Below are 57671 nucleotides of genomic sequence, written 5' to 3' on the forward strand. Positions count from 1 at the left end.
GACGATCTTACACCGCAAACGGTCGCCGATCTGGGTGAACGAAATCTGCTGGAAACATGTTATCTGAATGGCGAATTTGTACGCACAACGCGTTTTGAAGAAATAAGGAATAGATTAAGAACTGAAACAATTCGAGTATATGGAAAATAGCGTAAACAAACCGTTTTTCATCCAGGATGAAAACGTTGCACAGTATGCACAATTGATGGCATCCTGGATTGCCCAACAGGTGAAATCGGCCGACCGCAAAGGACTTGTATTGGGTATGAGTGGTGGGATAGACTGCAGTGTTGTCGCTTGCCTATGCCGGCTGGCACAGGTGGATGTCCACTTGGTGTTGATGCCGTATGGCAGTGATATGAACAAAAGTAAAAGCCATCAACATGCCATGGAGCTTATTCAGAAATTTGATTTTCCATTTCATGTATTTGACATTCAACCCGCGGTGGATGCGTTGGCCATTCATCAAGAAAAGTTTGTCGCAGAAGCTACCGCCACTAACCGCGCTTTGAGCCTTGCTAATATTCGTCCACGTGTTCGTATGACGTATTTGTATCAATTAGCACAATTGGGTAGTAGATTTGTTATTGGTACGGGGAATATGGCCGAAGCTACTGTAGGTTATTTTACGAAGTGGGGCGATGGTGCCTATGATCTGAACCCGCTGGCAATGGTTACCAAACAGGAAGTATATACCTTAGCCAAATATTTGGGGGTGCCCGAATCTATTCAGTATAAAAGTCCATCTGCTGGTCTTTGGGAGGGGCAGACCGATGAAGAGGAATTGGGTATGACCTATGCGCAAATCGATGGGTTTATTTTAAAAGGTACATCGGGCGATCCGGTTATAGACGAAATTATTCGTAAACGTATACAACAATCTGCCCACAAGTTTGCAGCGGTGCCTACATTCAAAGGTTAATTTTAATGGTTCGAGAAGTCGACGCAAGCACTTCATAACAGTCAACAAGGGACAAAAAAGTACTATAGTGAAGATGATTTTTCACTGGAAGAAGGCTTTAATGGCTTCATCGTTCTGCGAAATGAAGGCTGCGTTGAAATAAATATAGATGTTATGAAACTGAATAACATAAAAACACAATTTGATCAGATTGTAGATGTTCAACAGATTGCCAGCGGCAAAAAGGATAATATTCCAAACATGTTGATGTTGGCACAGGAAGAAAATATACAGCCAGCAGCCTTGGATAAAAAACGAACCTTGCTATTGGCGATCGATGTCCAAAATGATTTTATGGAATCCATCGGTAGTCTTGCCGTCAACGGTTCAAAGGCCGATGTACAACGTCTGACGCAGTGGATGTATCGTAATATTGAGGCCTTAACGCAAGTCATGTGTAGTCTCGATTGCCACTCGATAAGGCAGATTTTCCATGCCGATTGGTGGCTTGACAGTGCGGGAAATCATCCGGAGCCATTCACCATTATTCGCCATGCCGATGTCCGCGATGGTATCTGGCGTGCTGCGAATGACCATACGCCTTAGCGCTGGATTATCTCCAGCATTTGGAAGCTGAGGGAAAAAAACAATTGTGTGTCTGGCCATACCATTGTCTGGAAGGGACTTCGGGGGCGCAGCTGGAGAGTCAATTTACCAATATGCTTTATTTTCACAGTGCAGCGCGTCAGGTCAAACCGATATTGGTTTATAAGGGGCAAGATCCAAATACGGAAATGTACGGTATTATCAAAGCGGAATATGACGATAATAAATTCGTAAATCATGCTGTGCTCGATGCAATTCGCGATTACGATGCGATATACATCGCCGGTGAAGCTTCCAGTCATTGTGTTTTAGCATCGGCCGTGCAGATTTGGAATATTTTGAACAAGACCGAGCGATTACGTCACGAATCACCTTATTGATCGACTGTATGTCGCCCATCGCTGGATTTGAAGCGCAGACTTTACAGCAGTTTGAGGCTTTAAAGGAGAAGTATGGAATCCAGATCAAATTGTCAACCGAAGTAACTTTGTAGCAGATGACAGCCTCCGAAAAAAAATACACATATGATTACCAAGACCTGCTGTTACGGTTGACTGTGTAATCTTCGGCTTTGATAAAAACCAGCTTAAGGTATTATTGACCAAACGGGCAATAGAGCCTTTTGTGGGAAAATGGGCATTTCCTGGCGGTTTTATTCAGGAAGATGAGAACGCCGACGACTGTGCGCTTCGTAAACTGCAGGAGGAGGCCGGTCTCAAAGATATTTTCCTCGAACAGCTTTATACATTTTCAGACCTAGCTCGTGATCCGCGCGGAAGAGTCATTAGTATTGCTTATTATGCACTTGTCAGGCCCGACGCTTATACGTTGGAAGCAGGGGTTGATATCGATGCGGTGCAATGGTTTGGTATTGACGAAAAGTTGGATCTCGCTTTTGACCATAAACAGATCTTGAACACCGCCATACAACGGCTCAGGGGTAAAATACGTTATCAACCAATCGGTTTTGAGCTCTTGCCCAAACAGTTTACGTTGCCCGATTTACACAATTTGTATGAAACCGTTCTGCAGCGGTCAATTGACCGTGGGAATTTTCGAAAAAAAATTCTCAGCATGGGTTTATTGATCGACCACAGCGATAAGCAAAAAGACCGGCGTGCCAGGGCTGCAAAGATCTATAGTTTTGACAGGGTAAAATATAAAGAACTTACTGAATCGGGGTTTTATTTTGAAGTATAGGTCTAACGAACGGAGCAGGCAACCATGAAATTGGCTTCTGCCTGCTTTCATTGCTGTCTGGTCTTTTTAAGATCTTACGTTAATGTCCGGTGCAGCGCTGTCTTAATGCACTAATTCAAGCTGAGTCGCGTTTGGGCTAACCCTGAAAATCACCACAATCATGGACTTCGAACTGATCGACTAAAGCTTTCTGTGTATAGTATTTTGCGACACGTTTATTTTTTAACAAAAGAGAATCCCCCTTAATTTTTAATTCGAAAATGGGCTCTTTCTCTATTTTCTTGAAGTAAAACTCATTATTTTTAGTCTTAATCGTGAGGCCGCTGTCACAAAAATTATAGGTGAAATCTTTGATTTGATAGATTTCATTGGAATCACAGACATTGACCAAAAGCAGTTGTTTTTTATTCATTTTGATTTCTGCAAGATCACACGCATAACATATTCCTGAGAATTCGATGCCATACTTCTTAAAACTATCCTTGCTTTTCGGTCGAAGAATAGCAATAGGATACAGCTGTTTAAAGAGCGAAAGGTTATCATCGGATATGGATGTTAGCTCTTTTTGTTTCTTTATGGAGTCTATGCTGGCTGTGCTGCTGAATGCGGCAGCTGATTTTTTGGCTCCATTCTTTTGCTGGCAGCTGAAAAACAATACCATGCAGGACAGAAACATAGTCTTTAAGATTACCTTCATCGTTATTTTTCGCAATTATTGTTGTTACTCATAAACATATAGATTGAGAAACGGTTTTTGTTATTCAATCTCAACCCATTTTCTTTCGAAGTAGACGGTGCCTACCGGTGTATCGGTGGCGTCTATGATTTTCGCTGCTACAAAGTCGCCCTTTAGGCCAGCATATTTTAGTTTTAAACCTTTACTTTCTAAGTCGGAGGTATCATAGTATGCACCCAATTTGAGTTGAAATGGATTGTGTTCCACATCATTTGTAAAGATGGAAAACAAAAGCAACTTCGTAGCCTGTTTATCTGCCTCTTCGTATCCAAAGAAGCGATGATCGATACGTATATTGGCATGTAAGCGGATCATACTGTCTCGAGCACTTAAGTTTACATAAGCTTTGGTGATTTCGTCAGATTCCAGTACGCTTTGTGCATTTGCTTGGTCAATGCTATCCAGTTTGGAAGTTTTTAACGAGATACTTTTTTTTGGGGCAGTATCCTCGACAGCTTTTTCCATGGCCTTGCTTGAACTTACAGGTGCTTCAGCTTGTTTTGGTTTTTCCTGACAAGCGATTTGTAACGCGAGGAGTGCTAATGCACTGCTATAATAACTGTATTTGAAATGATTCATTGTTCTTTCTGTTACAAAATCCAATCCAAAGTTGCCGAAAATAGGGGGAGAAAAAAATCCCTGTTTTCCGCTAATCGAAAAAATCGATAAATACGGTATTTTTACGGCATTCGCATGATTCTTGTCGTATGGAACGGATCAATGTGATACAACAAAAAACAGAAGAAATAAAGTATGGCACATCGTATTTATATTTATAATGTAAATCTCAGGACCAAAGAAACATATCCCACTTACCTGGCTGAATGGAATTATGAAATTCCCATCCTCATGCGGCCATTATTTTCCGCCAATATCCGTTCCAAAGGTTCTCAGCTTTATGCCAACAAGGAAGATGGGATCGCAAGACTTCGCTATTTTTATGCGTTGTTGGCTGATAGGTATCAATTGCATTATAAAAAAAGCTATTATGAGCCTGTCAACAACATGTTTGAATTTTTGGAAGCGCTACCTTTTGATACCTTGCAGATCGATGGACGCGATGTTTTTACCATGAATTCGGAAAAAGATGTGGAGCAAGCCAAAGATTGGGTGGAAGAAATTAAAATGCAAGCCTTATTGTTTGAACAAGCTGTCGAAGAACAGTCCTTAGATCCGCTGGACCCGCTTGTGAAAGCGTCTGGATATACTTCTTTTTTAGATGCCCTTCAAACCGATTGGATTGATTATGGATTGGGTTTATGGGAAGAAGACGTTCTGAAAGGGCCAGACCCTGAGGTTTTTGAAGCAGTAGGAAAGCAGGGGCTAAAAAATGCCAAGGGGGATATTTTGGTTGAGGCGATTTACGATGAAATATTCGAATTCAATGAACAGGGGATCGCCGTTGTTGAACGCGATGGCCTTTTTGGTTATATTGATACGAGTGGCACTATATTAATTCCATGTCAATATGTGGAGGCCTTTGATGCCCGACATATCAACGGGAACAATTACGCTGAAGTGGAAGTGGCAGGGAAACGTGGGGTACTGCATATTGATACCAAACAGCTGAGCATACCTGCATTATATGATGAACTCGACTGGATCGCCTATGGCTTTTTAAATGCAAGACAGGGGGATAGCCACATGCTCCTTTCGGCTGAAGGACGATCGATTATTTCAGATCCCGCAGCCGAGTCGTTTATGTTTGACTATAACAACTTGTTCTATAGCCGGCAAAAAGGAACGATAAAAAGGAAGTATTACCTAATGGATGGTCAGTTTTTAGGGACTTTTTTGGAAGGTAGCCTGGAGCCGCTAGCCAATCGCTATTTTTGGATTAAACCCAATAAGCTACAGTCAAAAATTGCCGTCATTCAACCCGATGGTAATATTTTGGATGAAGGAATTGACCGGATTATAGTGTTGGACGACTATCGAAGTATTGCGTATCTCAAAAATAAAAGATGGCAGATCTATTCGCTTGAACAGGGCTTATTCCGATTGGCTGATTTAACGATTGATCAGGTTCTAGTCGATCATATACAGCAGTACCGTAAAGATATCTTTGTCGTTGGTTGTGCCCAAGGACAGGGGATTTATGATGCTCATCGAGGGGAATGGTTACTTGAACCTGCTATTGCCTATCAGAAAATCGAACATTGCTTTTTGGATTTTATGCGCATACACTGTGCACAGGGTATGTACTGCTTCGATACGAAGCTTAACGTCCGTAGTGCGCTGTATGATTATATCTGTTCGCCTTTTCATTACCCAAGACCAGAAGCGGCCGAAGGTGAACTGTTGCTTTTATTCAAAGGGGATAAGTTGTTTAATTTGGATTTAAATCGAAATGTTGTCGAGATTCCCGAAACAGCATATGGCTATTTGTATTCCGAGCGATACCAGCTCCGGGGGCGCGATCAAAGTTATTTTGTACAGTTCTATCAGGCATGGATCAGGCGTAAGGGCGACGGCTACGAACAGTATTTTGACAATGAAACGCTGTTGGAAAATGGTAAGAAGCTGGAAGCGGAGGGAAAGATTTCAGATGCCATTCGACTGTTCAGCATCGGAGCAGATCGGGGTAGTGCGGACTGTCAATATCTGCTTGGAAACATCTTTACGGATGATGACTACGAGGGGATGGACATCGAAAAAGGAAAGTCTTTTTATGAAAAGGCCATGGCTCAGGATCATGCGCAGGCATGGAACAATTGGGGATTTTTATATGCCACAGGCCATGGTGTAGCTTTTGATGTATCTAAAGCCTTAAAGGCCTATCAAAAGTCTGCTGCGCTGGGTGAAGCGCAGGCCATGAGCAACCAGGGTAACTGGTATTACGAGGGTGAATATGTGGAACAAGATTATGCCTTGGCCCTAGATTATTTTAAACAAGCAGAGAAAGCGGGGATTTATAATGATGCTCAAATCGCAGAAATCTACTATCAAGGGCAAGATTATGCGAACTTATTGCGTTATTTGAAAAAGGATACAACCAATCAATTTTCTGCTATTTATTATGGGATTCTTTATGAGGAAGGCTTTGGTGTAAAGCAAAACTTACAAAAAGCGATCCGGTACTATGAAAAAGCCAATGAAAATAGCGTGTACGCCTATGCCGTTAATCGTTTGCTACAACTCTATGGAGCGCATGGAGCGGCTTCAGACGCGGATAAATACGGATTTTGGTTCAATTTTGCTAAAGAAAATGCTGTTGAAATTGATCAATACTAAGGAAATTGCATAGAAAATGGCTCATCGCATATATATTTACAATACAGATAAGAAGGATCAAGATTACTTCCCTCATTATTTAGGAGAATGGAACTATGTGATTCCACCCCTTTTTTTACCCCTATTTGCTGCTAATCCGAAAGCAAAAGGTACCTTAGTTTACTCCGAAAAGGAACCGGGAGTCAGAAAGCTTCGTGCGTTGTATGATTTGCTCATTCATGAATATGGGTTAAATTCCGATGCGCTGGCCATGGCAGCTATCGGGAAACTGTTCGATTTTTTGGACGGTTTACCATTCGATTATTTCCAGCTGAACGCAAGTGATGTATTTAACATGAGCGATGTTAAACATAGCCAACAGGCCAAAGATTTTGCAATTGAAATCCTTGAGAAGAATTTGCTCTATGAAAAAGCAATCGAAAAACAGTCCATAGCTGAGCTTGAGTTTATTTTGGTGTCTGCTGGTTATACTTCTTTTTTAGCGATGCTCGAACTGGAATGGAGCAACTATGGCTTAGGCTGGTGGAATAGAGACGCGATTGATCGTCTGGATAATCAATTTTTTGAAGATCAGGGGCTTTGGGGGATACGCAATGCAAAAGGGGAGGTGAAGGTCGAAGCTAGCTATCAGGAAATTGGCACTTTTGAGTGTGAAGGGATCGCAGTCATACAGAAAAATGAGCTGTTCGGTTATTTGAATAGGGGTGGAGAAGAAACTATTTCCTGTGTTTATTCATCGGCGGCGCCAGCCCAATATGGAGCCGTATCAACGGTTGGTAAGGTGAGCTTAGCTAAAAAATATGGATTAGTCAACGTCGGGAACGGAGAAATAATCATACCACTTGAATATGATGAACTCGAAGATTTTGCTTACGGTTATTATCAGGGGAAGAAAGATCAGCAATATTATATCATCGATGCCCAAGGCCAGCTGTTCAATGCTTCCGGTGCGGACAAACCGTTTGAAATTGATTATGATGGATTTATCTATCAAGAGATTGGGGGAAATAAACTGCGTCATTATTATTCCAATAGCGGTATTTTGCTTGGCGCTTTTGCCAGTAGTGCACTGAGCGAATTGCTGTTTGATTTTTATGCAGTCAATTTGAATAATAAAAAGAAAAAATCAGTTTTGTCTCCCGATGGAACTATCTTGGTCAAAGATGTTGCTGTACTCAATGCTGGAAATGGCCGAAGCGCATTATTTTTTGCTGATTCCGGCGGCATCCGTTTGTATGACCTGGAAGCCCGCGCCTTTGTACTGCAAGATTTGGCAATTCGGTCCATTCAAGGGGGGACTGATTTTGGTAATGGCGCCTGGGATTGCTATATTATCGAAACAGCAACCGGGAGGGGAATTTATCAGACTGCTGAAAAGGTGTGGCTGGTCCCGCTCTCAACGCACTATGTGAAAATTGTATATGCTGCTGTGATGGATTATTTTATTCTGAAAGACCATGCGGGAAGATATTACTATTTTGACGCAGTGGAAAGGACGCTCAGTTCCGCCTACGATTATGTTTGTGCAAGCGTTAATCACTATCAGGATCTGATGTTATTGCAAGGTGACCTGTTGTATAAAAAGGGCTACGATGGTGTGGAAGTAATTCAGGAAGATCAATATGGTCAGTTTCTGAAGAAGCTGGATCAATTGTCTGGAGAAGATTTTGAAATATGTAATCGTTTTTTTGAAGGGTGGAAGGCTGCGAAGGACGATAATTTTGAATCCAGTTATGATAGTTATACGCTATATCATATGGCCCTGGACTGTTGCCGACAAGGCGATGTCGAAATGGCGATACGCTATTTTACCTTTTCTGCTGACCAGGGTAATGAAAGCAGCATGCATGAATTGGGGAATATCTATACGGATACTGATAGCGAAGACAATCCTTTTTTAGATTTGGACAAAGGAATTCAATATTATGAACAAGCGGCCCAAAAAGATTATTCCGCTGCATGGAATGCAATCGGCTACCTCTTTCAGTATGGCATCGGCTATAAAAAAGACCTGGAAAAGTCATTTAATGCCTACATGAAAGGAGCAGAGTTGGGTAATGGCTATGCTTTGTCCAATTTAGGCTACTTTTATTCAAGTGGAACCTATGTCGAAGAAGATCTGGAAAAAGCCCTCAGCTATTATCAGAAAGCTGAATTAAAATTAGTTGAGAACAACAGCAATATAGCTTCTATCTATTACAGTTTGGAGGATTACGATCGTCTATTGGTTTATTTGAAAAGGGATAAAGAAAATAGTTATTCCAATATTTATTATGGATTACTCTATGATCAGGGACTTAAATTTAAAAAGGACAGTAAAAAGGCGATCCACTATTTTGAACGAGCCAACGACTATGGTGTTTACGAAAGTGCCACTGCTCGCTTATTGGATTATTACAAGAATGATCCTACATTTAGAAATCAGGAAAAATATGTCCATTGGCTTGATTTTGCAAAAAACAATGAACTGGATATCGAACTGGATTTATTGCAATGGGATAATTAGTCTGAAGACTCAGGTGCTAGCTCGTCCTTTTTTGGCAAACTGTTTAAAAAGAAAAAGTAAATTATGTTATCATCAGCAAATATAGATTTTGGTGGCATTCTGATCGACTTGATCCTGATTGTTTTTTTTGGATTTGGAACACTTTATACGTTATCTGCAGGCATTGTTCATCGTGTAAAGAAGCAAACACGGACGGTAGGATATTATTTCCTATCCTTTGTGGTATCGGGTGTTATTGGACTGGTTGCCGCCGGATTGCTGGCCTTTATATGGGCGATGTCATTATCGTAAAGTGACGGCAATAAAGTAAATTTATCGCAATGATCTATTGACTGTAAGTAAAATGATCATTGCGATAAGTGATGCCCATCAATGGTTTTTAGCATTGACAATGTGCATCAGGTGGTGATTGCAATGCCAGGCATAGAGGCCAATATTGATCTTTAAAGAAATCAACCTTTTGGTCGCAGGATGAATAAAACCTCTTTCAAGCTGTTCGCCAGTTAAACTTTTCAACAAAATAACCCAGCGTTCATGTAGACCTTCGAGCAATTTGATCGAGCTTTCTATTGGAATATTTTTTGCGTCGGGAAGCTCGGCCCACAATTTCTCCTCATATAATTTGATGGTTGGGTCTTCTTCTGTGAGGGCTAATTTAAAACGGACAAAGCTGTTCATGTGGCTGTCGGCGCAGTGATGAACGACCTGACGAATCGTCCAGCCTTCGGGACGGTAGCGTTTTTCCAGTACGTCGTCTGTTAGATCGCCGACTTCGGATTTTAACCGGGCCGGAAAGTCGGCAATTGTTTTGATCCAGTCATTCAACAGGGATTTGTCGATGACATCGGGTATCGCAAAGCGACCTATAGGGTATCTGAGTTTTTCTAATTCATGTTGCATGACTTAAAATTAGTTAAAATAGACACAAGGTTCCTAATCTTTAGGTGTATGTTTTCGAAGAATATTTTCTTCGATTTGCTCTTGGGTCTGCTGTAATTTGGATGCGATAAAGAATTATGGTAATTTCGGCACAATGAATAGCTGGATGCCGTTCGAATTCGACCGGTAGACTAGCTGGTCGCTGCATAAAACACATAGGAAATGAAAAGTCTAAAAGAACTGATTGATACAAGTAATTCGGGATGGAAGCTGGTTGAGGGCTGGTTGAAAGAAGCGACGAATGCTTATGAAGTGCTTCCTCGAAACCCTAAGCGGGCTGATGAGGAACTTTTAAGGGCCCAAATTACCACAAAATCGCCTATGGGAGCCATTATTCATCAAACTGGTGGTATTTTAATCGATGGGGGCTGGTTACGTATTTTAGGCTCTGGCTCGTCGCAGTTGGACCGAGGGATCATGGAGTGGAATAAAGGGAAAAGTTTTGACAAGGAAGGCGAAAAAGGTGGTTTTTTGCTGATTGCAGACGATGTTCTAGGTGGTTATTTCGCTATTAATGCCGGTGCGCTGGGAGATGCTATTGGACAGGTCTATTATTTCGCACAAGATACCTTACAATGGGAAAGTTTGGAATGTGGTTATTCAGATTTTGTTTTTTGGGCATTGAAAGGGGATATTAGACAGTTTTACGAAACATTTAAATGGAAAGACTTGAGCGAAGAGGTCAAACTCCTGAGCGGCAATCAAGTTTTTTCATTTTACCCTTTCCTGTGGACTGAAGAAGCACGCGATTTTCGTAAAGTAGATCGTAAGCCAATGGCCATCGATGAGAACTACCATTTTACGATGGAATTTGCTGGTGGACGCTAGTTGTTATTTCAATACGACAAACCTCCTGCATAAGGCTTTAATACGATAATAGGACAATGTATTGTTGTCCTATTATCGTATGATACAGAAGATAATTCCCCTGAATGATATTAAACTGATTTATTTTGAAGGCTAAAGCTAACTTCGTTCAGTCTGACTATTTGTATTTGTATCCCCTCGGAAAGGCCAAGTTTGGTCGCCGCATCTTTTCCTAATTTAAGCACATGAAACCCTCTGCCGCGATAGGTAAAATTACATTCATATTCTCCAGCGTTGATCATAATCCTTAATTTTTGGGATTTGGTTGGGAATAGGGGTTTAAATTCTTTCGTGATCCGTATTTGCGATTTTTTTACGTCATCTGTAGTGATCTTGTTACCTTCAGAAGGAAACAACATGTTCGTGGGCGGAGTGTCAGCTGTAGGGGGGGGCGTTTCTGTTTTTTGCTCCTGAATTTCCTGAACTTTTGGAGCCTCGTTTTGTATCGGCTCAGAGTTTGTTTTATCCTGACGTTTCTTATCTTGCCGCCCTTTCTTTCTGGTGTTTTGATTTGCAGTTTTTTCCGTAGTTTCTGTAGAGGGTACGGAAGGAGTAGGAGTAGCAGGAGTTTTGTGCTCGGTGTCCACTGCTGCAGCTGGGCTGGCCATTGCTAAAGGCCGTTTAATAATATTACGGATGTAATAGTGTTTTATGCGCGATTTGTCGGTGTTTCGTTCCTCAATTTCAAAATCTTCTTTGTAAGCTTTGAAAAGATGAGACATCTTGTCGTATCCATAGTTGCGCGCATCAAAATCAGGCTTTCTTTTGTTGAAAAGACTTCCGATCTCACCCAGGAATGCCCAGCCATTTTCATCTGCAGTATCATCCACCGTGTCCTTTAAAAGTTCCAAAGTCTCCTCGTCCAATACGGCAATACTTGTTGGATTGTCGACGGGAGCAGGTTTGGGCTGATTTTGTTGCTTTTTCTTTGCGACCGTTTCTTTCTTTTGATTTTTCTCAAAAATTTCGACGTAGATGAACTTGTCGCAGGAGGCAATAAAGGGTTTGGGGGTCTTTTTCTCGCCGATACCGATGACCAGTTTACCAGATTCCCGTAGACGTGTAGCCAGTCGGGTGAAATCGCTGTCGCTGGATACAATACAAAACCCATCAACTCGGTCTGAATGCAGAATATCCATGGCATCAATAATTAATGCCGAGTCAGTAGAATTTTTGCCTTGTGTATAACTGTATTGTTGTATGGGGGTAATTGCATGGGTAAGGAGTTTATCCTTCCATTTTTCAACATATGGGTTGGTCCAGTCTCCGTAGATGCGTTTGATGGTCGGAATTCCATATCTTTTGACTTCATTCAAAATCTCTTCGATCTTTCGATAAGATACATTGTCCGCATCGATTAGTATTGCGATTTGCAAATCCCCATGTTCTGCCATATATGTTTAGATTATTTTTTCAATATAATATTTGAACTCTTTTCTATTCGCGTGACCTTTCTCATCCGAATATATTCGTTAAAAATACAGTATTGTTAAAGAATATCTTGAATTTTTTGAGAATTAATTTGAACGCTATTTTTTGAGAACATGCGATCAGCTGCTTTTGTTTGGGTCTAAAAGGGAAATTATTACGTTTGCGGAGTAGCGAAATGATTTGAGGGACGGTGAAAATAAATAAAAAAAGGTTTTCAAACGGGGAGAATGAAAACCTTAAATAACCAATTATAAACCTAAATTATGATGATACAAAGATAGTGTAAATATTACACCTGTGCAAATATTCGTTACTATTTTTTTTAAACGTCCTGAATTTTGTAGCTGAACAGCTACAAAATTACCTGTGGATACGCCAAAACTAGCCCGCCATGAAGTTTGAAGGCCTATATTTCATCACGGCATAAAAGCTATTGGTAAATGCTTGGACGCTTTTATAACCGACTTTATACGCAATTTGAGAGATGGTGAATTGTTTTGTGCTCAAAAGCTCCAAACTCTTGATAATGCGAAGGAGCTGCTGATATTTTGCAAGCGTCATTCCGGTTTCTTTTTTAAAAAGGCGTTCAATAGTTCGGAGCGAAAGATTGGACAGCATGGCAATCTCGTCTAACGTGATGGCTTCTGTGTAATGGTCATGTAGGTGATTTAAGACCGTTTGAAGCCTGCTTTCATGCGGAAGGGTAATTTCTAAGTGGAGTAATTGTGAGCAGAAATAGGGGAGTTCATGGAGTAAAGCACCGAGGAAAACTCTTTCCTGTTCATTTTCTTCTCTCAATTTTGACCATTTTTCGGTATATAAAATCATTTCCCGTAATACTTTAGGCGCCGAAAATAGCTGTACCTGATTGAAAAACAAATGCTCTTGTGAGCTGTCAAATTGTGGGGGATCAAAAAAAAGGACCATAAGCTTAATGCGTTCCGAGTGGGAGTTGGTCTTATGTAATGCACCTGAAGGAATCCAAGCAACGTGATTTTGGGGGAGTAGGTACATTTTTCCTGCAACGGTAAGGTATTGAAAACCCTGCTCAACATAAATCAATTGACCTTTCCGATGACTGTGTAACTCGTCGTCGTGTATCCAGTTTTCTTCAAACCAGACATAGGTTGATTTCTGGATGCCTTCAATTATCAACGTATGATTTGTCTGATCCATGTCGTTTTAAATTAAATTAATGGCAAATTTAATTAAAATTCCATACATACCTTTGCAAGCATTCATTACGTGTATAGCTTGGTTTACATGTATAGTGTGGTTTTATGATGAAAGAAAATATAAAAATATCCGCAGCTGTGTCTTGGACCTGGTTACCCATATTGGTTGTTGTTTTAGTCTCAACCAATCTGCGGTCGCCAATCACAGCCGTTGGCCCTGTACTGGGGCAAATCAGTGAAGATTTGCAATTAAATAGTTTTCAAAGCAGTCTATTGACGGCAATACCTCTTTTTATGTTTGCGAGCTGTTCTGTAGCAGTGAGCCGATATTCACATAAACTGGGCATGCACCGTTTTTTATTACTCGGTTTAATGGCGTTGAGTGTAGGAATTGTGCTTCGGGTTTGGGGCAATATGCCAACGCTGTTTGTGGGGTCTTTTTTAATCGGACTTGGGATCTGTGTGGGCAATGTCGTTACGCCCGGTTATATAAAAACAAATTTTCCAAAGCAGATTGGACTGATGACAGGCATTTTTGCCGTAGCAATGAATCTGACCGCAGCTTTTGCTTCGGGGTTTAGTTTACGATTGGGCGAATGGACTGGTCTCGGGTGGCAGGGTTCCTTGGGGGTTTGGGTGATTTTAGCCTTGTTATCCCTTATCGTTGTTTCCTTTGATGCTTTAAGCCGAAAGAAAGCACAGGGTATCACTGAAAATAGACCGGCGACAAGTGGAATCGGACATATCTTTAGGTCAAGATTAGCTTGGTATATCAGCTTATTTATGGGTATTCAGTCCTTAATTTACTACAGTTTGATTTCTTGGTTACCTAAAGTATTGGTCGATTATGGTATGCCAGCGGAGGATACGGGCTGGTTGCTTTTTTTGATCCAAATTGCCATGATTCCCATAATGTTTATTGGGCCTATTTTGGCACATCGGATGAAGGATCAGCGTCTAATGGCAGCGGCTGTTGCGATAGGCATGTTTGGAAGTATCTTTATATTTTGGCATTACAAACTTCAGGGAATTTATGTTGCCGCCATATTGTTGGGACTTTCCAATGGACTTTCTTTCAGTTTGTCTATTCTTTTCTTTACCCTGCGGGCGAGGTCAACGGCGAATGCGATTAAAATATCGGGCATGGCCCAGTCTGTTGGTTATCTGATTGCAGCTTTTGGCCCGCCGGTATTCGGTAAGCTGCACGAAATAGATGCTACCTGGAATTACTCCTTCTATTTTTTAGCGGGCAGTATCGTACTTTTATTGTTTGCAGGATGGAAGGCCGGGGAAGATAAGTATGTAGCGGAAGATTAAAGATAAGGCTACATCAGGCACAGCTGTTTAGCTGATGTAGCCTTATTCAATTCGCTCTTAAACGCTATTATTCAAATTTAACTGTTAATCTTTGAGGACAGAAAATTCGATGTACGTGGCATTGTTCACATCGTGAAAAATACGTTGTGTGGCTTTACGGAAGTCAGCTTTGGTAGCTGTATAAGGCGCTAAAAACACCTGTGGATTTCGTTCTGCCAGCGGAAACCAGGAGTTTTGTACCTGAACCATAATGCGATGTCCTTTTTTGAACGTATGCGCAACATCTGGCATTTCAAAATTCACCTTTTCGACCATTCCTGGAGTCAGGGCCTGCGCTTTTTCAAAACCATTTCGGTATTTCCCGGCCATGATCTCACCACGTACCATCATCTGGTATCCAGCCATTGTTTTTCCTTGATAACTTGCTGCATCGTTCGGGTAAACATCAATCAGTTTGACAACATAATCTGCATCTGTACCTGTTGAAGAAACCTTAAGGAAATTTTTGATGGGGCCAACTATAGTCAGGTCTTCTGTCAACGGTTCCGTTTGATAAACCATGACATCAGGGCGACTAGCGGCGAAACGCTGATCATCTACCATATACTCCCGCGTTCGGTTTTGGATTAGCCCACCCTGGTGCGGAACCGGTTTATTGGGGTCAGTGACATATTCATCCCAAGAATCTGTACGTTGAACTTTGTCAAATCCAAGTTTCCCCTGAGGTTGGAAGTATAGTTTTTTTGTTTCTACATTTTTGGGTGGCCATTGTTCGAAATGTTTCCATTCATTGCTTCCAGAGACAAAAATGTTCGCTTCCGATGGTGCGAAGTTCCCTTCATCTTTTAGATAATATTTGAAAAAAGGCTGTTCAAATTGTTCCTGATAGGTAACGCTGGTTTTTTTCTCAAATTGGATATCACCTAAATAGTTTCCTTCCGCACGAACCCAGCCGCCATGATACCAAGGTCCCGCGACTAAAATCGAGTTGTTTTTTTTGCTTTTATCCTCAATCGATTGATAGGTCTTAAATGTTCCATAAGCATCTTCCGCGTCAAAGAAACCACCGACGACCATCACCGCTGGTTTTACCTCCTGTAAAGAATTTGGTGATCACACGCGACTTCCAAAAATCATCATAGTCGGGATGTTTAAACAGGTCATTCCAAAACTGTACGGAGTCACCAAAATACTTTTCCTTCAGTTCCCGTGCTGTTCCGGCTTCTAAAAAGAAGTTGTATTTATCGGCTTCTTTAATCTGAATTTTGCTCTTGAATTGATCTGGGGTGATGGGTTTTGGACGCGGGACACCAAAGGTTGACATGAAGGTGAATGCATCCTGAAGAAACAGTACGCCATTATGGTGGAAGTCATCGCCGATATACCAGTCTGTTACCGGAGCTTGTGGGGAGACCGCTTTCAAGCTCGGGTGCGTTTTGACCAATCCAACGGTAGAATAGAAGCCTGGATAGGAGATCCCATAGAGTCCGGCTTTGCCATTATAGTTTTTGAGATTTTTCTGTAGCCATTCAAGCGCATCATAGGTATCTGTACTTTCATCGATGGCTTTTTTGTCTTTGCTGTAGGTGGTCGGACGTACATCTTCAAATTCACCTTCGCTCATCCACTTGCCCCGCACATCTTGGTAGACGAAAATATAGCCTTCACGCATCATCGTCGGAAAGTTGCCCAGGCTTTTTTTGTATTCGTTTTGTCCATAAGGAGAAACCGTGTAGGGCGTTCTATTGAGCAAAAACTGGATATTTCTTCGATTTGTCTTTTGGACTGTAGATCGCAGTAAATAATTTTTTCCCATCTCGCATGGGGATTGCTACTTCGGTCTTTTCATAATGATCCTCTAACATAAGCCGAGTCGGCAGCGGTTTGAGCATGTAACTGGCTTGCGCTTAAAAGCGCCAAAGTTAGGCACGAAATTGTATTTTTCATTCAGATAATTATTTGTTCAGTACATTCTTTGGTGTAAAACTCTACTTTACACTTGGTTTCGTTCGTTGCAATGTTATGGATACTCTTATGCACCTTAGGCTATAGGGGATACCGTTAAATTTGTCATCGCGCTACCGATTGGCAGACCATTTATCCAATAACAATGCGCAGGTCAAATGCTGTTGGTTTATAAATTGAACGATAGACTCATTGCCTGTATTTAGATTTTAGGCTAAAGTTAGTGCTACTAAAACCATTTTCCAATTTTATTGTCATATTTATGGGAAATAGAAAAAGAAAAATTGACCAATTTTTAAGAAAGAAAAACTTTTTTTGGATTGAATTTGGATTAGTTTTCGAATCTTGATATATTGAGTAAAATTAAGGACAATTGTTTTTTGGGTTAACAACTTTAGCTAAAAACGTTAAATTCCAGTTAGATGGACTAGTAGAATACTAAATAATAATTCATTTTCGGATTATTTCTTAAGGTTTCGAATAGGCTTCGTATCGCTATTTGTCACGATTTTATAAATTAAGTGGGGAGTGGTATGAAATATGTTTTTTTAAGCTAATTTTAAGAATTATTTTATCATAATACATCAATTAAATAACAATTTAAGTATATAGAATTAATATGGGACAACAAGTGAAAGATGCCAATGGAAAATTGGGTATTCTTATTCCGGGATTAGGTGCTGTGGCTACAACATTAATCGCTGGTGTGGCATCTATAAACAAAGGTTTTTCAAAACCAATCGGATCTGTTTCTCAATTGAGCAGAATCCGTCTGGGTAAACGCACTGAGAACAGAAATCCATTAATTAAAGATTTCGTCCCTTTAGCAAAACTGGAAGATGTTGTTTTTGGTGGCTGGGACGTATACGAAGATAACGTATATGTGGCTGCATCAAAAGCACAGGTATTGGAGCAAGGTCAATTGGATGCTGTTAAGGCTGAATTGGAGGCTATCCAACCGATGAAAGCTGTGTTTGACCGTAATTTTGTGAAAAATTTGGACGGAACGCACATCAAATCTGAAAAAACTCGCCGTGAATTGGCAGATGCTGTACAACGTGATATTCGTGAATTCAAAGAGAAAAACGGATTAGACCGTATTGTCTTGGTATGGTGTGGATCTACAGAGCGTTATATTGAGACAAACGAAGCTTTTTCAACCTTAGCTAAATTAGAGGAAGCGTTAGATAATGATGATCAACGTATTCCACCGAGTATGATCTATTGTTATGCGGCATTGAAAGAGGGCGCTCCGTATGTCAATGGTGCACCAAATTTAACATGTGACGTTCCAGCGATTGTTGAGTTGGCGCATGAAAATGGTGTAGCAATTGCAGGTAAAGATTTTAAAACAGGTCAAACATTGATGAAAACAATTGTGGCACCTGGTCTTCAAGCGAGAGCTTTGGGTGTTGAAGGTTGGTTTTCGACGAATATCTTAGGTAACCGTGACGGATTAGTATTGGATGATCCTGAAAATTTCAAAACAAAAGAAGTGTCTAAATTATCGGTATTGGAAGAAATTCTAGATGCGAAAAAGAACCCTGAGTTATACGGTGACCTTTACCATAAAGTACGTATCAACTATTATCCTCCACACGGTGATAATAAAGAATCTTGGGACAACATCGATATTTTCGGTTGGTTGGGCTACAAAATGCAGATTAAAATCAATTTCTTATGCCGCGATTCAATTTTAGCAGCACCGGTTGCCTTGGATTTGGCTTTGTTTATTGACTTGGCGCAACGTGCAGGCATGTCGGGTATTCAAGAGTGGTTGTCATTCTACTTGAAGTCGCCTCAAACAGCTCCAGGATTGCCTCCTGAACACGATATCTTCAAACAATTGATGAAATTGCAAAATACATTGCGTCACATTATGGGTGAAGATTTAATCACACATTTAGGACTGGATTATTACCAGGAGCTAGTCGATAGTATTCAATAAGCTAACTTAATAAGAGCGGGGAAACAATTGTCTAAAAACAGTTTTTCCCCTTTTTCTTCAACATCTTTACGGTATTGAAGATTTGTGATATAACCCTCTGTAGACTTTTGCGCTTACGAACGCTGAGATAGTGACGGGGGTTTTGCTTTTTTATAAATGATTTTATTTTGCAATTAGAAGAAATGGAATTTGCAATTATAGCGGCGGGAGAAGGTTCTCGATTGCGAAAAGAGGGGTTCAATTTACCGAAACCCTTGCTACCATTACATGGAGTTCCATTAATTGAACGATTGATTCGCGTGTTTGTTAAAGAAGGAGCGCAAAGAGTTCATGTTATTATCAATAAACAATCTCCGGAGCTGAAATTGTTTTTGGAAAAAACGACGTTTGAATTACCTATCGTGCTTATAGAGGAAGATACTGCAAGTTCATTGCATAGTTTTGCATTGCTTGTCAAAAACAACCCCGATTGGTCGTCCTGTTGTCTGACCACAACAGATACGGTTTTTAGGCCACATGAATTTCATGCCTATTTAGAAGCATTTCAGCAACATCAACAGGCCGATGCTTTTATGGCTGTAACTCCTTTTGTTGACGATGAGAGTCCGCTCTATGTGAACACCAATTCGCAGCTTCGGGTGGAAGCTTTTTTGGATACGGCAACCGCCAAAACGAAGTACGTTTCTGGGGGAATTTACTGCTTTCGTCAGGCGGCGATGGACTGTGCGTTAAGCTCCGTCGAAGCAGGCAATTCCAGAATGCGTAATTTTCAGCGTGCTCTATTGGAAAACGATTTACAAGTAGAAGCATTTGTATTTGAAAAGGTGGTCGATATTGATCATTTAAAAGATCGTGTTGTCGCAGAACAATTTTTGAGTGAGGAGGTTAGTTAGTAAAATGAGCGATATGATTTCTATTTTAGGCGTAACTCGAAAAAATCGCTTTTCACCCAACCATGTGGGGAATGATGCCGCCATATTCAATGAAGTAGTTTTAAAACTGACTGAAAAAGGTGCCTCGGTAGAGCTTTGTAACGAGGATGAATTTTTGTCTTCAGCATCCGTGAAGCAGGATAATATTCTGACTATGGGGAGAACAAAGACTTTAGTGAAAAAGTTGCAATCTCTTCAAAATAATGGGGTCAATGTTTTGAATTCTGGATTTGGAATTGAAAATTGCTTTCGGAAAAATATGACCCTTAAGCTTTTGGAAGGTGGAGTTCCTTATCCGAAAAGTATCGTGATCTCTACGGTTGCCGATATTCAATCTATTTTTGAGAAACTGAAAGAAAAGGGTGTGTGGATCAAACGTGGCGACTTTCACGCCATTCATAAAGAAGATGTTACTTTTGCCGCTAGTCTGAAAGAAGCGCAACATATCTTGAATGAATATGCGCTCCGCGGGATTAAAGAGGCGGTGATTTCTGAACATCTTGCCGGAGACCTACTAAAATTTTATGCGGTGCGGGGAACGGATTTCTTTTTTTATTTTTACCCCTATGAACACAATCATCACAAATATGATTTGTATGAACAAATTAATGATGAGGTCGTACACTTTCCTTTTGATCTCGACAAGCTAAAAGAAGTCGCTAATCGTGCGGCAGAAGTCCTGGATGTACATATCTACGGCGGCGACGTGATTATTGATGCAAATGGAGACTTCCATATTATTGACTTAAATGACTGGCCAAGTTTTGCGCCTTGTCGGGCAGAGGCTGCAGAGGCCATTGCTCAAATGGTTTACCATAAATTTACTGAAAAGAACCACAATGCAGAAAGAACAAGTTAATGTAATCGAAGAAGATAATTTGAGTGCATTCGAACAATCTTTAAAATCTAATGATACTGAGGAACGAATTGATATTTGGTTTTATCGACCTATAGGTTATCGCATTGCGCAAGTCTGTGCAAAAATTGGTATTACACCCAACGCTGTAACCATTATTAGTATTTTCTTTGGCGTTGCGGCGGGTATTTTATTCTATTACCCGGCGTTATGGATTAATGTGATCGGCATGCTTTTATTGGTTTTTGCCAATTCTCTAGATAGTGCCGATGGACAGCTGGCCAGAATGACGGACAATAAAAGTCGCTTTGGTCGTATCTTGGATGGTTTTGCTGGCGATTTTTGGTTTGCTTCTATTCATATTGCGATCTGTTTACGCAGTATTAACGAGGGGTGGCCACAATGGCTATGGGTATTTTGTGTGCTTGCAGGTGTATCGCATATGCTTCAGTCAGCAATGGCTGATTATTATCGTAACGTGCATTTGTATTTTATAAAAGGTAAAGCTGGAAGTGAGCTGGACAATACACGTGATTTGAAAGTTGACTACGATGCCTTGGCCTGGAGCAAGAATTTTTTCAGCAAATTTGTGTTAAATGGCTATATGGGCTATACACGAAACCAGGAAAAGCTTTCGCCAAAACTGCAAAAGCTACTGCGCCTAGTGAAAAGTCGCTATAAAGACGAATTGCCAAAACAATTAATGGTCGACTTTAGAACTCAAAATAAACCATTGATGAAGTATACAAATATTGTACAGTTCAATACAAGGGTGATTTTCCTATTTGTTTGGTTGTTTATCGGCCAACCTTGGATTTACTTTTTCTTTGACATGTTTGTCCTAAATCCGATATTGATCTATATGTGTAACCGACAAGAAAAGGTAAGTGGCTATTTTGTTGATAAATTAACAAATGATCCAACCTATGGGTAGCAAAATCTATAAAGTGCTCTTTATGCTGATCGGTATAGGTACACTGGCCTATATGATTCATGCAATGGGAATTGATGAGATTTGGAACAACCTTGAAAATATTGGCTGGTGGTTTCTGCCTGTACTTGGTAGCTGGGCAGTACTCTACTGGATGAATGCTATGGCATTTAAGGCAATTATTCAGGAACCGGAATTGCCACAGACAAACGTCCCTTTTTGGAAGGTCTTACAATTGACAATATCGGGGTATGCCATCAATTATATAACACCATTTGTTGCGTTAGGAGGGGAGCCTTATCGTATTATGGAGCTTAAAAACTATGTCGGTGGTTCGAAGGCAGGTTCATCTGTGCTGTTATACGGTGTCATGCACATTCTATCGCATATTTTATTTTGGGTCGCTTCTGTTTTTCTAATTCTTTGGTTTGTGCCTGCTAGCACGATGGTCAATGTGGCCTGTGCTGCGATTTTTGTAATGGCTATCATCTGTACTTGGCTATTTACAAATTTTATAAGAAGGGAATTACCGTTTCACTATTGAAAGCCTTGTCTAAACTGCCTTTGGTAGGCAAGAAAGTGGGTGATGTACTGGATACGAAATATGAAACTTTGAATGACGTCGATCAACAGGTGAAAAACCTCTTTCAAAATCGTCGTGATCGTTTCTATACGGCGCTTTTTTGGGAATTTGTAGCACGCGTTGTAGGCTGTTTTGAGATTTATTTTATTGGTTTGGCTTTAGATATCAATATTGATTTTATTGATGCTATGATCATTAGCTCAGGATCTTCCCTATTTGCCAATCTTGTTTTTTTCTTTCCAATGCAGTTGGGAACCCGGGAAGGTGGATTGGCAATGGCCGTAATGAGTATAGGATTGCCTGCGAAAGTCGGTATTTTTATGGGTGTTGTGACACGAATTAGGGAAATTGTGTGGATTATGATCGGTTTGGGGTGGATGAGTTTAGTAAAAAAGAAATAACATGGATAAGTTTAATATTAAAGGAATTATTTTTGATTATGGTGGAACCTTAGACACCAATGGCGGCCACTGGGGAGCTGTTATCTGGTCGGGTTATGAAAAATATCAGGTTCCCGTAAATTTGAACGCTTTTCAGGAGGCCTATACCTACGCGGAACGTCAGATGGCTTTACAACCTATTATTAAACCGCAGTTTAATTTTTTGGAAGTGCTTGAAGCAAAGCTCAATGTGCAATTTGATTATCTTATTGCTGCAGGGTACGACTTAGACCGATCATTAGCGCATAGAATAGCCTTTGACGGTTATTCATTGGCGAAGAATACGGTTGAAGAGGTAAAACCACTGTTAAATTCACTCCATGAAAAATATCCGATTGTCATGGTTTCCAATTTTTATGGTAATTTAAAATCGGTCCTTGATGATTTTGGGATTCTATCTTATTTTCAGGAAGTTGTGGAGTCGGCTGTCGTCGGTGTGCGCAAACCTGATACTGCCATTTATGCCTTAGGTGTAACTAAAATAGGACTTCCTGCACAAGAGGTATTGGTGGTAGGTGATTCCTATAGTAAAGATATGGTACCTGCCAAAGCGGTTGGCTGCCAAACCTTATGGTTGAAAGGGCAGACTTGGGGCGAGGATAAATTGCAGGATACTGGAGCTGCAGACCAGCAATTTACAAGCATCTTCGATTTAATCGACTTTGTTTAAGTAGAGATTCTGACGAAATTCTTTAGGCGAGATTCCAACATTTCGCTTAAAGAATTTACCAAAAAAGATTGATCCGAGAAATGTAATTTCACTGCAATTTCTCCGATAGGAAGCCCCTGGCAAAGTAATGATTTTGCTTCCTCCACTAAAACGTTCTGAATAAGTTCTATTGCTGATTTTCCAGTTAGTTCCTTGGTAATCACCGATAGGTGTTTCGCTGTGATGCCAAGTTCCATCGCATAAAATTGCACCATGTGTTCTTTATGAAACGACTTTTTTAGTAGCAAATGAAAATTGGCCAGAATCTCTCTTTTCCGGGAGGGAATAGCGGGTGTATTTCGCATATTTTGGCTTCCTAGACGAGCTATTTCACAAAATAATATTTCTGTTAATGACTTAATAATCTGATGTTTGAAAAGGTAGCTAGAGTCTTGTCGGTCGTAATGAATAAACTGTTTAAATAAGTTAGATAAGTTGATCGAATCTTGGTTCGATAGCGACCAGATGTAACTGTCATTTAAGGCAAGCGACTTTTTGGTGACCTCAAAGAAATCTTCTTGAAAATCCAGTTTGAAGCTAAAATCCAGCGTAAAGAAAATCAAATATACCTCACAGTCCCAAGATTTGACGACTGAGGAGCCATTCACTCGGGAGGATGGATTGGTTAACAATAGGTGATTTTGAGCAACCTGTACCCGTTCATTATTAATCATGAAGGAAGTCTCACCTTTTTTTATTAAACAGAGCGAATAGAGATCACCTTTTGTTAAAATCTGCTGCTGCTCGGAACTAAAGACAGGTTTCGATTTGTTGCCCTTAAAATGAAAGACATAAAAACCCTTGTTTTTGATGGGAGTTTCCTTTACAGACATGTTTATTTTACGATAAAATCAAAATAAGTTTTACGATAGGGTTCATCTTGCAAAGTGTAATGCCACCATTCCTTATCATAAGCTTTGAAGCCAAATTTAGCCATCGCTTCTTTTAAAATCTTCCGGTTTTCTTTCTGTTGGGCGGTCAGATGCGCATAGTGATGATGGGAGACTGCGCCGAAAAAATCAAAAGGTCCACCCATATCAATCTCCTTATGATCTTTTAGGCTAATGAGCGTTAGATCGACTGTACTGCCACGGCTGTGGCCTGATTTGGAGGCAATAAAGCCTAGATTGAACAAGTTCTTCTTATTGATAAGCGGGTAGAATTCCCTTTTTGCGATAGTATCATTGGTGTTTAAGGACCATGTTTTAAAGTTGTCAACAGCACGTTGCGGACGGTAGGCATCGAATATTTTCAGGCCAAGACCTTTTTTATTTAAATGGTTCTCGACCTGCTGCAGTGCTAGCGCTGCGCGCTTCGTTAAAATAGCGACTGGTTTTTCATAACCTTGAATTGGCCTTCCGGTGAAGTTGTGGCTACCAAAATAACGCATTTCTAAACTTATTGTTGGAATAATGTCCTTGACGTATACAAAATCTGAAGGCATGGTCTTTTCCTGCGCACTGAGAGAAAGCGTGGAAAGGCTTAAGGCAAATATAAGACACAAGTTAAATTTCATGGAATGAAGATACAACTTGTGTCTTAATTAATATAATATAAAACGTTATTCTCGTTCGTAATGACAAGAATGATCTTGAATTCAGCTTATTGACCAATTTGTGCTCGTATTGATCAACAGCCCACTAATGATCCGCTAATTTTTTTCTCAGATAATTGTATATTTCAATCTGCGAACGGCATGGCGCCTTTTTATTCTCAACGTAATGATTGCTCAGTGAATTGTTGAGTATACGGGCCTTGACATTATCATTGAGCTGGATCTGAAGCATTTCTTTTAAATCTTCCTTGATTTTTTTACTTGTTATTTTGACCGCTGCTTCGATGCGATGATCCAAGTTTCTTGTCATCCAATCTGCCGAGGAAATAAATAGCTGCTCTCGGCCAGCGTTGTAGAAATACATCACACGTGCATGTTCCAAATACTCATCGACGATTGAAATGGCATTCATTTGCAATTTAAAGGTTTTTTGATTTGTTGCACAGTAGATTCCCCGGATGATAAGGTCTATTTTGACACCAGCTGTTGCGGCATCATAGAGCTTTTTAATCATTTCTTTATCGCTCAGTGAGTTTACCTTGACAATAATATATGCTTTTCGACCAGCCTTGGCTTCGGTAATCTCCTGATCGATGTAGTGTAGAAGTTCCCTGCGCATATCCGTTGGGCATATCAACAGACTTTTGCAATTTTTGATAATTTCAGCCGGATTTGACTTAGGACGTCTCAGGTAATTGAAAACCTTATTTATATCGGCAATAACATCCCTATTACTCGTTAACAGGCAGTAATCTCCGTATAATTTAGCCGTTTTTTCGTTGATATTTCCTGTGCTGACAAAACCATACTGGATCGTTTTCATTCCAATACGTTTTTTGATGACGCATAGTTTTGCATGGACCTTTTTATTTGGGATACCGGTCAATACCTTGATGCCTTCCAGTTCAAGTTTCTCTTTCCAGTCCAAATTGTTTTCTTCATCAAATCTTGCCCGAAGTTCAAGCATCACGGTGACTTCCTTTCCATTGCGGGCCGCGTTAATCAGGGCATTTGCAATTTTTGAATTCGAGGCTAAGCGGTATGCCGTAATCTGGATGGTTTTCACATCTGGATCCATCGCTGCTTCACGAAGTAGATCAATGATCGGTCTAAACTCATGATAGGGGAAGGAGAGCAGCACATCTTTTTTCAATACAGTATCCGTTACACGTTCGTAGTTCTTGAAATAGGGGTGTGGAAAGGACGTCCGTTCCAAGGGCTGATTATAGGATTTAAACACATTGGGAAAATCCATGAAGTGTTTGAAGTTGTGTATTTTTTGTCCTGGAATGATGCTGTCTTTTTTTGAAAGGTTAAGTTTCTTGATCAGGAATTCTACCAATTTATGGTCCATCTCTTGATCAAAAATAAATCGGGTAGGTTTACCTTTTCTTCTGTTTTTTACCCCTTTGCTTATCTTTTCGACCAGCGTCGTGTTGATGTCATTGTCAATGTCAAATTCGGCGTCTTTTGTGACTTTAAATACATGTGCATTGAATACATCAAAACCGAAATAGGAGAATATCAGAGGAAGATTAAACTTGATAACATCCTCCAAAAGTATGATGTGTTTTTCATCTTTTGGCGATGGCAACTGGACGAAGCGTCCATTTTGACTGGTCGGGATTTCGATGAGTGCAAATTTGGTTTCGTACTGCCATTCCTGTTTTCCCATAGCAATGCCCAAATAAAGGCTCTTATCCCGAATATAAGGCATAGGCCGCACATCGTCCAATATCAGCGGAATGACGTTCGATTCTACGTCATCCTGATAATAGTCACTCACAAACTTCTGTTGTTCGGGGTTGAGTTCCTCACTGGTCTTAATATAGACATTTTGTTTGGCCATATCTTTTTGGATACGATTCCAGGTACTGTCAAATTTCTTTTGCTGCTTGATGACCCGGATATTGAGCTCTTCTAGGATAAGCTGAGGATCTTCATAGAAGGATTGATTGGCACTTTTATCTTTGAGGTCTATAGCCCGTTTTAGACCTGCAACACGCACGCGGAAAAATTCATCGAGGTTATTGGAAAATATACCTAAAAATTTGATTCTTAAGGGTAAAGGGACAGTCTCATCCGCAGCTTCCTGAAGTACTCTGCCATTAAAGCTCAACCAACTAACGTCTCTAGGAATAAATTTTTTCGCCATAGCTAAATATACGTAAATTTAAAAAGCAAAACTATAGCTCTGCAGGGGATAATCGAACTTTTTTGTGTTAAAGAATTATTAAGTTATTTTTTGTTCATGTATTTCGAGCATCGTTTTAAGGTGCATTTTTGCCATCATTCTTCTTCCCTAGAAATAACCGCTACAAGGTAGAGCATAGCATGGCAAAAAAAATCCCCCAAAGTCTAGCAGACTTTGAGGGACATGTCATTATGTTTGATTTCGTCTATTTCTTCTTTCCGTACTTTTTGGAAATTTGAATAGCTTTGTATTTCGTCGTGTCAAAATGGGGTGTGTCAATTGATAAGCTTGTTGGATAAGGTGCACTTCGATCGAAGAAATATACGGTTGTTGTACTTCCGTAATCATTAACTGGCATCAAGTCAAGACAGCCTGTATAATCTGCGTTCAACAGGTCACCTACTGTAACGGCATAGATGCGTATGATACCGCCTTTATTTTGTTCATTTCTGACGAAAGCGACTTCCTTAAAACCTCCCGGTAAATCTTCAATACTTTTCTGATTGAAGCTATCTTTTAAAATAAAACCCAGCAGCACTAAAATCGGTATGACCAAAAGCCATAACCTTTTATTCTTCTTCATTAAAAAACACTTAAATTGTAATAGTAATACCTAATAACTTATAAAACTCTTTTAAAATTGCCTGATGTCCTGGCCAAGCAGGAGAGGTGACCAAATTTCCGTCTACGACCGCTTGATCTGCAGGAATATTTTTCCATGTGCCGCCTGCTAATTCAATGTCTGGACCTACAGCAACATAGGCTGTCAATGTACGACCTGCGAGTACTTTTGCAGCTGTTAACACCTGGATACCATGACATATTGCCGCCACAGGTTTGTTGTGCTCAAAGAAGTGTTTCGTAATCTCCAAAACACGTTTGTTGAGTCGAATATATTCTGCCGATCGTCCGCCAGCAATATATAGACCGTCATAGTCTTCAACATTTACCTGGTCGAAATCTTTATTGATTGCGAAATTATGCCCGCGCAATTCTTTGTAGGTCTGATCACCAGTGAAATCATGTACTGCTGTGGGAACTACATCCCCGCTTTTGCGGTCTGGAGCAATTGCATCTACCGTTATCCCTATAGAACCCATTGCTTGAAATGGAACCATTGCTTCGTAGTCTTCTACAAAGTCTCCTACAAGTAGTAATATTTTTTTTGCCATATCAAAAAACCTCTTTTAATAGGTTTTCAATTTACATATTAAAAGAGGTTTTTACAATGATTATTTGTTAATCTTTTGTTAACCCTGAACGGATAATTTTTCGGCAAGTGCACGTTTTGTTTTACGTACTTTAGCTTCTAATTGACTTCTTAAAGTCGGGTCGATAATACCTTTACCTTCTTCAAAGTTTTTGTGGAATTCGGGAAGAGAAAAGGAATCTAATATATCGGCACCGTCCCAAGTGATTCGATTGACAGCAGTGTTCAAAACTGTGGCACCTCCCATTGGACCAGGGGCAGTTGCCAATAAGAAAACAGGTTTGCCGTTGAATAATTTACGGTTAGGAATCCGTGAAACCCAGTCAACGATATTTTTGTAAGCTGTGGTATAGGATCCATTATGTTCGGCCAAAGAAATCAACAGGAAATCTGCGGCATCCATTTTAGCTGCAAAGTCATGCGCTAATTGAGGAATGCCCAACTCGACTTCTTTGTCGTAAGAATAGATCGGCATTTCAAAATGGTTTAAGTCTAGCAATTCGATGGTATCGTCGGCTTCCTTGTAGTATTTTGAAGTACTTGTGACAAATGTTTTGTTGATTGAGTTTTTGTTGCTTGTGCCTGCAAATGCTAATATTTTCATCTTTATATCATTAATTTATGAGGTGCTGCATAGGGTTAAAAATACCCCATACTGGCCTCGCTGTTACCTTTGGAAAATCATGGTTTTCGCATGTTTTCGATTTGATTTATTTTTAAATCGGGTCAAACTTACAATATAATTGCTGAATAAATGTCAATCAAATGTCTCTGTGGGGTGTTCTGCTTTATTTATTGATGTAGATCAAGAAAATTAAAACGTTCGTACATGCCAAGTAGGCCTGTAAGTCCGCCGGTATGTATTACGAGTACCTGATCGGCGGGGGTAAAGTAGTCCTTTTTGATCAGGTCATCCACGGCATAGAGCAATTTGCCGGTATAAGTAGGTTCAATCATTATTCCTGTGGATGCTATAAAATGTTGAACGAAGACGAGCAAGTCGGCGTTGGATTTGGCATAACCACCAAAATGATAATCAAGGTGTAAAATAGGCGGGGGGATGTTGGGGTAAAGTTGATCGACTTCCGTTTGAATAAAGCCACCATTTTTTAAAACAGGAACGCCATGTACATGGGTAAATAGATCTCGTTTTTCGACAGCATTGCCTATTCCCGCTAATGTTGTTCCTGTACCACAGGCTGTAAAAATATGCTGATATTCATGTTGGAGTTCGTCAACGATTTCGGCGCAACCTTTCGCTCCGAGCATACCGTAACCGCCTTCATGTATATAGAATGTCGTCGGATCCTGACCAAAATAACGCTCGTATAAATTTTCTTTATTTCGGTAAGATTCGCGGTCGACGTAAATAAGCTGCATCCCAAAAAGACGACACATCGTTAAAACAGGGTTGTTAACCCCTTCTTCACCTCTAACAAAAGCAGTTGTTTTAAACTTGAAGGTAGCGCCGGCGCAAGCAGTAGCCAAAAGATGGTTGCTCCATGCCCCGCCAAATGTAACCAGATGGCTTTTCCCTAGCTGCACTGCTTCTTCCAGATTATATTTTAATTTTCGCCACTTATTGCCCGAAATAAACGGATGTATGAGGTCATCCCGCTTAAGCGTTACTTTAATATGCTTCTTCTCCCAGGCCGGAAGGCACAATTCAGTTTCGGGACTATGGATTTTGAACGGCAACATAACATTAAATGAAAACAAATTTAACGAAAATTGTTTCATTTGGTTTATTTTTGTAGCATGACAGAACAAATTGGATCGCAAGATCAGGAAGAACAGGAATTATTTGAGCATCTACGTATTGAGGTGGATAAGGGGCAAGCATTACTCCGCATTGATAAATATCTGATGAACAGGGTGGAAAATGCTACGCGGAGCAAAATTCAGCATGCTATTGAAGCTGGTTCTGTCATGGTTAACGGTAAGGAGATCAAGGCGAGCTATAAGGTTAGACCTGATGATGTGATTACATTAGTGCTACCTGATCCGCCACGGGATAACGAAGTTTATCCTGAAAACATTCCATTAGATATCAAATACGAGGATGACGATGTGTTGATCGTGAATAAGGAGGCGGGAATGGTCGTGCATCCAGGATATAATAATTATACAGGAACCTTGGTCAATGCATTAACGTATCATATACAGCAGCTGCCACAGCTACCTGGAAACTCCGATCGCCCGGGTTTAGTGCATCGAATCGATAAAGACACCTCCGGATTATTGGTCATTGCTAAAAATGAAAAATCAATGGCCTTTTTGGCAAAGCAGTTTTTCGATCACAGCATTACCCGTAAATATATTGCATTAGTTTGGGGAGATTTAAAAGAGGACGGAACAATCACAGGTTATATTGGACGTCATCTAAAAGACAGACGTATCATGGCGATGTATGATAGTGAAGACAAGGGGCGTTGGTCAGTGACACATTACCGAGTTTTGGAGCGACTGGGCTATGTTACCCTAATAGAATGTCAATTAGAAACGGGACGTACACATCAAATTCGTACGCATATGCAATCTATTGGTCATCCGCTATTCAATGATGCCATGTATGGCGGCGATAAGATTTTAAAAGGTACCGTGTTTTCAAAGTACAAGCAGTTTGTGGATAACTGTTTTTCATTGCTGCCGCGACAAGCACTTCATGCGCAAGTATTGGGATTTATTCATCCTTCTACAAAAGAAAATATGTATTTTGAGGTACCATATCCGGAAGATTTTCGTTTAGCTTTAGAAAAGTGGCGCGGATATGCGGCAAATTCAATGGCTATAGAACATGATTAAAATTTAGAACAAAATTAAGATGCCAACAAACTATATCAATTTCAATGGCAATGTAGTGCCGGAAGATCAGGAAATATTTAGCATTGAGAATAGAGGTTTTCGTTATGGGGACGGACTGTTCGAAACGATGTTGTATAAGGATGGTGATATCCGCTTTCTAAATTTTCATGTCGAGCGTTTACAAAAAGGAATGGAGTTGATTCATTTGGATGATGCAAACCTTTTCGATGCATTTTTTATTCGTTCGAGATCCGAAGAATTAATCCGTAAAAACAATATGTTGGGACAGCAGGTTCGTATCCGGTTGATCGTATTTAGATCTGGCGGCGGATTGTATAGTCCGACGAGTAATAAACCTGGTTTTGTTTTGCAGGTGCAGCGCATAGAACCTAATCTTCGCGATAAGAAGGTCGGTTTGATTGTAGGGCTGTACAATGAATTCAAAAAACCTTATAGCGATCTTTCAAAGATTAAATCTTTAAATGCGCAGATTTATGTGTTAGCTGGCATCTATAAAAAGAAAATGGCTTTTGATGATGTGTTAATTCTAAATCAGGAAGGTTACCTATGTGAATCCTTAATTTCAAATATCTTTGTCTATTATGAAAAGGTGCTTTATACACCAGCATTATCCGAAGGATGTATTGAAGGGGTGATGCGTCGGGTAGTCATGGACATGGCACAGGATGAAGGTATAGAAGTGGTGGAAGCACAGATAAGCCCCGAAATCATGAAACGGGCAGATGAGATTTTCTGTACCAATGCTGTACAGGGGGTACAATGGGTAATGGGCTATAAGCAAAAGCGCTATTTCAATAAGATATCGCGGATCTTACAGGAAAAATTACAGCATTGGAACTATGACCTCAGTGATGAACAAGACTAGTTTAATTTGATCATTCATACAAAAGGGCAGAACTTAATTCTGCCTTTTTGTATGAATGATTCGCTCAGCCCATTGCTCAAATGCTGTTTTAAAGCTGCGGAGAAAATCTTTGGTTTTTGCTAATTCCACTGTTCCACTTGGACCGATACAGCTGCTGATATCGCCCAGATAAGCTTCAGGTTGCTGCATCGTTGGGATATTGACGAAGACAAGTGATTGACGCAAATGATGGTTGGCCCCAAAGCCCCCATAAACTCCCGTTGATGAGGAAATTATTGCGCCAGGTTTACCATCCCATTTATTTTTTCCATAGGGTCTCGAACCCACGTCAATCGCATTCTTTAATACCGCCGGAATCGAACGGTTATACTCTGCGGTAACAAAAAGCACAGCATCCAAGGACGCGACCTCTTGACGGAAACGGGTATAGCTAGCCGGTGGATTACCTGCATCGTCAAAATCCTGATTATATAAGGGGAGATCGCCGATATCAATCATGCGATAGCTAAATTTCGATTCCTCCTGGTCGAGGATAAACTGTGCGATCTTTTTATTGAAAGATTCCTTTCTCAAGCTGCCGACAAATATGCCTACGTTATATATACTCATGGTAATTATTCATTAAAGTCCTATCAATCTGAACAACGGATCCTTCAAAAAGGTTTGGGGTTTGTTGTTAATTATATTATTTTCAACCTGTTCAAAATGAGGCTTTTATTGTTGTGTTAACAAAAATTAACATTTGAACATTAATCTTTTGCATACTGTTTGTTGTCGTATTGTAAAGAAGAAATTACAAACTAAGGGAGGAGCTACTTATGAAAAAATTGTTTTATGCGGCGGCGATCATTGCAGGCCTTTTTACGGCGGGAGCTGCACAGGCGCAAGTGAGTATCAGTGTCAATATTTGAAGTCAGCCGAGCTGGGGACCAGCGGGTTATGATTACGCGCGTTATTATTATATGCCAGAATACAATATGTATTACGATGTACCCGCGAGATGTTACGTTTATTATGATAACGGCGGCTGGATAAGAAGAGCAAGTTTACCGAGACGATATAGACATTACGATTTTTATCGGGTGCATAAAGTAGTAATCAACGATCGCACACCTTGGCATCATCACGATCGCTACAGAAGCCGTTATGGCGGTTATCGGGGAAGGCAGGTCGCCATTCGAGACAGTCACCATGGTGGTGGATATTCATTTGCAAGCGAGCGTCGGGTAAGCCGCGAACATTCATGGGGTGAGCGTCGGGGATACGATAGAGGAAACGACCGCGGTTATGGACGAGGTCGCGAAGGTGGTCACGGGCGTGGCAATGATCAGGGATATGGACACGGGCGAGGTAACGGTCATGGCGGAAGACATCGGGATTAATTGAGTAGCTGAATAACAGAATAAAAAAGGAATCTATATCAACATAGGTTCCTTTTTTTTGGCCGGAAATAACAGCTGGTCTGCTTTCGTAGCGCTGGAGGCATGCGAAATCATGACGCTTTGAGTGCCATGCACAATAAATTAAATAACATAACAGCTTTATTAATGAAAAATCACATGTGTCCTAAATAAATTTTAGGAGTCGTTTTCTGTGTTACAACCATTGATTTTTTGCTCATTTGAATTTTGACCCCTACTTTTCATTCCGTGAAGATGTTCAGCTGTCCATTTTTTCCTTTGACCGGAGGCCTGACAAATGGATCATCTATCCATTTCCAGATGTTTATTTTCACGAAGATATTCATTCTGATAAATGCCACAAGATTGGAAAGATTCCAATCATATTTGGCCTTCTTTTGGAGGTACTTTAACAGTAATATGCCGATCAGTGAAGTCCAGATCTGTATCATCACTGCATTTTCAGAAGTCCCTATGAATGTCGATACTTTTAAGCGCTGCTTTAGATGCTTGAAGAAGACTTCGATATGCCAGCGTTGTTTATAGATGTTTGCCACCAAAGAAGCCTTCCATTTAGTATTATTGGTCAAAAAGTGGTACTCATTACCAGTGGTGCTGTCCCAAAAGTGGACCAGGCGTAACGGTTTGGAATTGTATTTATTGCAGGCAGCACCGGAAAGCTCAATGATCTCATCTTTAATGATTCCCTTTTCCAAGAGTGCTTCACTCTGATATGATTTGATAACCTTGTAATTCATGTTGGTTTTACTCCTGGTAACGAAATAACAGCCCCTGCTGTCCAAATCCCCAAGCCAGCTGTAATCCACGTAGCCACGGTCCACTACCACCACGCTTCCCTTAGAAAAACTGTAACTACCGGCCCGCTGGCTCTCATGTACTTTTCCATCGGTAATCTGCATAAAAACAGGCAGGCAGCCATCATAATCCAGAACGGTGTGCAGTTTTACCGCACCTTTGGTGCTCCTGAATTTAGCCCAGTCAAATACAGATAGACATAAGGGGATGATGCTGGCATCCATCAGATATACTTTACGCTTTAGCTGACCAAGATCTTTGCGAAAATGGGTGTCCTTTTGCCAAAGCCTATCCAAAACAGAATAGTAAAGATCTTTGAAAAGTTCATGGGTACGGTGTGTGTTGATATAGGATATATTAGACTTACTTGGAGCTCTTACTACACCTAAGTGGTTCAGATTACCAGTGGTACTGCGTAAACCGTTACTAATATCACGAACCGAATCTGCCGAGGAAAAATGACAGAAAAGCATACTGACTAGATGCGTCCAGCTGTTGATCCCTTTCTGATGTTTGTCACTTTTGTGCTTTGAAACCAAATCTTTGAATAATTCGCGGTCGATAAGAGATAAAATCTGACTAAAAACGTTTAAATTTATCATGGCGGTGTGTTATAATTTTGCGATTTAAATATAGCAACTTTGCTATATCTAAACACCGCCACTTTTTAAACGTTTAGGACGCAAGTGATGAAAAATATATTAATTTTGCGCAACACGGGACTGAAATCAGCTTATTTTAGATGATTTTGAGTATTTGTGAAATAATTGTGATGGTAAGTTAATTTTTGTAATGAGAAAAGTAGTTAATTCGGGTGTTGTATGGGTAGGGTTAAGTATATCTATTTTGGGATTTTACTCCTGCAATCAAAGTGGGACAAATAAGGTGCAAAATGTGGGGGCTCTTGACTCTATGCCTCCAAAAAAGGATAGTTTACTTGCCGTGCAAGATTCAATAAGTAAAGTAGATTCGCTACGGAAAGACACCATTACAAAAATGGAAGAAGATGTGGACTACAAAGGAGCTAAAGATACAACGGTATTGTTGACTGATACTGTTTCTCCACGTTATATTTATCTCACTTTTGACGATGGACCCTTAAATGGAAGTCAGCACCTTGATTCCATTGCGACAGCAAAAGGCATTAAAATCAATGCTTTTCTGATTGGCAATCATGACAAGATGAGTAAGAAGTTACACGGCTTTACAGAACGTTATAAAAATAATCCATTAGTAGATTGTTACAACCACAGTTACTGGCATGCACATAATAAGTACAGTACGTTCTATTCGAATGCGCAGACGGCCTTTGAAGATTTTGAACTTGCTGAGCAATCGCTGGGCTTAACACATAAGATAGTGCGGCTGCCGGGACGAAATATCTGGTATATCGGAGACCGCAAAAAGGTTGATTTGAAAAGTGGGGCTTCGACGGCCGAGCTACTACACCAAAATGGTTATAAAGTAATTGGTTGGGATTGTGAGTGGAAGATTAATGGTGTTACAGGGAAACCGGACCTATCGGTGAATCAATTGTATACCCAAATGAAGAATTTACTCCGCAAAGGTACGTCTTATACAAAGAACAATGTTGTGCTATTGACTCATGACAATATGTACCAAACGAAAAAAGGGCAGCGGCTATTATCGGACTTGATCGATAGTCTCAAACAACATCCAAACTATCGTTTCGAATTTGTGCGGAATTATCCGCAATAGTGGCAACTAGTATCTATTTAAATAATTAAGGCTTAAACGGGAGTTCCCCAGTTTAAGCCTTAATTATTTAGACGAAAAGTCTATTTTAATTTTGTTTACGGAGATATTTGGTCAGTATCACGATGGTTTGGCCTTCAATCTTTCCCTCAATTTGCTCGATATTGTCTGCTACCAGTCTAATATTCTTAACCACGGTACCTAAAGTCGCTTTTAAAGAGGAACCTTTCACATCAAGCGTTTTTGTCAGAACAACAGTGTCGCCCTCCAATAGTCGTTGCCCGATGCTATCTTCATGAAAAGAAACATAGCCGTCATTTTCATGGTCTCCAGTTTTCTTAGCTTCAGCTAGTGTCTCATCGTCTAAATATAGAATATCCAATGCTTCAGACGCCCAACCTTCATTTTTTAGTCGGTTTAACATACGCCAGCATACAATTTGTACCGATGGGTTCTCGGACCACATTGCATTTGGAAGGAATTTCCAATCGTCCGGATTTAATTGCTCCGTTTGTTGAGCTGATTGACCAATGTTTCTGAAATCAGTAAAGTATTGTCCAAATTTGATGTTATTTCCGGTGGTAATGTATAAGCAATTAAAGTGGCATCTTCGCCTGTCAGCTCACATTTTCCGCCAGCTCTCGCTTGTAATTGTTCTTCTAATTTCATGTCAGTTTTTTTGAAAGCCCAAACTTAGCCAAATTTGTTTTGATGTACAATGACGAATATCACGACTTAGAGAAATAACTCCTGTTTTTGTCCCTTTAAAGCATTGTTTTTGCTAATGACTATCTTTTCTTACCGGTAAATTTATGATATGAGCGAGCTATGATGTAAATTGTAGCATGAGTTTTTTCTTCAAATAAATCTACTTCATGTAGAACATTGGTACCGAATTTTGTGTTTATCCAACATTAGAAAAGATTATTAACTGTAATATAGAAATACTATGAAATGGCAAGGAGGTAAACAAAGTGGTAATTTTGAAGACCGCAGAGGAATGTCGGGGGGGAGGAAAAATTGCTTTAGGAGGAATTGGTGGAATTATTGTTTTGGTCATTGGATTTTTGATGGGTGGAGATCCGAGTCAACTCTTACAGCAGGCTCAAAATATGGGGGCGCAAACCGAACAGTCCGGGCAGCCACGTGAGTTAAATCCTGAAGAAAAAAGGCTAACCGAATTCTCCTTGACTGTACTCCAAAGTACAGAGGATGTTTGGGCAAAGCTGTTTAAAGAGCAGATGCAGAAGAGTTATACGCCTACTACCCTTGTTTTTTATGATGGTGGTACACAAACGGATGGTTGTGGCATGGGACAGGCCTCTTACGGACCTTTTTATTGTCCTGGCGATCAAAAGATTTACCTGGATCTGAGCTTTAGTAAAGAACTGTCGGATAAATTCGGGGCGAAGGGAGAGTTCGCCATGGCGTATGTAATTGCCCATGAGGTTGGACACCATATCCAACAGTTGGTGGGTTTATTACCAAAGACCAATCAGGCCCGTGGGCAAATGAGTGAACGCGAAAATAACCGGATCTCTGTGATGACCGAACTGCAAGCTGATTTTTATGCTGGAGTATGGGCGCATTATCTCAATGAATATACCGATATAAAAATCGATTATAATGATATTATGGACGGTATGAAAGCTGCCGAAGCAGTGGGAGATGATAAATTGCAGACAGAGGCACAGGGCTATGCTGTTCCTGAATCATTTACGCATGGTACGTCCGCTCAACGTATGGAATGGTTTAAAAAGGGATATGATTCGGGGGATATGCGATCGGGCAACACCTTTGAAGATCCGAGTCTGAAATAAAGATCATACTTCGAATGAAAAAACACCTGTTCACACATCATGAACAGGTGTTTTAATTTAATTGCCCTATGTGTTTCACCACCTACGCTTTCATTTATTTGGGAATATAAAGGATCATCACAAAACCCGTGCTGAATCATGTTGGATCATTATTGAACCAACAAATTACATCCCCTGATATCACTTTGGTCAAAACGTCCTAATATTTCAAAAGATCCATCTGGATATACTTTACCCAAATCCTGCGTGGCTATAAATGAACACGAGTAACGATTCGCAAGGTCGATAACGTTGATACCACCAGTTTTATTCATGGGAATTAGGCTCAATGGATCATTGGTGTCGCGAATCAAGATTTTCATCCATTTGGGAAGATGGAAAATTCCCTGACCTGAAGAATAACCTTGTGAGAGTAATTCTGTCATGCCATATTCCGAATGGATTCCATGGACGGAAAAGGCTTCTTCCAGGAGTTTATGGATTTCCTGTTTGACCATTTCCTTGCGTTTACCTTTCATTCCGCCAGTTTCCATAATAATCAGTTCAGGAAATTCAAAGGCGTATTGTTCAATGAAGTCGAGTAGGGCGTACGTTACGCCGAAAAGGATTGTTTTTGTGCCTTTATTTTTGAGCGCCACAAGTGTATCGTAAAGCTCTTGGTGGTTATAGAGAAAATAATTGCTTTCAGGCTGCTCACTTTGCTTCATGAGATCATCAATCATGTAGATTAAAGATGAACCGCTTCTTTCAAGGTATGAGGGTAGAAGGGCCAGTACGGCAATATGGCTTAGTGGACCATAGAAGTCTTCAAAAATACGACGGAAAGTGCGTTCGTAAATACGGAGGTTAGCGACTAAATGTTTTGAGGTGACCATACCCGTTGTACCCGAACTCGAGAATACGATTTCAGCCTCCATTCCTTCAGCAATAACCTGTTGCGTCTTAAAAAATTCAATAGGCATAAAAGGAATATCCGTATAGTGCTGAATAAGGTCTTTTTCTCTGCCGAGGAGGCTGATATAGTCACGATAAACCTTACAATGCTGGCTCTGGAATTGGTAGGTATCTAAACAATGCTGATTAAAATCATCCTCGGTTTTAATTTCAAAAAAATCCTTCCAGTTCGCCATAGCATTTAAATTTGATCGACAAAATTAACGAAAATTTGTAAATATTGGAGGCGATCTATAGATTCCTTCTTATCAGAAGCCTATTGAAGATGTTTGGTATTATTAATAATACAGGTATGTGGAGACAGAAAATTCTGTAAACAGAAGGAGCAGTATAGTGTCTTTGTCCGGTATATCCAGGTTAGAGGGGTAGTTAGAGGGGTAGATAGATCGGGATCGTCGTAAAACATAACTAGAGAACAGGCTTAGGTCAAGGTAAGAAAACTTGACCTAAGCCTGTTATTTTTTATAACATACCACCATCAACAGGAAGAACCTGTCCGGTTACGTATGCCGATAAGTCAGATGCTAAATAAAGACATGCATTGGCAACATCTTCTGGTTGGCCAGCACGTTTCAATGGAATTCCAGCTTCCCATCCTGCCACGACTTTAGGATCCAATACATCTGTCATTTCGGTACGTATAAAGCCTGGAGCAACTACGTTTGCACGGATATTACGAGAACCTAATTCTTTAGCGACCGATTTTGTGAACCCAATGATACCAGCTTTTGATGCAGCATAATTTGCCTGACCAGCATTTCCTTGAACGCCAACAACGGATGACATATTGATAAATGAACCTTTACGGTTTTTCATCATAATTTTTGAAGCAGCTTTTGTAACGTTAAAGACAGATTTTAAGTTCACATTTAATACATCATCCCAATTCTCTTCGGTCATACGCATTAACAGGCCGTCTTTTGTGATACCAGCATTATTGACAACAATATCTAATCCGCCAAAATCAGCGACGATCGCATTGATCAATTGTTCTGCTTCTTCAAATTTTGAAGCGTCAGAGCGATAACCAATCACTTTGGTGCCAAAAGCCTGAAGCTCCTGCTCCAACGCCTGTCCTTTTTCGACAGAAGAAAGATACGTAAAAGCGACGTTAGCACCATGTTGTGCAAACACTTCTGCAATTTTCCTTCCGATTCCTTTTGATGCTCCTGTTACTAAAGCAATTTTTCCTTCAAGTATTTTCATCTGTATAAGTTATTTGTTCTTCAATTAATTACACTATGGCATTTATGACCATTTTCCTCGTGCTTTCTTTCGCTCACAGCCCGCCTGATCTTGGAATTCAACACGATACATGAACTCGCTTCCATTAGGTTTATCTTGGTTATGCCACAGTGTTTGTGTTTTTCTCGATGCTATAGTATGAGCGAATAAATGATCTTATTTTTTAGCCATCGTGTACACTATTGCCTATCGACGTTCTGCAAAAATGTTAAAACTATATTATAACACAAAATCTTTCGATAAATAACGGTTTAAAATAGAAAAACATTGTGTGCTGACCCGGTGTTTATCTTGGAGTGGGGGAGTGTTTTAAGGTAACATTTTTAGAATTTTACGGTAAGCGATTGCTCACTTAGGATTATTTTAATAAATCAATGGTATTTTTGAATAAGTGGTTCTAAAAAGTACAGTTTTTTGACAAAAGACTTGGACGTTTACCAAAAACTATATTAAATTTGCATCAATCACAAAAACATGAGCAAAAAATCAAATAAAGAAGTTGACGTTGTTCTGATCGGCGCCGGTATTATGAGTGCTACTTTGGGTACTCTAATCAATGAATTAAGCCCAGACGTTAATATTGAAATTCTTGAGCGTTTGGATGTTGTGGCTGCTGAAAGTTCTGACGCATGGAATAATGCTGGCACGGGTCACTCTGCTTTATGCGAGTTAAATTATACCCCCGAACAGAAAGATGGTTCTGTCAAGATTGATAAAGCAGTGAAAATTGCCGAGCAATTTGAAGTCTCTAAGCAATTTTGGTCCTACCTCGTTGATAAAGGCATTATTGCCCAACCTGAAAATTTTATCCGTAGTATTCCACACATGAGTGCGGTTTTTGGTGAAAAAGACGCTAAATTTCTAAAGACAAGATGGGAAACACTAACGACCCAAAACTTGTTCAAAGGGATGGAATATACCGAAGATACAGCATTGTTGAAATCGTGGATTCCATTGATGATGGAAGGACGTGCGGCAGACGAAAAAATCGCTGCGACAAAAATGGATCTGGGTACTGATGTAAATTTTGGGTCGTTGACACGTGATTTGATCGCTAATCTTGAAAATAAAGAAAATATTTCGATTTCCTTAAACCACGAAGTAATTGACATCGAACGTGAAGATGACGGTCGCTGGGAAGTGGAAGTCAAAGATTTAAAGACAGGAACAAAGCGAGAAATCAAGGCAAAATTTGTATTTATTGGAGCCGGTGGGCACTCGTTGTTATTGTTGGAAAAATCTGGAATACCCGAAGCGAAAGGCTATGGCGGATTCCCGGTAGGAGGCCAATGGCTGCGTTGTGTGAATGAAGAGATCATTAATACACACCATGCGAAGGTGTATGGTAAAGCTTCTGTCGGTGCGCCTCCAATGTCTGTACCGCACTTAGATACACGTTATATTGATGGCAAGCAAGCGTTATTGTTTGGACCATATGCAGGTTTCTCAACTAAATTCTTAAAACAGGGGTCTTACTTCGATTTACCGGCTTCTATCAAATTGTCCAATATCCGTCCGATGTTATCAGCCGGACTTGACAACTTACCGTTGACGAAGTATCTTATTACTGAAGTCATGAAGTCACCAAAAGATAAACTGGAGTCTTTAAAACAATTTATGCCTACAGCTAAATTGGAGGATTGGGTTATCGAGAAAGCAGGACAACGTGTTCAGGTCATCAAGAAAGATGAAAAGAAAGGTGGAATTTTAGAATTTGGTACAGAGGTCGTTTCGAGTGCCGATGGTTCTATTGCTGCGCTATTAGGAGCGTCTCCTGGAGCTTCGACGTCAGTGGCTATTATGATCAGCCTGTTGAAGAGATGTTTCCCTGAACGTGCCAAATCAGATGAATACCGTAAAAAACTACGTGAAATGATCCCTTCACACGGGAAATCATTGAACGATGATGCGCAACTTTGTAAAGAAACGCGTACGCGTACGCACAAAGCGTTGAAATTGATTGATATAGAATAATCAATTCGACAGAAAATATACTTATGGGGTGCTTGGAATGACCATGGTCATTCTCGGCTGAGATTATACCCAATAAAAGCGATTGTACCTCCTTGTACAATCGCTTTTATATACCTGATCCAGGTAATGCTGGCGTAGGGATTTAATTTCAATAAAAAATAGCCGTTTCTCTCCCATAGGTTTATTATGAATGACACGATATAATAAACAAGGCGATGACTTCTGAAACAATTTTCGAAGCTTTTGTAAAACAGATTCAACAGGCCACCATTGCGGAATGGTTAGGGGTATCCTTTGGTGTTTTACAAGTTTGGTTTTCCCGGCAAAATAAATCGATCAATTACATTTTTGGGATTATTGGTATCTTAATTTCTGTTTACGTATTATTCCATGCGAAACTATATGCCGAAATATTGCTACATCTCTATTATTTGATCATGAGCATCTATGGCTGGATCTATTGGAAATATAGTCGTGATGTAGCTACGCCCATAACACACTGTGAGCCGAAAGAATGGTGGATAGTAGGTGGCATATGTGCTGTCGGTTTTCTGTTGTTTTATTTCGGATTGGTACACTTAACGGATTCTGATGTACCGCTTTGGGATTCTGCCGTTTCCTGTACAGCTTGGGCAGGGATGTGGTTATTGGCAAAGCGGAAGATAGAAAATTGGATATTGTTGAATATCAGTAATCTGATGGCAATTCCTTTGCTGATCCATAAAGGGCTGTTTCTTTATTCGGGCTTGACGTTATTTTTATTTGTTATGGCATTTAGTGGGTATTTTAATTGGAGGAGAATAATACGTGAAGAAAGATATGCAATTCAATAGCGAAGATATCGCTATACTGAAAGATAATCAGGCAAAAGGAATTCAGCAGAAAACGTTGTCAGATGGACAACTGGATCTGATTTACCGTCGGAAGTGGTTTAAGATTTGGGTTCCCCGTGCATTAGGTGGATTGGGGTTAAGTGTACCTGAAGGACTCAGCTTATTGGCTGATCTGGCTTATTGGGATGGGGGATTATCCTGGACAGTAACTTTATGTTCAGGAGCAAATCTCTTTGTCGGTTTTATTGATCCCCTTATAGGAAATCAAATTTTCGAAACGGATCGGGTTTGTTTCGGGGGGAGTGGACAGGCATCTGGTACTGCTACGCGTGAAGGGGACCACTATCGACTCCGTGGTTTCTGGAGATATGCTACCGGAGCGCCACATTTGACGCACTTCACATTAAATGCCGCAATTCAGGAGGCGGGAAAACCCGTTTTGGACGAAAAAGGTGAACCGCTGATAAAATCATTTTTTGTCGATCGGGATCATGTACTGATTCACTATGACTGGGATACATTTGGATTGGAAGCTACAGCTTCGCATTCTTTTTCGCTGGAAGACGTTCTCGTTGATAGCAGGCAGTCTTTTGAGATTGATGCTGCAAAAAGTACACGTCGCGAGCTGTTGTATCAATATCCCTTTATGCCTTTTGCGGAATTGACTTTACTGGCCAACTTTACGGGAATGTATAAGCGCTTTTTGGATTTAATCGAAAAACTATTTGTGTTAAAAAGCAATCAATCCAAATGGGAGAAGACTGAAAGTAAAGAAGCGTTTAGGGTACTCGATGAATTTCAGCAAGATTATGCGAATCGGAGGGAGGAAATAATGAATTTGGCCGCTCTTTCTTGGGTAAATCTTCACGATGGAAATGATAATGCAGCGATTTATGAACAGATAGGCAAACAAAGTAGGGATTTTGTAGAATCTATCTTGACAAATACGATAAGACTCTATCCACACACCGGAATTTCGGGGGCCGCCATTGACCATGAAATCAATATCATCTTCAGGAATATTTTTACGGCTTCGCAACACAAGTTATTGCAAAAGAGCTTCTAAACAAGAGGCTGTCTCAAAAAGGCAGTCTCTTTTTTTGCATTATCTAAGGTTTATTATTTGTTTTAACGGTTTGATTTTCATATATTTATAGTGTAAACAAAAAGGATATATGTCATCTCAAAGACCTACTTTTAAGCCTTACTATCAGGACCAGATCATGGCCATTCCTCCAACTTTGGACGAACTGGTGGCCAAAGGTCATCCGGTACGTATCGTTAACGATGTAATCAACCGGATCAACATTCAGTCCCTATTGGACGCTTATAAGATAAAAGGCTGCTCCAGTTATCATCCGCAGATGTTGTTGAAAGTTTTGGTGTTTGGCTACGTAAGCAATGTCTACAGCAGTCGCAAATTGGAAACGGCGTGCCGGGAGAACATCAATTTCATGTGGCTGAGCGGCATGAGCTATCCCGACCACAATACCATCAACAGATTTCGAGGCGTTCGTTTGAAAGAAGCACTTCGTAGTGTATTTGAAGAAGTTGTCAAACTCCTGTCCGAAGAAGGTCTGCTGAGTATAGAAGATGTTTACACCGATGGCACCAAGATTGAAGCCAATGCTAACAAATACACCTTTGTCTGGAAAAAAGCTATCCAGACCAATAAGGAGAAGATGAAAGCTGCCTTAAAAGATATTTGGGAATACGCCCAAAGTATCGCCAAAGCAGAGGACAACCTTCCGGAACCTCCCGATCTGACAACAATTGACCGCGAAAAAGTTCAGGCTACGGTCGATAACCTGAACCGGGTCTTGTCCGATAAACCTTCGGTAAGCAAGAAGATGAGGGCAAAGTTGCGCTATGCGACTAAAAACTACCCGGCCAAGATTGTTCAATATGAAGAGCAGGAAGTAACGCTTGGAGATAGAAATAGTTATAGCAAGACAGATCCCGATGCTACTTTTATGCGCATGAAAGAGGATCATATGAAAAATGGCCAGCTCAAACCAGGTTATAACATTCAGATATCTACTTCCAATCAATACATCGTCAATTACACCATACATCCCAACCCCACAGATACCACAACGCTACCCGGTCATCTGGCACAACATGAGGCGAGCTTTGGGGAAATACTGAAAACCATTACCGCAGACGCTGGCTATGGCAGCCAGGAGAACTATGCGTTACTAGAAGGGAAAAACATTGGGGCCTATGTGAAATATGGTATGTTTGACAAGGAGCAGAAAAAGAGTTATTCGGGCAAGAAGCCATTCTCCGTTGATAAACTACATTATAACCCTGCAAAAGATTGCTATATCTGTCCAATGGGACAGGAAATGAACTGCATAGGTCTATTTACACAAAAGACCTCCACAGGTTTCGAGCAAAAAATAAAAAGATATCAGGCAAAAAACTGCACAAACTGCCCATTGAACGGTGCTTGCCACAAATCACAGGGCAATAGAATCATCCAGATAAATGAACAGCTTGAGGCTTATAAAGATAGAGCATACGGATTGCTTAACAGCGATGTCGGTATAGCCAAAAGAAAACAGCGATGTCACGATGTCGAACCAGTCTTTGGAAACATAAAACAGAACCACGGGTTCCGAAGATTTATGCTCCGCGGTAAGGAAAAAGTGTCCATAGAATGGGGTTTATTGGCTATAGCGCAAAATCTAAGGAAAAAAGCAGCTTAAAAAGCTACTTTTTGTTCTTTTTCTTCCCAAATGAACAGTTCTGTGAAATAATCAACAAACAACTCACAAATCTATCGCATAGCCATATTTAATAAAAAAGCTGCCTCAATAAATTTGAGACAGCTTCTTGTTAAATAGGATGTGTTCCCGGCGGGGGTCGAACCCACATCGTCAGAACCGGAATCTGAAATTCTATCCATTGAACTACGGGAACGTCTCGCAAAGATATACTATTTTCTAGATCTTACAAACAATCTTTGTGATAAAATTATATCTTTTAGCAATCAATTTTTAAGGCATCTTATCGTCAGTATTTTAGCGTTAGCTTTCGTCAATTCTCTATTTTTTTTACGTCAATGCTAATAGTTTCCATATATGCTTAGCATCGGGCGGGCCATGTGGAATGAGAGGTGGCTAGCACGATTGCCCCTGAATAAAGCAGTACAGTTCATTTGGATGGTCGAGCTGGCAAAGGTGATCGGACATTTATCACGACCGTGGATGATATTGCGTAATAATGGAATGAAGGTAGTCCCTATCGATGTGTGTGTATATTTCGGTCGTAGTAATACTTTCATGACCGAGCATATCCTGTACAGCTCTTAAGTCGGCACCACCTTCCACCAGATGTGACGCAAAGCTATGTCTAAAGGTATGTGGGCTGATGGTTCTTTGTAAACCAATTTTTAAGGCAAGTTCTTTGATGATCAAGAAGATCATGACCCGGGATAATGCGGCGCCTCTTCTGTTGAGGAATACAATATCTTCATTTCCGGCCTTAATCTTGATATGAGGTCTGATTGTTTCTAAATAGATGCGAAGGTGTTTAATGGCGTGTTGACCAATTGGAATGAGGCGTTCTTTGCTTCCCTTGCCTTCAACTTTGATAAATTCAACATCTAAAAAAAGGTTTGATATCTTGAGTGTGACAAGTTCGGAAACACGGAGACCGCATCCGTATAAGATTTCGATGATCGTTTTATTGCGCTCGCCCTCGGGTGAAGAAAGATCGATTGCCGCGATCAATTGATCGATCTCATGTATGCTCAAAACGCTGGGCAGCTTGCGTGCCAAGCGTGGCGCCTGAAGAAGATCTGTCGGATTGTGGACGAATTCATGCTCGATCATCAAAAAGCTAAAGAAAGTCTTCAGGCCAGAGATCAGCCTGGATTGTGTGAAGGGTGAAATATTAAACTCCTGCAACCAAGCCAAAAACTCCTGTATATTTTTTCTCGTTACAGTATTTAAAACCAAATGATTGTCTTCGCAGTAGATCTGAAATTTGGATACGTCATTTAAGTAAGCATCAATTGAATTAACGCTTAAACCTCTTTCGAACTTTAAGAATTGTTCGAATTCCTTTTTTATATCAGTCCAGTTTTCAAAATCCATTTGCAACAAAATTACAATTAACTGTTGTTCTTTTCGAAAGTTATTCTGTATTTTTAAGTGGAATTTTTACAGATTATAAGTAATACAAAGAGACGTTCCCTTATAGCGGGTCCCGATTCCTCCTTGGATAATGAAAAAAGTATTAATCTGTATTTTACGATTTATCGGGACAATTGATCTCCTGTTCCGTTTACCCTAATATAAAACAATTAGCAAAAATAACTGAAAAAAGACATTTTTTTGTATGAAATTCATTAAACCACTCGCATTAGCTTTTCTATTACCGGCTACGTTCTATATAGCAGAAGCAAAAATGCCAACCACGTTAACCGCGGAAGCGCGCGCGATTCTATCCCAAGATAGTTTGGCCCTGAATCAAAAATTACCCTTCGACAATGAAGTCATCACAGGGAAACTGAAAAATGGATTTACATACTTTATTCGTAAAAATAGCGAGCCTAAAGGCCGTGTTACCATGTATTTGGGTATGAAGGCCGGCTCTATTCTAGAAAATGAAAAACAGCTTGGTTTGGCCCATTTTTTAGAACATATGAACTTCAATGGCCTGAAGCACTTTCCAAAGAATGAATTGGTTAACTACCTGCAGAAAGCGGGGGTTCGATTTGGATCGGACCTCAATGCCTATACCAGCTTTGACCAGACCGTTTATCAGCTGCCCATTCCTTCTGACGATCCTGAACTTTTAAAAAATGGTTTGCAGGTAATGCGCGATTGGGCTCAGGACGCTTTGTTGGATGGCGAGGAAATTGATAAAGAACGGGGTGTTATTCTCGAAGAAAAACGAGGTGGAAGAGGAGTACAGCAGCGTTTACAGGATCAATACTTTCCGATGTTGCTCAATGGTTCCCTTTACTCCAAACGTTTGCCGATCGGAACTGAACAGATACTGAAAACATTTCCCTACACAGAAATACGCAAATTCCATGAAGACTGGTATCGCCCGGATTTACAGGCCCTGATCATCGTTGGAGATATTGATCCCAAGGAGATGGAAGAAAGGGTGAAAGTATTGTTTTCCGATATGAAAATGCCCAAAAAAGCGTTGGAGCGTAAAAAATATCGGGTCGATCTGTTAAACAAGAACCAGTTCTTGGCTATTTCAGATCCGGAACTGCCCTACACTGTTGCACAGATTTTGATCAAAAGCGAAAAAGAAAAGGTTTCCACGGTAGGAGATTACAGAAACGAGCTGTTGAAGAATGTGTTCAATCAGATGATCGCGGGGCGTTTTTCTGAATTGATGCAACAACCGAACCCTCCTTTTATGCAGGCAGGTGGAAGTATCAGCGATTTTGTTGCTAACCTTAATACTTTTTCATTGTTGGTAGTGCCTAAACCAGGCGAGTTGGAATCCGGATTTAAAGCGATGTTAACCGAATTTGAGCGCATTCAAAAATACGGTTTTACACAGACGGAGTTGGATCGTGCCATCGCCGATATGAAAAAGGGTAACGAGATGTCATTTATCGAGCGTGATAAAAAGAAGTCGGATAGCTATGTAAACCGTTATCTCAATTATTTTATTGATGATGAACCTGCTTTAAGTAATGAAAACGCTTATCGTTTGACAAAACAGCTGTTACCAACCTTGAAACTGTCGGAAGTGAATGGTTTGGTGAAAAAATATTATACCGATCTGAACCGCGATGTTTTAGTTATGGGGCCAGAAAAGGATAAGGCCAATTTACCCGCTGAGTCTACCGTGACGGGCTGGGTAAAAGCCGTGGAAGAGAGTCCCGTGACAGCATATGAAGATAAAGTTTCCAATCTTCCCTTGCTTTCAAAAGAGCCCGTAAAAGGCACTGTTTTATCGTCAAAAAGTATTGACGCCGTTCAAGCGAAAGAATTGATCTTAAGCAATGGTGTGAAAGTAATCTTAAAGCCTACGGACTTTAAAAATGATGAGATACAGATTATGGCGTATAGTCCGGGTGGAACATCAGGCTATAGTGATGCAGACTACTTCTCAGCCTCCAATGCGTCTTCTTTAATTGATGCAAGCGGCGTTGGACAAATGAACAACGTTGAGCTTACGAAGTATCTTTCAGGAAAAGATGTCTCCATCTCTCCGTATATCTCCGAACGTTACGAAGGTATTTCAGGTAGTACAGATAAAGAAGGCTTGAAGAATGCTTTTGAATTGATTTATGGTTATTTTACCGAGCCTCGATTGGATCAGGATATTTTCCAGAGTACCATGACCCGGGCAAAAGGATCTTTGGAAAATAGGTTGAGCAATCCAAATAATGTATTCTCGGATAAAGTGAAAGAAGTGCTTTATGGCAACAATGTCCGCCGGCAAAACCCAACGGTAGAAACGATCAATAAAATTGATCGGGAGCGTGCTTTGGCAATTTACAAAGAACGATTTGCTGATGCTTCGGATTTTGTGTTTACAATTGTGGGGTCATTTGACGAGAATCAGATCAAGCCTTATTTAGAAACCTACCTGGCTTCATTGCCGGCCCTTAAAAGAGGAGAAAGCTACAAGGATTTAAATATTCTGGAGCCGAGCAAGGGCGAGCGCGTAGTTGTTCATAAAGGCAAAGAGGAGAAGGCAAGTACGCAATTGGCCTACTATGGGGACTATACCTATAATGAAATTGAAAATGTGAATATGGAAGCCTTGGAGAGTGTGTTGACGATCAAATTGTTGGAAAGACTCCGTGAAAAAGAAGGTGGAGTTTACGGCGTGGGCGCTCGGGCGAGCTTCAGTAAGCTGCCAAAAGCACGTTATGCTTTCTCCATTGGTTTTGGTTCGGCAGTAGATAAGGCTGATGCTTTAATCACTTCGGCCTTGGATGAAGTAAAAAAGATTCAGGAAAAAGGCCCTGAAAATGGAGATATCGAAAAGTTCCTAGCGGAACAGCAGCGACAAAATGAGTTAAATCTTCGTGAAAATGGTTATTGGCTGAATTATATATCAAGTTCTTATCAGAATGATCTTGATCTTGCACGATATACACGTAGAATAGACAATATGAAGAAGGTAACTTCGAAGTCGGTGCAGGATGTTGCCGGAAAATATTTGAAAAGAGATCGACTTTTTGAATTTATTTTGATGCCGGATTCTAAATAACAGGAGTCCTGGAAAACAGAAGGGTTGCCTGCGTAGTAGGCAACCCTTTTTTATTGGCCAAAAAATTAGGAACAAAAAATCCCAACCATTTCTGATTGGGATTGCCAAAATGTCTAATAAGTATCTCTTGTTAACCCAAATAGGATTTTAAGATTTTGCTTCTTGAAGTGTGTCTCAAACGTTGAAGAGCTTTATCTTTGATCTGACGAACGCGCTCACGTGTTAAATTGAATTTTTCTCCGATTTCCTCTAACGACAATTGGTGATTGGAACCTAAGCCAAAGAAAAGCACGATAATTTCACGTTCTCTTTCTGTTAATGTTGCCAATGATCGTTTGATTTCTTCTGACAGAGATTCATCAATCAAAGAACTGTCTGTGTCTGGATCATGGTTCTCCAAAACGTCCAAAAGTGTGTTTTCTTCACCTTGAACAAAGGGAGCGTCCATAGATACGTGACGGCCAGAGTTGCTTAGCGTATCCGAAACCTTGTCTACTGTAGTTTCAAGGATATCCGCCAATTCTTCTGGAGATGGTTCCCGTTCGTATTCTTGTTCTAGTTTTGAGAAAGCCTTACTGATTTTGCTCAATGAACCAACTTGATTCAATGGCAGACGTACGATACGCGATTGTTCAGCAATTGCTTGAAGAATAGATTGGCGAATCCACCAAACGGCATAAGAAATGAATTTAAACCCCTTTGTTTCGTCAAAACGTTTAGCCGCTTTAATTAAGCCCAGGTTACCTTCATTGATTAAATCACCTAAGGTTAAACCTTGATTTTGATATTGTTTTGCTACTGATACTACGAAACGAAGGTTGGTTTTAGTCAATTTTTCCAAGGCAACTTGATCGCCTTCGCGGATACGCTGTGCTAATTCTACTTCTTCTTCTGCTGTAATTAAGTCTACTTTACCAATTTCGTGTAAGTATTTGTCCAAAGACTGTGACTCACGATTGGTGATAGATTGTGTAATTTTGAGCTGTCTCATTAATTTTTATTAATTCTCCTCTCTAAGAAATGTTTGCGAAAATACGAAAAATTTTTGAATTATTAATGGAAAATTGATTATCTAGCCACTCATATTTAATGAGTTAGGCTTTTTTGAGTTTCAATTTTTAATCATCAAAAACTATTCCATTTTAATATTTTTTTTCCTCTTATCTGTTGCTGTAATATTCAACTGTTTGATATTTAAAGAGCTAAAAGGTTTAATTTTTTTTATTGTTCTAAACAATTTAACTCGTCGGCAGCTGATTTATTATGCACCATGCATTCCTCAAATTTATTTTAAAATGATAATTTTATGATAAAACAAAAAGATGGATCTTTTGTTTTATTAGTGACATTAAATAAATTTAAAAGAATAAAAATTATATTATGCCAATCTTAATTCACTTGGATAAAATAATGAAAGAGAAAAAGATGTCGCTTAACCAATTGAGTGACAACGTCGGAATTACCCTTTCCAATCTTTCAATCATCAAGAATCAAAAGGCGAAGGCATTGCGATTAGATACTCTTGAAGCGATATGCAAAGCGCTAGACTGCCAGCCTGGTGATCTGCTGCAATATTATGATGGTGGTGATGAAAAAGGTTAAAATCGATAGCCTTTTAAAAAATCGACTACATTCATTCTTTTTTTGCCTTCGAGTTGAAGGTCAGAAATGACAATATAGCCGTCTTGTGTCGCAATTTTTAAGAAACTTTTCTTGTCAGTTTCTACGGTTCCCGGTATTGTAGCTGTATGGGCAAGCTCTTTTTCTGCGCGATAGATTTTTAGTACCTTATCATTTAAGAGGGTAAATGCCGCTGGATAAGGGCTTAAACCGCGAATGAAGTTATAAACCTGCGCAGTGGGCTGATCCCAGTTTATTTTACAGTCTTCTTTGAAAATTTTTGGTGCATGTTTGAGCGGCTCCGTGGTGAGAAGGACGTCTTGAGGTTTAGGCTGCAAGGTTCCGGCCTTCAATTGCTGGATGGTTTGAAGGAGCGTTTCTGCTCCAGCCACCATGAGGTTATCGTGAAGATCACCGGCGTTATCTGTTTCTTTGATGGCAACTTTCTTCGACAATAAGATGTTTCCCGTATCGATTTCGTGCTGTAGTAAAAATGTCGTTACGCCCGATTCTTTCTCTCCATTGATGATGGCATGATTTATCGGTGCTGCACCCCGGTATTGTGGAAGGAGTGAGGCATGGACGTTGATCGTTCCAAATTTAGGCATATTCCAGACGATCTCAGGTAGCATACGAAATGCCACCACAACCTGTAGGTCCGCCTGAAAACTTTTGAGGTCATTCAGAAATGCTTCATCGCGAAGTTTCACGGGTTGAAGAACTGGGATGTTATGTTGTTTAGCAAATATTTTCACCGCAGATTCATGTATTTTTTGTCCGCGTCCTGCAGGTTTATCCGGTACAGTAACCACAGCGACAACTTGTTCGCCAGACTGAATCAGTGCTTCAAGTGAAGCTACAGCAAAATCGGGAGTACCCATGAAAATAATACGCATAATACTTGAAAATTTTTATAAAACTCTTTAAACCAGTGCAGGGGCCTCCTCGTTGAATAGCCTACTGAAAAACACCTAATAATTTGTCATTTTAGTTTTGTAAATAACAAATTTTTATAACTTTGCGAAGTTACATAAATATATTGAAAGCTTGAATTTTCCTTATTTTTTAGCAAATCGGATCGCATTTTCTGGAAAAAGAACGTTCTCAAAATTGATCGTTCGGGTGACTATTGGTGCCATTGCTCTTGCTATTGCAGCGATTATTATATCTATTGCGGTATTGCGCGGATTTAAGGGAGAGATTATCAGTAAGCAACGGAGTTTTTTTGCCGATGTATTGGTTTTACGTTACGACCTGAATAAGTCTTACGAAAATTCGCCCATAACACTTGCACCGGAGGTCCGCAAGTCCATATTGGCAATTCCTCAAGTCAATTCCATCAGTTCCTTTGCAACCAAGGCCGGAATCATCAATGTCAACAATGAAGTGGAAGGCGTGGTTCTCAAGGGTATCGATTCATTGTATAATCAGCAGCCGTTTCAAGGTATGCTGGTGGAAGGGAATATGATAGACTTTAAATCGGATAATGCCGATAATCAGATTTTAGTCTCTAAGTATCTCGCAGATCGATTGCTCTTAAAAGTCGGTGACGATTTTATTATGTATTTCGTGCAGGATCCTATACGCAAACGTAAATTTGTCATTAAGGGCATTTTTAATACAGGCTCTGAAGAATTAGATAAGGTCTATGTGATCGGGTCTCTCAATGTCATCCGCAAACTGAGCAACCTCGATGATCATGAGGTAGGGGGCTATGAGATTCGGATCAAAGATTTTAGTCAGCTCGAACGGACAACAAACAAGGTTGAAGACCTGTTGCCTATCGATATGCAGGCAATCAATATCAAGGATCAGGTTCCCGATATTTTTCAATGGCTGGAACTGCTGGATATGAACACCAAAATCATTTTTATACTGATGACGGTGGTAGCTATTATCAATATGATTTCCGCCTTGCTGATCACCATTCTTGAGCGGACTTCAATGATCGGTATTTTAAAGGCTTTGGGGTATCACAATGCCGGAATTCGCCGTGTTTTCATGTACAGTGCCTTGTACCTGATCGGCCTCGGATTGTTAATCGGTAATCTTATTGGCCTCGGTTTTTACTTTTTTCAGGATTTTACCCATTTCTTTAAATTGGATGAGAAGACCTACTATATCTCCTATGTGGCCGTTCAACTTCAATGGTCTGATGTGATTCTTGTCAATTTGGCTGTTGTGTTTATCGGAATGATCTCTTTATTTATTCCGTCAATGCTAATTACCAAAATTAGTCCGATTAAAGCCATTTCTTTTAAGTAACACTCTTTTTAGGCTTCGCTTTCTTTAAAAAATCGTATTTTTAGTGCTGTTAACTATTTTTCGAGCTGTATAGAAAAATAAGTATTTATATTTTACGGCTAGTATACAAGCACATATGAATAAAACTTTTGAGCATATTTCCCACGCCTTCGAAGCACCTTTACAAAATCCTGTACTTATATTTTCACTGGTACTTTTTATTATCCTGTTATCACCGATTGTACTGCGACCGATTAAGGTTCCGGGGATTATAGGATTAATTATATCCGGCGTTATTATTGGACCGCATGGACTAAATTGGCTGGAAAAAAACTCGGCCATAACGCTTTTTTCAACAATAGGCCTGCTCTATATCATGTTTATTGCCGGGCTCGAGTTGGACATGAATGAATTTAAAAAGACAAAAAATAAGAGCTTGCTCTTTGGCTTCTTGACATTCATCGTGCCGATCAGTATTGGCTATCCCGTTTGTCACTTTTTATTGGGTTACGGTGTTTTGCCGAGTTTGTTGATATCAAGCATGTTTGCTACCCATACGCTGGTTTCTTATCCCATCGTCAATAGCTATGGTATTTCAAAAATGGAGGCTGTTGCGATTACGATCGGTGGAACAATCCTGACCGATACGGCCGTGCTGATTATTCTTGCTGTAATTACTGGCGTTTCTCAGGGAAATATAGGTAATGAATTTTGGATTACCCTGACGATTTCCTTTGCTATCTTTCTGTTTATCATGTTTGGTGTTATTCCGAGGATCGCGAAATGGTTTTTTGAGCGCTTGGGGAGTGAGAAGACGTCCAATTATATCTTCGTTCTCTCGGTTGTGTTTTTTGCGGCATTTTTGGCAGAAATTGCCGGCCTTGAGCCGATTATTGGGGCTTTCGTTGCCGGTCTGGCCCTCAATAAACTGATTCCACATTCTTCGGCTTTGATGAATCGGATCGAGTTTATCGGTAATGCGATTTTTATTCCTTTCTTCTTGATATCTGTGGGCATGATTGTCGATGTCAGCGTGATCTTGAAAGGGCCGCAGGCCCTTATTATTGCCGGAACACTGACCGTTGTGGCTATCGTCGGAAAATATGTGGCCGCCTGGCTGACACAGATTGTTTTTAAATACAGCCGTGGTCAACGTAACCTAATATTTGGTTTAAGTAGTGCACATGCTGCGGCAACACTGGCCGTTATTATGGTTGGACATAAGAACGGCATTATCGATGAGAATGTGCTTAATGGTACGATTCTGCTGATTTTGGTGACCTGCATTGTCGCCACGGTGGTGACGGGAAATGCCTCACGTAAAGTGGTTATGGATGGCGAACAGGACGAAGAACATACCGATGTGGTAAAGGAAAAAGATGAAAACATCTTGATTTCTATCGCTAATATGGATAATATGGAGCCGATTCTGGATTTTTCAACCTATATTAAAAGCAAGAAATGTTCCTATCCTGTCAATATTGTGTCCGTTGTGAAAGATAATGAACAGGCACAATTAAACATGTCCAAAGCACGGAAGAACCTGGACAATATGGTCAGGTATGCTTCGGGTAGTGAAACAAATGTGAATATAAGTGCTACAATAGATTTAAACATTGCCAGCGGGGTTGCACGTTCGGCCAAAAGAGGTTTCTGCCAATTGTATTGTTTTGGGCTGGCCAAGTGCGGCCAATTTTATGGATAAGTTTGTCGGGGAGAAAACGGAAAGTATTTTAAATAGAACCTCGGCTAATGTGATGTTATGTCATTTTAAAAAACCTTTTATTTCGAATAAGTCGATTGTCGTTTTTGCACCACCGATGTGCGAGGCGGAATTTGGTTTCGAATACTGGCTGGAGAAGGTAGTTAAGTTTGCCCAGGAATTATCCCTGTCTATCACTTTTGTGGTTGATACACGTTCTGCCGCTGCCATTGAAGAACATCTCGTCGAATTGAAAAATTCTGTTCCTGTCACATTCAAACATTACGACAACTGGGACAATTTACAGGGCCTTAAAGCGTTTAAGGAGGAGGATGCGATGTTTATTTTTGTGTCGGCTAGAAATGGAGAAGTTTCCTATCGGGATTCGCTGGATGGAGTAGCAAAGAAATTAGATCGTATTTATGCAAACGAAAATCTTGTTTTAGTGTTTCCTAGTAGAGTGGAAAATGCGCACATCGACGAATATGAAGATGTTGAAGCTGCACCAATCTTTAGAAAAATTAGCAAAGAAATCGGAAATATGTTTAATAAGGGATAGTTATTGTCCGTTAAAATTGAAGGTTATGTCAAATAAGATTACAATGTCAAGTGAAGGAACTTTACAGGTTCCAGATTTTCCAACAATTCCTTTTATTATCGGCGACGGCATTGGTCCTGACCTCTGGCATGCGCAGTGCGTGTTTTTGATCAGGCGGTGGAGAAAACGTACGGCGGACAACGGAAAAATAACATGGAAGGAGGTGTTGGCAGGTGAGAAAGCTTTCAACGAAACAGGCGAATGGCTACCAAAAGATACGTTGAATGTATTAAAAGAGTACCTGGTTGGAATCAAAGGGCCGCTCACCACGCCAGTAGGCGGGGGAATCCGTTCGTTGAATGTTGCGTTGCGTAAGGATTTGGATCTCTATGTATGTCAACGCCCGACAAATGGTTTGAGGGTGTACCTTCGCCAGTCAAACATCCCGAGTATGTGGATATGGTGATTTTTTCGCGAAAATACCGAAGATATTTATGCTGGAATAGAGTTTCAGGAAGGAACAGCTGAAGCCAACAGATTCCAGGATTTCTTGCATGATGAGCTTGATATTGATTACAATTTCTCGGCCACGACAGGCGTCGGTGTCAAACTGGTTTCTGAAGAGGGATCCAAAGATTAGTCCGTGCAGCGATAGAACATGCTATTGATCACAACTTGCCTTCCGTGACGATTGTTCACAAAGGAAATATCATGAAATTTACGGAGGGGGCTTTTAAGATTTGGGGTTATGAGGTTGCTGAAACGGAATTTGCCGACAAAACCTATACGTGGGGACAGTGGGAGCGAACGAAAGAAGAAAAGGGTGTGGAGGTTGCCAATCAAGAACAAAAAGTGGCCTTAGATTCCGGTAAAATTTTGATTAAAGACATGATTGCCGACAACTTTTTACAGCAGATCCTGCTGAATCCACGGGATTTTTCTGTTGTGGCAACGTTGAATCTGAACGGTGATTATATTTCTGATGCGCTGGCAGCAATGGTTGGCGGTATAGGGATCGCACCGGGCGCTAATATCAATTTTAAAACCGGGCATGCTGTCTTTGAAGCCACCCATGGTACTGCACCTCGCTTTGCAAATACCAATACCATGAATCCTTCGTCGGTTATTTTAAGCGGTGTTATGCTATTCGAATACCTCGGCTGGACCGAAGCGGCGGCGGCAATTGTTAAGGCCTTAGGAGAAACGATATTGGCTAAAACGGTGACGGTGGATTTTTACAATTTGATGGATGATGCGACCTTGGTCAAAACAAGCGAATTTGCAGATCGAATTATTGAAAAAATATAAGAATTTTATTTTCTGAGATATTAAGCAGAAATTTGAATAAAATTTCTGCTTTTTTATGGATTACAATCAGCTGCCACTTTTTATAAAGGAATCGACCGTTTTTACGGAGAACGAAAAAATGAAGTTGGCTCAGGTCGACCGTTTACCCACGCCACAGGAGGTAGATGATATAACGAGTCTCCCTGAAATTTACGAATTGCTAAATGCCTTTATTGGTGATCAATCTTCTCGTAATACCCATCTTCAGCTCAAGGCTAAGGAGTATTTGCAAGATAATCAGGTAGATATGGCATGGAAAGTGTTGCTTATTTGATGTTTTTTGTATTGAATTAGCTGTTTGTTGTGCGATCTTTTTATTGAAATCATTTAGAA

The 57671-nt window shown here is 40.3% G+C and carries 53 protein-coding genes, 1 tRNA gene and 3 pseudogenes; 33 read left to right on the top strand and 24 right to left on the bottom strand.

Annotated elements, in window-relative coordinates:
- Window positions 1-139 precede the first annotated feature (139 nt).
- From nadE to DTA23_RS30870, 5 genes and pseudogenes are all read left to right on the top strand, one after another.
- Window positions 140-922, top strand: coding sequence for an NAD(+) synthase (gene nadE / locus DTA23_RS08445; protein ID WP_112374424.1), 783 nt, complete (start codon window positions 140-142; stop codon window positions 920-922).
- A gap of 153 nt (window positions 923-1075) precedes the next feature.
- On the top strand, window positions 1076-1507 hold the full coding sequence (locus DTA23_RS27505; protein ID WP_218565325.1) for a cysteine hydrolase family protein: 432 nt from the start codon (window positions 1076-1078) through the stop codon (window positions 1505-1507).
- 20 nt (window positions 1508-1527) lie between these two features.
- Complete coding sequence (locus DTA23_RS27510) at window positions 1528-1887, top strand: cysteine hydrolase family protein (RefSeq protein WP_218565326.1); 360 nt, start codon at window positions 1528-1530, stop codon at window positions 1885-1887.
- 172 nt (window positions 1888-2059) lie between these two features.
- A pseudogene (locus DTA23_RS30865) lies at window positions 2060-2407 on the top strand (NUDIX domain-containing protein); the annotation flags it as partial.
- 12 nt (window positions 2408-2419) lie between these two features.
- Window positions 2420-2707, top strand: a complete 288-nt coding sequence (locus DTA23_RS30870; RefSeq protein ID WP_256603492.1) for an NUDIX hydrolase — start codon at window positions 2420-2422, stop codon at window positions 2705-2707.
- Window positions 2708-2843: 136 nt separating this feature from the next.
- On the opposite strand, the gene DTA23_RS08460 is transcribed toward DTA23_RS30870, so the two are convergent.
- Window positions 2844-3404, bottom strand: a complete 561-nt coding sequence (locus DTA23_RS08460) for a hypothetical protein (RefSeq protein ID WP_112374426.1) — start codon at window positions 3402-3404, stop codon at window positions 2844-2846.
- Window positions 3405-3464: 60 nt separating this feature from the next.
- The gene (locus DTA23_RS08465; protein WP_112374427.1) at window positions 3465-4022 is read right to left on the bottom strand and encodes a hypothetical protein; all 558 of its coding nucleotides are present in this window, start codon (window positions 4020-4022) and stop codon (window positions 3465-3467) included.
- Window positions 4023-4196: 174 nt separating this feature from the next.
- On the opposite strand from DTA23_RS08465, the gene DTA23_RS08470 reads away from it, so the two are divergent.
- From DTA23_RS08470 to DTA23_RS08480, 3 genes are all read left to right on the top strand, one after another.
- The gene (locus DTA23_RS08470; RefSeq protein WP_112374428.1) at window positions 4197-6677 is read left to right on the top strand and encodes an SEL1-like repeat protein; all 2481 of its coding nucleotides are present in this window, start codon (window positions 4197-4199) and stop codon (window positions 6675-6677) included.
- Between the two features lie 16 nt (window positions 6678-6693).
- On the top strand, window positions 6694-9183 hold the full coding sequence (locus tag DTA23_RS08475) for an SEL1-like repeat protein (protein WP_112374429.1): 2490 nt from the start codon (window positions 6694-6696) through the stop codon (window positions 9181-9183).
- A 63-nt stretch (window positions 9184-9246) separates the two neighbouring features.
- Entirely contained in the window at window positions 9247-9474 is a 228-nt protein-coding gene (locus DTA23_RS08480; protein WP_070569618.1) for a hypothetical protein, read from the top strand.
- Between the two features lie 78 nt (window positions 9475-9552).
- On the opposite strand, the gene DTA23_RS08485 is transcribed toward DTA23_RS08480, so the two are convergent.
- On the bottom strand, window positions 9553-10083 hold the full coding sequence (locus DTA23_RS08485) for a YfiT family bacillithiol transferase (RefSeq protein ID WP_112374430.1): 531 nt from the start codon (window positions 10081-10083) through the stop codon (window positions 9553-9555).
- A gap of 201 nt (window positions 10084-10284) precedes the next feature.
- Between DTA23_RS08485 and DTA23_RS08490 the strand changes: the two genes are divergently transcribed.
- Complete coding sequence (locus DTA23_RS08490) at window positions 10285-10950, top strand: DUF2625 domain-containing protein (RefSeq protein ID WP_112374431.1); 666 nt, start codon at window positions 10285-10287, stop codon at window positions 10948-10950.
- Between the two features lie 110 nt (window positions 10951-11060).
- On the opposite strand, the gene DTA23_RS08495 is transcribed toward DTA23_RS08490, so the two are convergent.
- Both DTA23_RS08495 and DTA23_RS08500 read right to left on the bottom strand, forming a co-directional pair.
- The gene (locus DTA23_RS08495; protein WP_112374432.1) at window positions 11061-12383 is read right to left on the bottom strand and encodes an NYN domain-containing protein; all 1323 of its coding nucleotides are present in this window, start codon (window positions 12381-12383) and stop codon (window positions 11061-11063) included.
- Between the two features lie 418 nt (window positions 12384-12801).
- Window positions 12802-13596: an AraC family transcriptional regulator gene (locus DTA23_RS08500; RefSeq protein WP_112374433.1), complete on the bottom strand. Its 795-nt coding sequence runs from the start codon at window positions 13594-13596 to the stop codon at window positions 12802-12804.
- A gap of 104 nt (window positions 13597-13700) precedes the next feature.
- Between DTA23_RS08500 and DTA23_RS08505 the strand changes: the two genes are divergently transcribed.
- The gene (locus tag DTA23_RS08505) at window positions 13701-14912 is read left to right on the top strand and encodes a CynX/NimT family MFS transporter (protein ID WP_204990743.1); all 1212 of its coding nucleotides are present in this window, start codon (window positions 13701-13703) and stop codon (window positions 14910-14912) included.
- Between the two features lie 84 nt (window positions 14913-14996).
- Here the strand turns inward: DTA23_RS08505 and DTA23_RS30280 are convergent, their stop codons facing one another.
- Entirely contained in the window at window positions 14997-15989 is a 993-nt protein-coding gene (locus DTA23_RS30280) for a CocE/NonD family hydrolase (protein ID WP_370445075.1), read from the bottom strand.
- Window positions 15967-16728 carry a CocE/NonD family hydrolase gene (locus tag DTA23_RS30285; RefSeq protein WP_370445076.1) on the bottom strand — a complete coding sequence of 254 codons (762 nt, stop codon included), beginning with the start codon at window positions 16726-16728 and terminating at the stop codon, window positions 15967-15969. Before DTA23_RS30285 ends, DTA23_RS30280 begins: the two co-directional genes overlap by 23 nt.
- Window positions 16729-17496: 768 nt before the next feature.
- On the opposite strand from DTA23_RS30285, the gene DTA23_RS08515 reads away from it, so the two are divergent.
- From DTA23_RS08515 to DTA23_RS08545, 6 genes and pseudogenes are all read left to right on the top strand, one after another.
- On the top strand, window positions 17497-18825 hold the full coding sequence (locus DTA23_RS08515; protein ID WP_112374435.1) for an inositol-3-phosphate synthase: 1329 nt from the start codon (window positions 17497-17499) through the stop codon (window positions 18823-18825).
- A gap of 167 nt (window positions 18826-18992) precedes the next feature.
- Window positions 18993-19718: a nucleotidyltransferase family protein gene (locus tag DTA23_RS08520; RefSeq protein ID WP_239468707.1), complete on the top strand. Its 726-nt coding sequence runs from the start codon at window positions 18993-18995 to the stop codon at window positions 19716-19718.
- A 13-nt stretch (window positions 19719-19731) separates the two neighbouring features.
- The gene (locus DTA23_RS08525) at window positions 19732-20616 is read left to right on the top strand and encodes an ATP-grasp domain-containing protein (protein ID WP_239468706.1); all 885 of its coding nucleotides are present in this window, start codon (window positions 19732-19734) and stop codon (window positions 20614-20616) included.
- Window positions 20597-21547, top strand: a complete 951-nt coding sequence (locus DTA23_RS08530) for a CDP-alcohol phosphatidyltransferase family protein (protein WP_112374438.1) — start codon at window positions 20597-20599, stop codon at window positions 21545-21547. Before DTA23_RS08525 ends, DTA23_RS08530 begins: the two co-directional genes overlap by 20 nt.
- Before the next feature lie 64 nt (window positions 21548-21611).
- Window positions 21612-22528, top strand: a pseudogene (locus tag DTA23_RS31045) (lysylphosphatidylglycerol synthase transmembrane domain-containing protein).
- Between the two features lies 1 nt (window position 22529).
- Window positions 22530-23237: an HAD family hydrolase gene (locus DTA23_RS08545; RefSeq protein WP_112374441.1), complete on the top strand. Its 708-nt coding sequence runs from the start codon at window positions 22530-22532 to the stop codon at window positions 23235-23237.
- Here the strand turns inward: DTA23_RS08545 and DTA23_RS08550 are convergent.
- The 7 genes from DTA23_RS08550 to DTA23_RS08580 all read right to left on the bottom strand — a co-directional run bounded on the left by DTA23_RS08550 (window position 23234) and on the right by DTA23_RS08580 (window position 29975).
- Window positions 23234-24109: a helix-turn-helix domain-containing protein gene (locus DTA23_RS08550; protein ID WP_112374442.1), complete on the bottom strand. Its 876-nt coding sequence runs from the start codon at window positions 24107-24109 to the stop codon at window positions 23234-23236. The two genes, DTA23_RS08545 and DTA23_RS08550, sit on opposite strands and share 4 nt — an antisense overlap.
- A 2-nt stretch (window positions 24110-24111) precedes the next feature.
- Window positions 24112-24792, bottom strand: coding sequence for a M15 family metallopeptidase (locus DTA23_RS08555; protein ID WP_201639405.1), 681 nt, complete (start codon window positions 24790-24792; stop codon window positions 24112-24114).
- 124 nt (window positions 24793-24916) lie between these two features.
- Window positions 24917-26986 carry a polyphosphate kinase 1 gene (gene ppk1 / locus DTA23_RS08560; RefSeq protein WP_046675796.1) on the bottom strand — a complete coding sequence of 690 codons (2070 nt, stop codon included), beginning with the start codon at window positions 26984-26986 and terminating at the stop codon, window positions 24917-24919.
- Window positions 26987-27230: 244 nt separating this feature from the next.
- Complete coding sequence (locus tag DTA23_RS08565) at window positions 27231-27608, bottom strand: hypothetical protein (RefSeq protein WP_046675797.1); 378 nt, start codon at window positions 27606-27608, stop codon at window positions 27231-27233.
- A 10-nt stretch (window positions 27609-27618) separates the two neighbouring features.
- Window positions 27619-28197: a DJ-1/PfpI family protein gene (locus DTA23_RS08570; protein ID WP_070569652.1), complete on the bottom strand. Its 579-nt coding sequence runs from the start codon at window positions 28195-28197 to the stop codon at window positions 27619-27621.
- 78 nt (window positions 28198-28275) lie between these two features.
- Window positions 28276-28839 (bottom strand): NADPH-dependent FMN reductase, encoded by a 564-nt coding sequence (locus DTA23_RS08575; protein ID WP_046675799.1) that lies wholly within the window; start codon window positions 28837-28839, stop codon window positions 28276-28278.
- 188 nt (window positions 28840-29027) lie between these two features.
- The gene (locus tag DTA23_RS08580; protein WP_239468705.1) at window positions 29028-29975 is read right to left on the bottom strand and encodes a 1-aminocyclopropane-1-carboxylate deaminase/D-cysteine desulfhydrase; all 948 of its coding nucleotides are present in this window, start codon (window positions 29973-29975) and stop codon (window positions 29028-29030) included.
- An 18-nt stretch (window positions 29976-29993) separates the two neighbouring features.
- On the opposite strand from DTA23_RS08580, the gene DTA23_RS08585 reads away from it, so the two are divergent.
- Window positions 29994-31040: an RluA family pseudouridine synthase gene (locus DTA23_RS08585; RefSeq protein WP_046675800.1), complete on the top strand. Its 1047-nt coding sequence runs from the start codon at window positions 29994-29996 to the stop codon at window positions 31038-31040.
- 19 nt (window positions 31041-31059) lie between these two features.
- Complete coding sequence (locus tag DTA23_RS08590; protein ID WP_046675801.1) at window positions 31060-31926, top strand: aminotransferase class IV; 867 nt, start codon at window positions 31060-31062, stop codon at window positions 31924-31926.
- A gap of 33 nt (window positions 31927-31959) precedes the next feature.
- On the opposite strand, the gene DTA23_RS08595 is transcribed toward DTA23_RS08590, so the two are convergent.
- Complete coding sequence (locus tag DTA23_RS08595; protein ID WP_112374443.1) at window positions 31960-32535, bottom strand: NADPH-dependent FMN reductase; 576 nt, start codon at window positions 32533-32535, stop codon at window positions 31960-31962.
- A 353-nt stretch (window positions 32536-32888) separates the two neighbouring features.
- On the opposite strand from DTA23_RS08595, the gene DTA23_RS08600 reads away from it, so the two are divergent.
- The gene (locus DTA23_RS08600; protein ID WP_174890602.1) at window positions 32889-33308 is read left to right on the top strand and encodes a hypothetical protein; all 420 of its coding nucleotides are present in this window, start codon (window positions 32889-32891) and stop codon (window positions 33306-33308) included.
- 260 nt (window positions 33309-33568) lie between these two features.
- Here DTA23_RS08600 and DTA23_RS08605 read toward each other — a convergent pair whose 3' ends face one another.
- Window positions 33569-34744 carry an IS4 family transposase gene (locus DTA23_RS08605; RefSeq protein ID WP_112374444.1) on the bottom strand — a complete coding sequence of 392 codons (1176 nt, stop codon included), beginning with the start codon at window positions 34742-34744 and terminating at the stop codon, window positions 33569-33571.
- Window positions 34745-34934: 190 nt separating this feature from the next.
- Here DTA23_RS08605 and DTA23_RS08610 point away from each other — a divergent pair, with 190 nt between their 5' ends.
- Window positions 34935-35861: a polysaccharide deacetylase family protein gene (locus tag DTA23_RS08610; protein WP_112374445.1), complete on the top strand. Its 927-nt coding sequence runs from the start codon at window positions 34935-34937 to the stop codon at window positions 35859-35861.
- An 85-nt stretch (window positions 35862-35946) separates the two neighbouring features.
- Here the strand turns inward: DTA23_RS08610 and DTA23_RS28750 are convergent, their stop codons facing one another.
- On the bottom strand, window positions 35947-36282 hold the full coding sequence (locus DTA23_RS28750; protein ID WP_256603152.1) for an alkylphosphonate utilization protein: 336 nt from the start codon (window positions 36280-36282) through the stop codon (window positions 35947-35949).
- A 74-nt stretch (window positions 36283-36356) separates the two neighbouring features.
- Window positions 36357-36527 (bottom strand): hypothetical protein, encoded by a 171-nt coding sequence (locus DTA23_RS28755; RefSeq protein WP_256603154.1) that lies wholly within the window; start codon window positions 36525-36527, stop codon window positions 36357-36359.
- 280 nt (window positions 36528-36807) lie between these two features.
- Between DTA23_RS28755 and ypfJ the strand changes: the two are divergent.
- Window positions 36808-37678: pseudogene (gene ypfJ, locus DTA23_RS08620) on the top strand (KPN_02809 family neutral zinc metallopeptidase).
- A 149-nt stretch (window positions 37679-37827) separates the two neighbouring features.
- Here ypfJ and DTA23_RS08625 read toward each other — a convergent pair.
- Together DTA23_RS08625 and fabG are read right to left on the bottom strand one after the other, a co-directional pair.
- The gene (locus tag DTA23_RS08625) at window positions 37828-38808 is read right to left on the bottom strand and encodes a LuxE/PaaK family acyltransferase (protein ID WP_112374446.1); all 981 of its coding nucleotides are present in this window, start codon (window positions 38806-38808) and stop codon (window positions 37828-37830) included.
- Window positions 38809-39094: 286 nt separating this feature from the next.
- Window positions 39095-39838, bottom strand: a complete 744-nt coding sequence (gene fabG / locus DTA23_RS08630) for a 3-oxoacyl-[acyl-carrier-protein] reductase (protein ID WP_046675808.1) — start codon at window positions 39836-39838, stop codon at window positions 39095-39097.
- A gap of 513 nt (window positions 39839-40351) precedes the next feature.
- On the opposite strand from fabG, the gene DTA23_RS08635 reads away from it, so the two are divergent.
- From DTA23_RS08635 to DTA23_RS08650, 4 genes are all read left to right on the top strand, one after another.
- Window positions 40352-41851 (top strand): malate:quinone oxidoreductase, encoded by a 1500-nt coding sequence (locus tag DTA23_RS08635; RefSeq protein ID WP_070569666.1) that lies wholly within the window; start codon window positions 40352-40354, stop codon window positions 41849-41851.
- A gap of 215 nt (window positions 41852-42066) precedes the next feature.
- Window positions 42067-42684, top strand: coding sequence for a nicotinamide riboside transporter PnuC (gene pnuC, locus DTA23_RS08640; protein ID WP_070569668.1), 618 nt, complete (start codon window positions 42067-42069; stop codon window positions 42682-42684).
- The gene (locus DTA23_RS08645; protein WP_112374447.1) at window positions 42671-43750 is read left to right on the top strand and encodes an acyl-CoA dehydrogenase family protein; all 1080 of its coding nucleotides are present in this window, start codon (window positions 42671-42673) and stop codon (window positions 43748-43750) included. The genes pnuC and DTA23_RS08645 overlap by 14 nt, the downstream gene beginning before the upstream one ends.
- Window positions 43751-43859: 109 nt before the next feature.
- A complete protein-coding gene (locus DTA23_RS08650) occupies window positions 43860-45395 on the top strand; it encodes an IS1182 family transposase (RefSeq protein ID WP_112374448.1) in 1536 nt (511 codons plus the stop codon).
- 142 nt (window positions 45396-45537) lie between these two features.
- Here DTA23_RS08650 and DTA23_RS08655 read toward each other — a convergent pair.
- Together DTA23_RS08655 and xerD are read right to left on the bottom strand one after the other, a co-directional pair.
- A tRNA-Arg gene (locus tag DTA23_RS08655) sits at window positions 45538-45609 on the bottom strand.
- A gap of 275 nt (window positions 45610-45884) precedes the next feature.
- Complete coding sequence (xerD, locus tag DTA23_RS08660) at window positions 45885-46787, bottom strand: site-specific tyrosine recombinase XerD (protein WP_112374449.1); 903 nt, start codon at window positions 46785-46787, stop codon at window positions 45885-45887.
- A 244-nt stretch (window positions 46788-47031) separates the two neighbouring features.
- Between xerD and DTA23_RS08665 the strand changes: the two genes are divergently transcribed.
- Complete coding sequence (locus tag DTA23_RS08665; RefSeq protein ID WP_112374450.1) at window positions 47032-49887, top strand: M16 family metallopeptidase; 2856 nt, start codon at window positions 47032-47034, stop codon at window positions 49885-49887.
- 130 nt (window positions 49888-50017) lie between these two features.
- Here the strand turns inward: DTA23_RS08665 and DTA23_RS08670 are convergent, their stop codons facing one another.
- A complete protein-coding gene (locus DTA23_RS08670) occupies window positions 50018-50878 on the bottom strand; it encodes a sigma-70 family RNA polymerase sigma factor (RefSeq protein WP_028068906.1) in 861 nt (286 codons plus the stop codon).
- 389 nt (window positions 50879-51267) lie between these two features.
- Between DTA23_RS08670 and DTA23_RS08675 the strand changes: the two genes are divergently transcribed.
- Window positions 51268-51489 (top strand): helix-turn-helix domain-containing protein, encoded by a 222-nt coding sequence (locus DTA23_RS08675; RefSeq protein ID WP_046675813.1) that lies wholly within the window; start codon window positions 51268-51270, stop codon window positions 51487-51489.
- Here the strand turns inward: DTA23_RS08675 and fmt are convergent.
- Entirely contained in the window at window positions 51486-52403 is a 918-nt protein-coding gene (gene fmt, locus DTA23_RS08680; protein WP_112374451.1) for a methionyl-tRNA formyltransferase, read from the bottom strand. The two genes, DTA23_RS08675 and fmt, sit on opposite strands and share 4 nt — an antisense overlap.
- Window positions 52404-52554: 151 nt before the next feature.
- Between fmt and DTA23_RS08685 the strand changes: the two genes are divergently transcribed.
- The 6 genes from DTA23_RS08685 to DTA23_RS08700 all read left to right on the top strand — a co-directional run bounded on the left by DTA23_RS08685 (window position 52555) and on the right by DTA23_RS08700 (window position 57612).
- Window positions 52555-53772, top strand: a complete 1218-nt coding sequence (locus DTA23_RS08685) for an ABC transporter permease (RefSeq protein ID WP_070569678.1) — start codon at window positions 52555-52557, stop codon at window positions 53770-53772.
- A gap of 115 nt (window positions 53773-53887) precedes the next feature.
- Window positions 53888-55456, top strand: coding sequence for a cation:proton antiporter (locus DTA23_RS08690; RefSeq protein WP_256603164.1), 1569 nt, complete (start codon window positions 53888-53890; stop codon window positions 55454-55456).
- Window positions 55449-56012 carry a hypothetical protein gene (locus DTA23_RS28760; protein WP_256603165.1) on the top strand — a complete coding sequence of 188 codons (564 nt, stop codon included), beginning with the start codon at window positions 55449-55451 and terminating at the stop codon, window positions 56010-56012. Before DTA23_RS08690 ends, DTA23_RS28760 begins: the two co-directional genes overlap by 8 nt.
- Before the next feature lie 25 nt (window positions 56013-56037).
- Window positions 56038-56457, top strand: coding sequence for an isocitrate/isopropylmalate family dehydrogenase (locus DTA23_RS28765; protein ID WP_256603167.1), 420 nt, complete (start codon window positions 56038-56040; stop codon window positions 56455-56457).
- 218 nt (window positions 56458-56675) lie between these two features.
- A complete protein-coding gene (locus DTA23_RS28770) occupies window positions 56676-57299 on the top strand; it encodes an isocitrate/isopropylmalate family dehydrogenase (protein ID WP_256603168.1) in 624 nt (207 codons plus the stop codon).
- Window positions 57300-57354: 55 nt separating this feature from the next.
- A complete protein-coding gene (locus tag DTA23_RS08700; RefSeq protein WP_070569685.1) occupies window positions 57355-57612 on the top strand; it encodes a hypothetical protein in 258 nt (85 codons plus the stop codon).
- Window positions 57613-57671 lie beyond the last annotated feature (59 nt).

It is taken from the genome of Sphingobacterium multivorum (genome assembly GCF_900457465.1).
Taxonomy (GTDB): Bacteria; Bacteroidota; Bacteroidia; order Sphingobacteriales; family Sphingobacteriaceae; genus Sphingobacterium; species Sphingobacterium multivorum.

Coding starts and splice junctions, on each gene's coding strand:
- DTA23_RS27505 (WP_218565325.1), top strand. CDS start 1,076: ATGAAACTGAATAACATAAAAACACAATTTGATCAGATTGTAGATGTT.
- DTA23_RS08495 (WP_112374432.1), bottom strand. CDS start 12,383: ATGGCAGAACATGGGGATTTGCAAATCGCAATACTAATCGATGCGGAC.
- DTA23_RS28750 (WP_256603152.1), bottom strand. CDS start 36,282: ATGTTAAACCGACTAAAAAATGAAGGTTGGGCGTCTGAAGCATTGGAT.
- DTA23_RS08525 (WP_239468706.1), top strand. CDS start 19,732: ATGATTTCTATTTTAGGCGTAACTCGAAAAAATCGCTTTTCACCCAAC.
- DTA23_RS08670 (WP_028068906.1), bottom strand. CDS start 50,878: ATGAGACAGCTCAAAATTACACAATCTATCACCAATCGTGAGTCACAG.
- DTA23_RS08465 (WP_112374427.1), bottom strand. CDS start 4,022: ATGAATCATTTCAAATACAGTTATTATAGCAGTGCATTAGCACTCCTC.
- DTA23_RS08500 (WP_112374433.1), bottom strand. CDS start 13,596: ATGGATCAGACAAATCATACGTTGATAATTGAAGGCATCCAGAAATCA.
- DTA23_RS08485 (WP_112374430.1), bottom strand. CDS start 10,083: ATGCAACATGAATTAGAAAAACTCAGATACCCTATAGGTCGCTTTGCG.
- DTA23_RS08570 (WP_070569652.1), bottom strand. CDS start 28,197: ATGGCAAAAAAAATATTACTACTTGTAGGAGACTTTGTAGAAGACTAC.
- DTA23_RS08470 (WP_112374428.1), top strand. CDS start 4,197: ATGGCACATCGTATTTATATTTATAATGTAAATCTCAGGACCAAAGAA.
- DTA23_RS08595 (WP_112374443.1), bottom strand. CDS start 32,535: ATGAGTATATATAACGTAGGCATATTTGTCGGCAGCTTGAGAAAGGAA.
- pnuC (WP_070569668.1), top strand. CDS start 42,067: ATGACTTCTGAAACAATTTTCGAAGCTTTTGTAAAACAGATTCAACAG.
- xerD (WP_112374449.1), bottom strand. CDS start 46,787: ATGGATTTTGAAAACTGGACTGATATAAAAAAGGAATTCGAACAATTC.
- DTA23_RS08590 (WP_046675801.1), top strand. CDS start 31,060: ATGCCAACAAACTATATCAATTTCAATGGCAATGTAGTGCCGGAAGAT.
- DTA23_RS08480 (WP_070569618.1), top strand. CDS start 9,247: ATGTTATCATCAGCAAATATAGATTTTGGTGGCATTCTGATCGACTTG.
- DTA23_RS30285 (WP_370445076.1), bottom strand. CDS start 16,728: ATGGGAAAAAATTATTTACTGCGATCTACAGTCCAAAAGACAAATCGA.
- DTA23_RS08650 (WP_112374448.1), top strand. CDS start 43,860: ATGTCATCTCAAAGACCTACTTTTAAGCCTTACTATCAGGACCAGATC.
- DTA23_RS08635 (WP_070569666.1), top strand. CDS start 40,352: ATGAGCAAAAAATCAAATAAAGAAGTTGACGTTGTTCTGATCGGCGCC.
- DTA23_RS08460 (WP_112374426.1), bottom strand. CDS start 3,404: ATGAAGGTAATCTTAAAGACTATGTTTCTGTCCTGCATGGTATTGTTT.
- DTA23_RS08600 (WP_174890602.1), top strand. CDS start 32,889: ATGCCAGAATACAATATGTATTACGATGTACCCGCGAGATGTTACGTT.
- DTA23_RS08700 (WP_070569685.1), top strand. CDS start 57,355: ATGGATTACAATCAGCTGCCACTTTTTATAAAGGAATCGACCGTTTTT.
- DTA23_RS08605 (WP_112374444.1), bottom strand. CDS start 34,744: ATGATAAATTTAAACGTTTTTAGTCAGATTTTATCTCTTATCGACCGC.
- DTA23_RS08610 (WP_112374445.1), top strand. CDS start 34,935: ATGAGAAAAGTAGTTAATTCGGGTGTTGTATGGGTAGGGTTAAGTATA.
- fabG (WP_046675808.1), bottom strand. CDS start 39,838: ATGAAAATACTTGAAGGAAAAATTGCTTTAGTAACAGGAGCATCAAAA.
- DTA23_RS08585 (WP_046675800.1), top strand. CDS start 29,994: ATGACAGAACAAATTGGATCGCAAGATCAGGAAGAACAGGAATTATTT.
- nadE (WP_112374424.1), top strand. CDS start 140: ATGGAAAATAGCGTAAACAAACCGTTTTTCATCCAGGATGAAAACGTT.
- DTA23_RS08645 (WP_112374447.1), top strand. CDS start 42,671: ATGCAATTCAATAGCGAAGATATCGCTATACTGAAAGATAATCAGGCA.
- DTA23_RS08545 (WP_112374441.1), top strand. CDS start 22,530: ATGGATAAGTTTAATATTAAAGGAATTATTTTTGATTATGGTGGAACC.
- DTA23_RS08490 (WP_112374431.1), top strand. CDS start 10,285: ATGAAAAGTCTAAAAGAACTGATTGATACAAGTAATTCGGGATGGAAG.
- DTA23_RS28765 (WP_256603167.1), top strand. CDS start 56,038: ATGTCAAATAAGATTACAATGTCAAGTGAAGGAACTTTACAGGTTCCA.
- DTA23_RS08530 (WP_112374438.1), top strand. CDS start 20,597: ATGCAGAAAGAACAAGTTAATGTAATCGAAGAAGATAATTTGAGTGCA.
- DTA23_RS28760 (WP_256603165.1), top strand. CDS start 55,449: ATGGATAAGTTTGTCGGGGAGAAAACGGAAAGTATTTTAAATAGAACC.
- DTA23_RS08675 (WP_046675813.1), top strand. CDS start 51,268: ATGCCAATCTTAATTCACTTGGATAAAATAATGAAAGAGAAAAAGATG.
- DTA23_RS08505 (WP_204990743.1), top strand. CDS start 13,701: ATGATGAAAGAAAATATAAAAATATCCGCAGCTGTGTCTTGGACCTGG.
- DTA23_RS28755 (WP_256603154.1), bottom strand. CDS start 36,527: ATGAAATTAGAAGAACAATTACAAGCGAGAGCTGGCGGAAAATGTGAG.
- DTA23_RS08575 (WP_046675799.1), bottom strand. CDS start 28,839: ATGAAAATATTAGCATTTGCAGGCACAAGCAACAAAAACTCAATCAAC.
- DTA23_RS08475 (WP_112374429.1), top strand. CDS start 6,694: ATGGCTCATCGCATATATATTTACAATACAGATAAGAAGGATCAAGAT.
- DTA23_RS08625 (WP_112374446.1), bottom strand. CDS start 38,808: ATGGCGAACTGGAAGGATTTTTTTGAAATTAAAACCGAGGATGATTTT.
- DTA23_RS08690 (WP_256603164.1), top strand. CDS start 53,888: ATGAATAAAACTTTTGAGCATATTTCCCACGCCTTCGAAGCACCTTTA.
- DTA23_RS08515 (WP_112374435.1), top strand. CDS start 17,497: ATGGGACAACAAGTGAAAGATGCCAATGGAAAATTGGGTATTCTTATT.
- DTA23_RS08580 (WP_239468705.1), bottom strand. CDS start 29,975: ATGAAACAATTTTCGTTAAATTTGTTTTCATTTAATGTTATGTTGCCG.
- fmt (WP_112374451.1), bottom strand. CDS start 52,403: ATGCGTATTATTTTCATGGGTACTCCCGATTTTGCTGTAGCTTCACTT.
- ppk1 (WP_046675796.1), bottom strand. CDS start 26,986: ATGGCGAAAAAATTTATTCCTAGAGACGTTAGTTGGTTGAGCTTTAAT.
- DTA23_RS08550 (WP_112374442.1), bottom strand. CDS start 24,109: ATGTCTGTAAAGGAAACTCCCATCAAAAACAAGGGTTTTTATGTCTTT.
- DTA23_RS08565 (WP_046675797.1), bottom strand. CDS start 27,608: ATGAAGAAGAATAAAAGGTTATGGCTTTTGGTCATACCGATTTTAGTG.
- DTA23_RS30280 (WP_370445075.1), bottom strand. CDS start 15,989: ATGGTCGTCGGTGGTTTCTTTGACGCGGAAGATGCTTATGGAACATTT.
- DTA23_RS08665 (WP_112374450.1), top strand. CDS start 47,032: ATGAAATTCATTAAACCACTCGCATTAGCTTTTCTATTACCGGCTACG.
- DTA23_RS08555 (WP_201639405.1), bottom strand. CDS start 24,792: ATGAAATTTAACTTGTGTCTTATATTTGCCTTAAGCCTTTCCACGCTT.